This window comes from Tahibacter aquaticus, from assembly GCF_004363655.1.
GTDB classification, from domain to species: domain Bacteria; phylum Pseudomonadota; class Gammaproteobacteria; order Xanthomonadales; family Rhodanobacteraceae; genus Tahibacter; species Tahibacter aquaticus.
The window spans coordinates 1-57,671 of sequence record NZ_SNZH01000016.1 but is presented as its reverse complement, the minus strand read 5'-3'; the positions used below and the strand labels follow the sequence as shown (position 1 = coordinate 57,671).

Annotated in this window: 46 protein-coding genes, 11 tRNA genes and 1 other RNA gene (1 of these 58 running past the window's edge); 15 read left to right on the top strand and 43 right to left on the bottom strand. The window is 64.9% G+C overall.

The window, feature by feature from the left end:
- From dnaX to DFR29_RS22140, 9 genes are all read right to left on the bottom strand, one after another.
- A protein-coding gene (dnaX, locus tag DFR29_RS22180) for a DNA polymerase III subunit gamma/tau (protein WP_133820828.1) crosses the window boundary here: on the bottom strand, positions 1–158 show its beginning. It extends 1,717 nt beyond the left edge of the window; only the first 158 of its 1,875 coding nucleotides appear in the window; it begins with the start codon at positions 156–158; the stop codon falls past the left edge of the window.
- Positions 159–524: 366 nt separating this feature from the next.
- Positions 525–621, bottom strand: an RNA gene (gene ffs, locus DFR29_RS22175) — signal recognition particle sRNA small type.
- A 66-nt stretch (positions 622–687) separates the two neighbouring features.
- Positions 688–780, bottom strand: a tRNA-Ser gene (locus DFR29_RS22170).
- A 78-nt stretch (positions 781–858) separates the two neighbouring features.
- Complete coding sequence (locus tag DFR29_RS22165; protein WP_133820827.1) at positions 859–1,293, bottom strand: molybdenum cofactor biosynthesis protein MoaE; 435 nt, start codon at positions 1,291–1,293, stop codon at positions 859–861.
- Positions 1,290–1,529, bottom strand: a complete 240-nt coding sequence (locus DFR29_RS22160; RefSeq protein ID WP_133820826.1) for a MoaD/ThiS family protein — start codon at positions 1,527–1,529, stop codon at positions 1,290–1,292. Before DFR29_RS22160 ends, DFR29_RS22165 begins: the two co-directional genes overlap by 4 nt.
- Positions 1,526–2,023 (bottom strand): cyclic pyranopterin monophosphate synthase MoaC, encoded by a 498-nt coding sequence (gene moaC / locus DFR29_RS22155; RefSeq protein ID WP_133820825.1) that lies wholly within the window; start codon positions 2,021–2,023, stop codon positions 1,526–1,528. Before moaC ends, DFR29_RS22160 begins: the two co-directional genes overlap by 4 nt.
- Complete coding sequence (gene moaA / locus DFR29_RS22150; protein WP_133820824.1) at positions 2,023–3,063, bottom strand: GTP 3',8-cyclase MoaA; 1,041 nt, start codon at positions 3,061–3,063, stop codon at positions 2,023–2,025. Before moaA ends, moaC begins: the two co-directional genes overlap by 1 nt.
- Positions 3,063–3,836 (bottom strand): MBL fold metallo-hydrolase, encoded by a 774-nt coding sequence (locus DFR29_RS22145; RefSeq protein WP_133820823.1) that lies wholly within the window; start codon positions 3,834–3,836, stop codon positions 3,063–3,065. Before DFR29_RS22145 ends, moaA begins: the two co-directional genes overlap by 1 nt.
- Positions 3,833–4,603, bottom strand: coding sequence for a 3-deoxy-D-manno-octulosonic acid kinase (locus tag DFR29_RS22140; RefSeq protein WP_133820822.1), 771 nt, complete (start codon positions 4,601–4,603; stop codon positions 3,833–3,835). Before DFR29_RS22140 ends, DFR29_RS22145 begins: the two co-directional genes overlap by 4 nt.
- Positions 4,604–4,667: 64 nt before the next feature.
- Between DFR29_RS22140 and DFR29_RS22135 the strand changes: the two genes are divergently transcribed.
- A complete protein-coding gene (locus DFR29_RS22135; RefSeq protein WP_133820821.1) occupies positions 4,668–5,741 on the top strand; it encodes a glycosyltransferase family 9 protein in 1,074 nt (357 codons plus the stop codon).
- Between the two features lie 9 nt (positions 5,742–5,750).
- On the opposite strand, the gene DFR29_RS22130 is transcribed toward DFR29_RS22135, so the two are convergent.
- Positions 5,751–6,146 carry a DUF6165 family protein gene (locus DFR29_RS22130; protein WP_133820820.1) on the bottom strand — a complete coding sequence of 132 codons (396 nt, stop codon included), beginning with the start codon at positions 6,144–6,146 and terminating at the stop codon, positions 5,751–5,753.
- 97 nt (positions 6,147–6,243) lie between these two features.
- Positions 6,244–6,333: transfer RNA gene (locus DFR29_RS22125), tRNA-Ser, on the bottom strand.
- 322 nt (positions 6,334–6,655) lie between these two features.
- Between DFR29_RS22125 and DFR29_RS22120 the strand changes: the two genes are divergently transcribed.
- Complete coding sequence (locus DFR29_RS22120) at positions 6,656–7,357, top strand: PP2C family protein-serine/threonine phosphatase (RefSeq protein ID WP_133820819.1); 702 nt, start codon at positions 6,656–6,658, stop codon at positions 7,355–7,357.
- 205 nt (positions 7,358–7,562) lie between these two features.
- Here DFR29_RS22120 and DFR29_RS22115 read toward each other — a convergent pair whose 3' ends face one another.
- The 4 genes from DFR29_RS22115 to DFR29_RS22100 all read right to left on the bottom strand — a co-directional run bounded on the left by DFR29_RS22115 (position 7,563) and on the right by DFR29_RS22100 (position 10,932).
- Positions 7,563–8,882: a cytochrome c family protein gene (locus DFR29_RS22115; protein ID WP_166654271.1), complete on the bottom strand. Its 1,320-nt coding sequence runs from the start codon at positions 8,880–8,882 to the stop codon at positions 7,563–7,565.
- Positions 8,883–9,071: 189 nt separating this feature from the next.
- Positions 9,072–9,797, bottom strand: coding sequence for a DNA polymerase III subunit epsilon (gene dnaQ, locus DFR29_RS22110; RefSeq protein ID WP_133820817.1), 726 nt, complete (start codon positions 9,795–9,797; stop codon positions 9,072–9,074).
- The gene (gene rnhA, locus DFR29_RS22105) at positions 9,797–10,252 is read right to left on the bottom strand and encodes a ribonuclease HI (protein WP_243746144.1); all 456 of its coding nucleotides are present in this window, start codon (positions 10,250–10,252) and stop codon (positions 9,797–9,799) included. Before rnhA ends, dnaQ begins: the two co-directional genes overlap by 1 nt.
- Complete coding sequence (locus tag DFR29_RS22100; RefSeq protein ID WP_133820816.1) at positions 10,249–10,932, bottom strand: class I SAM-dependent methyltransferase; 684 nt, start codon at positions 10,930–10,932, stop codon at positions 10,249–10,251. Before DFR29_RS22100 ends, rnhA begins: the two co-directional genes overlap by 4 nt.
- 148 nt (positions 10,933–11,080) lie before the next feature.
- Between DFR29_RS22100 and gloB the strand changes: the two genes are divergently transcribed.
- From gloB to DFR29_RS22085, 3 genes are all read left to right on the top strand, one after another.
- Positions 11,081–11,866, top strand: coding sequence for a hydroxyacylglutathione hydrolase (gene gloB / locus DFR29_RS22095; RefSeq protein ID WP_133820942.1), 786 nt, complete (start codon positions 11,081–11,083; stop codon positions 11,864–11,866).
- Complete coding sequence (locus DFR29_RS22090) at positions 11,860–13,263, top strand: transglycosylase SLT domain-containing protein (RefSeq protein ID WP_133820815.1); 1,404 nt, start codon at positions 11,860–11,862, stop codon at positions 13,261–13,263. The genes gloB and DFR29_RS22090 overlap by 7 nt, the downstream gene beginning before the upstream one ends.
- Before the next feature lie 263 nt (positions 13,264–13,526).
- A complete protein-coding gene (locus DFR29_RS22085) occupies positions 13,527–14,309 on the top strand; it encodes an enoyl-ACP reductase FabI (RefSeq protein ID WP_133820814.1) in 783 nt (260 codons plus the stop codon).
- Between the two features lie 152 nt (positions 14,310–14,461).
- Here DFR29_RS22085 and DFR29_RS22080 read toward each other — a convergent pair whose 3' ends face one another.
- From DFR29_RS22080 to DFR29_RS21975, 22 genes are all read right to left on the bottom strand, one after another.
- The gene (locus DFR29_RS22080) at positions 14,462–16,366 is read right to left on the bottom strand and encodes a SurA N-terminal domain-containing protein (protein WP_133820813.1); all 1,905 of its coding nucleotides are present in this window, start codon (positions 16,364–16,366) and stop codon (positions 14,462–14,464) included.
- Positions 16,367–16,512: 146 nt separating this feature from the next.
- Positions 16,513–16,589: transfer RNA gene (locus tag DFR29_RS22075), tRNA-Asp, on the bottom strand.
- A gap of 10 nt (positions 16,590–16,599) precedes the next feature.
- A tRNA-Val gene (locus DFR29_RS22070) sits at positions 16,600–16,674 on the bottom strand.
- Between the two features lie 14 nt (positions 16,675–16,688).
- Positions 16,689–16,961 carry an HU family DNA-binding protein gene (locus tag DFR29_RS22065; RefSeq protein WP_133820812.1) on the bottom strand — a complete coding sequence of 91 codons (273 nt, stop codon included), beginning with the start codon at positions 16,959–16,961 and terminating at the stop codon, positions 16,689–16,691.
- Between the two features lie 331 nt (positions 16,962–17,292).
- Complete coding sequence (lon, locus tag DFR29_RS22060; RefSeq protein WP_133820811.1) at positions 17,293–19,800, bottom strand: endopeptidase La; 2,508 nt, start codon at positions 19,798–19,800, stop codon at positions 17,293–17,295.
- Positions 19,801–20,053: 253 nt separating this feature from the next.
- Complete coding sequence (gene clpX / locus DFR29_RS22055; protein ID WP_133820810.1) at positions 20,054–21,331, bottom strand: ATP-dependent Clp protease ATP-binding subunit ClpX; 1,278 nt, start codon at positions 21,329–21,331, stop codon at positions 20,054–20,056.
- A gap of 113 nt (positions 21,332–21,444) precedes the next feature.
- A complete protein-coding gene (clpP, locus tag DFR29_RS22050) occupies positions 21,445–22,056 on the bottom strand; it encodes an ATP-dependent Clp endopeptidase proteolytic subunit ClpP (RefSeq protein ID WP_208113684.1) in 612 nt (203 codons plus the stop codon).
- 147 nt (positions 22,057–22,203) lie between these two features.
- A complete protein-coding gene (gene tig / locus DFR29_RS22045; RefSeq protein WP_133820808.1) occupies positions 22,204–23,502 on the bottom strand; it encodes a trigger factor in 1,299 nt (432 codons plus the stop codon).
- Positions 23,503–23,572: 70 nt separating this feature from the next.
- Positions 23,573–23,657: transfer RNA gene (locus DFR29_RS22040), tRNA-Leu, on the bottom strand.
- A 77-nt stretch (positions 23,658–23,734) separates the two neighbouring features.
- Positions 23,735–23,810 (bottom strand) — tRNA-Lys (locus DFR29_RS22035).
- Positions 23,811–23,818: 8 nt separating this feature from the next.
- Positions 23,819–23,895 (bottom strand) — tRNA-His (locus DFR29_RS22030).
- Between the two features lie 20 nt (positions 23,896–23,915).
- Positions 23,916–23,992, bottom strand: a tRNA-Arg gene (locus tag DFR29_RS22025).
- 20 nt (positions 23,993–24,012) lie between these two features.
- Positions 24,013–24,089, bottom strand: a tRNA-Pro gene (locus tag DFR29_RS22020).
- 163 nt (positions 24,090–24,252) lie between these two features.
- Positions 24,253–24,329 (bottom strand) — tRNA-Arg (locus tag DFR29_RS22015).
- A gap of 485 nt (positions 24,330–24,814) precedes the next feature.
- Positions 24,815–24,907: transfer RNA gene (locus DFR29_RS22010), tRNA-Ser, on the bottom strand.
- A gap of 88 nt (positions 24,908–24,995) precedes the next feature.
- On the bottom strand, positions 24,996–25,190 hold the full coding sequence (gene csrA, locus DFR29_RS22005; RefSeq protein ID WP_133820807.1) for a carbon storage regulator CsrA: 195 nt from the start codon (positions 25,188–25,190) through the stop codon (positions 24,996–24,998).
- A 335-nt stretch (positions 25,191–25,525) separates the two neighbouring features.
- A complete protein-coding gene (gene alaS, locus DFR29_RS22000; protein WP_133820806.1) occupies positions 25,526–28,192 on the bottom strand; it encodes an alanine--tRNA ligase in 2,667 nt (888 codons plus the stop codon).
- Positions 28,193–28,361: 169 nt separating this feature from the next.
- Positions 28,362–28,892: a regulatory protein RecX gene (locus tag DFR29_RS21995; RefSeq protein WP_133820805.1), complete on the bottom strand. Its 531-nt coding sequence runs from the start codon at positions 28,890–28,892 to the stop codon at positions 28,362–28,364.
- A gap of 115 nt (positions 28,893–29,007) precedes the next feature.
- Positions 29,008–30,048, bottom strand: a complete 1,041-nt coding sequence (gene recA / locus DFR29_RS21990) for a recombinase RecA (protein ID WP_133820941.1) — start codon at positions 30,046–30,048, stop codon at positions 29,008–29,010.
- A gap of 150 nt (positions 30,049–30,198) precedes the next feature.
- Positions 30,199–30,708: a CinA family protein gene (locus DFR29_RS21985; RefSeq protein WP_133820804.1), complete on the bottom strand. Its 510-nt coding sequence runs from the start codon at positions 30,706–30,708 to the stop codon at positions 30,199–30,201.
- Positions 30,709–30,804: 96 nt separating this feature from the next.
- The gene (locus tag DFR29_RS21980; protein WP_133820803.1) at positions 30,805–31,950 is read right to left on the bottom strand and encodes a c-type cytochrome; all 1,146 of its coding nucleotides are present in this window, start codon (positions 31,948–31,950) and stop codon (positions 30,805–30,807) included.
- Positions 31,947–32,561, bottom strand: a complete 615-nt coding sequence (locus DFR29_RS21975) for an SCO family protein (RefSeq protein ID WP_166654270.1) — start codon at positions 32,559–32,561, stop codon at positions 31,947–31,949. The genes DFR29_RS21980 and DFR29_RS21975 overlap by 4 nt, the downstream gene beginning before the upstream one ends.
- Positions 32,562–32,896: 335 nt before the next feature.
- Here DFR29_RS21975 and DFR29_RS21970 point away from each other — a divergent pair, with 335 nt between their 5' ends.
- The 7 genes from DFR29_RS21970 to DFR29_RS21940 all read left to right on the top strand — a co-directional run bounded on the left by DFR29_RS21970 (position 32,897) and on the right by DFR29_RS21940 (position 47,452).
- On the top strand, positions 32,897–38,521 hold the full coding sequence (locus DFR29_RS21970) for a cupredoxin domain-containing protein (RefSeq protein WP_133820801.1): 5,625 nt from the start codon (positions 32,897–32,899) through the stop codon (positions 38,519–38,521).
- Positions 38,518–40,317 carry a YncE family protein gene (locus DFR29_RS21965; RefSeq protein ID WP_133820800.1) on the top strand — a complete coding sequence of 600 codons (1,800 nt, stop codon included), beginning with the start codon at positions 38,518–38,520 and terminating at the stop codon, positions 40,315–40,317. Before DFR29_RS21970 ends, DFR29_RS21965 begins: the two co-directional genes overlap by 4 nt.
- A 186-nt stretch (positions 40,318–40,503) precedes the next feature.
- A complete protein-coding gene (locus DFR29_RS21960; protein WP_133820799.1) occupies positions 40,504–42,423 on the top strand; it encodes a hypothetical protein in 1,920 nt (639 codons plus the stop codon).
- 10 nt (positions 42,424–42,433) lie between these two features.
- The gene (locus DFR29_RS21955; RefSeq protein ID WP_133820798.1) at positions 42,434–44,020 is read left to right on the top strand and encodes a hypothetical protein; all 1,587 of its coding nucleotides are present in this window, start codon (positions 42,434–42,436) and stop codon (positions 44,018–44,020) included.
- Between the two features lie 10 nt (positions 44,021–44,030).
- Positions 44,031–44,858 carry a hypothetical protein gene (locus DFR29_RS21950; RefSeq protein ID WP_133820797.1) on the top strand — a complete coding sequence of 276 codons (828 nt, stop codon included), beginning with the start codon at positions 44,031–44,033 and terminating at the stop codon, positions 44,856–44,858.
- 112 nt (positions 44,859–44,970) lie between these two features.
- A complete protein-coding gene (locus tag DFR29_RS21945) occupies positions 44,971–46,683 on the top strand; it encodes a hypothetical protein (protein ID WP_133820796.1) in 1,713 nt (570 codons plus the stop codon).
- A gap of 85 nt (positions 46,684–46,768) precedes the next feature.
- Entirely contained in the window at positions 46,769–47,452 is a 684-nt protein-coding gene (locus DFR29_RS21940; RefSeq protein ID WP_133820795.1) for an SCO family protein, read from the top strand.
- A gap of 63 nt (positions 47,453–47,515) precedes the next feature.
- Here DFR29_RS21940 and DFR29_RS21935 read toward each other — a convergent pair whose 3' ends face one another.
- Positions 47,516–49,141 (bottom strand): sulfatase-like hydrolase/transferase, encoded by a 1,626-nt coding sequence (locus DFR29_RS21935; RefSeq protein ID WP_166654269.1) that lies wholly within the window; start codon positions 49,139–49,141, stop codon positions 47,516–47,518.
- Between the two features lie 186 nt (positions 49,142–49,327).
- Here DFR29_RS21935 and DFR29_RS21930 point away from each other — a divergent pair, with 186 nt between their 5' ends.
- From DFR29_RS21930 to DFR29_RS21920, 3 genes are all read left to right on the top strand, one after another.
- On the top strand, positions 49,328–49,912 hold the full coding sequence (locus DFR29_RS21930) for a hypothetical protein (protein ID WP_133820793.1): 585 nt from the start codon (positions 49,328–49,330) through the stop codon (positions 49,910–49,912).
- A gap of 223 nt (positions 49,913–50,135) precedes the next feature.
- Complete coding sequence (locus DFR29_RS21925; RefSeq protein ID WP_133820792.1) at positions 50,136–51,584, top strand: DUF1573 domain-containing protein; 1,449 nt, start codon at positions 50,136–50,138, stop codon at positions 51,582–51,584.
- Positions 51,585–51,818: 234 nt separating this feature from the next.
- Positions 51,819–52,862 (top strand): NAD(P)-dependent alcohol dehydrogenase, encoded by a 1,044-nt coding sequence (locus DFR29_RS21920; RefSeq protein ID WP_133820791.1) that lies wholly within the window; start codon positions 51,819–51,821, stop codon positions 52,860–52,862.
- A gap of 247 nt (positions 52,863–53,109) precedes the next feature.
- Here DFR29_RS21920 and DFR29_RS21915 read toward each other — a convergent pair whose 3' ends face one another.
- The 5 genes from DFR29_RS21915 to DFR29_RS21895 all read right to left on the bottom strand — a co-directional run.
- On the bottom strand, positions 53,110–53,526 hold the full coding sequence (locus tag DFR29_RS21915; protein WP_133820790.1) for a hypothetical protein: 417 nt from the start codon (positions 53,524–53,526) through the stop codon (positions 53,110–53,112).
- Entirely contained in the window at positions 53,526–54,803 is a 1,278-nt protein-coding gene (locus DFR29_RS21910; RefSeq protein ID WP_133820789.1) for an EndoU domain-containing protein, read from the bottom strand. Before DFR29_RS21910 ends, DFR29_RS21915 begins: the two co-directional genes overlap by 1 nt.
- Entirely contained in the window at positions 54,803–55,150 is a 348-nt protein-coding gene (locus DFR29_RS21905; RefSeq protein WP_133820788.1) for a PAAR-like domain-containing protein, read from the bottom strand. The genes DFR29_RS21910 and DFR29_RS21905 overlap by 1 nt, the downstream gene beginning before the upstream one ends.
- Positions 55,147–56,301, bottom strand: coding sequence for a DUF2169 family type VI secretion system accessory protein (locus DFR29_RS21900; RefSeq protein WP_133820787.1), 1,155 nt, complete (start codon positions 56,299–56,301; stop codon positions 55,147–55,149). The genes DFR29_RS21905 and DFR29_RS21900 overlap by 4 nt, the downstream gene beginning before the upstream one ends.
- Positions 56,298–57,671 (bottom strand): type VI secretion system Vgr family protein (locus DFR29_RS21895; protein ID WP_208113681.1); only part of this gene is annotated, 1,374 nt, incomplete at its 5' end. The genes DFR29_RS21900 and DFR29_RS21895, both read right to left, overlap by 4 nt.

The window sequence follows — 57,671 nt, the reverse complement described above, 5'->3', positions numbered from 1 at the left end:
GTGGTCTTGCCCACGCCGCGCGTACCGGTAAACAGAAACGCATGATGCAGGCGACCGCCGTCCAGCCCATTGGACAGCGCGCGCACCACGTGCTCCTGCCCCACCAGTTCACTGAAACGCTTGGGCCGCCACTTGCGCGCGAGGACTTGATACGACATGCGGTTTCCTTCCAGCCAAGCCGCGATTGTGCCATGGGTGTCTTGCGGCTGGCATTCAGACCGGCGGCGATGCGGCGCAGCGGCATTGCGCAGGTGTGTCAATGGAAATTCCACCGGCCGGCATAGGCATGAGCATTTCGCAGCGCAAATGCCACGATACCGGAGGTGCGCCTGCGGCCTAGTCCAACGCAGGTCTTGCGGGATCTTCGAACGCCGCGGCTGTTCGCCATCTGCTTCTGGAGCCCCCTTGAGTCAAGGGGGTGGCCAAACGCTTGCACCGCAAGCGTTTGGCGGGGTTGTGGAGGCAAGCAGGCGACTACAAGAGCCACACGCTAGACGCATGCCCCACACTCACTTAGGTGGCAACTCCGCCAGCCACATCCCGGCACCCGAATCACTCACTACCGTTGCTCCCTTCCGGGCCTGGCGGAATTCGCAAGCTATCGTCGCGAGAGGACCGACGGAGTCGCCATAAAACGGAAGCGGCGGGCCTGTGCACCGCGCGCTGGCAACTTGCGTTGGGTAAAACTGGCGGAGAGAGAGGGATTCGAACCCTCGATACGGGGATAAGCCGTATACACACTTTCCAGGCGTGCTCCTTCAACCACTCGGACATCTCTCCAGCCCGCACAGGAGTGCCCATCCATGAGCCCTGACGCGGGGCGCGGAGAATACAGGGAAAGTCCCGTCGCAAACAAGCTCAGGCCGATACCGGGCTGCCGTCCGGATGCAGCCAGCCCGAAGCGCCGTCACGGTAAAACTCGTTTTTCCAGATCGGTACGTGCGCCTTGATCTCGTCGATCACATGTCGACAGGCGGCAAACGCCGCATCGCGATGCGCCGCGCTGACACCGACCCACACCGCCAGATCGCCGATCTCCAGCTCACCGACGCGATGCACGCACAACGCATGTTCGATGGCAAAGCGTTCGCGCGCATGGACCAGGATGCGCTCACCTTCGGCCAGCGCCAGGGCTGGATAGGCCTGGTAGGCCAGGCGCAGCACAGCCTTGCCCGCGTTGCGGTCGCGCACCCAGCCTTCGAAGCTGACGCAGGCACCGGCGCTGCGGCTGGCCAGCTCGCGGCCGAGGCGGGCGACATCGATGGGGCAGTCGGCCAGACAGAATGCGCTCATCCGCCCGACACCGGTGGCAGGAACACGACTTCGTCGTTGTCCTGCAGCGGCGTATCCCACTGCGCAAACTCGCCGTTCACCGCCACGCGCAGACGCTCCATGGCCAGACCAAGGCCGTGGCGCCGGGCGATTTCCGCATACAGCGCGCGCGGGTCGGCCGCATCCGTGGCCAGGCTTTCGCTGGCGCAGCCGGTACGGTCGCGCAGCGAGGCGAAATACAGCAGGCGATAGTTCATGGCGCCGCGCCTGCCGCGATGACGTCGCGCTTGCCGCCGGATTTTTCCAGCAGTGCAATCTCGGCGATGACGATGTCGTGGCTCAGCGCCTTGCACATGTCGTAGACGGTCAGCGCCGCGACACTGGCGCCGGTCAGTGCTTCCATTTCCACACCGGTCTTGTGCGTAATGGCTACTTCGCAGCGAATGCGCAATTCGGTCGGCGAGACGAATTCGACGGCGAATTCGCAGCGTTCCAGCGCCAGCGGATGGCAAAACGGAATCAGTTCGTGCGTGCGCTTGGCAGCCATGGTGCCGGCGACGATTGCGGTATCGACGATGGCGCCCTTCTTGCCGCGCAAGCCGGTGCGCTGCAGTTCCGCCGCAACGTCGGCAGGGAAGCGCACCAGCGCCTGGGCTACCGCACGGCGCAGGCTGGGCGTCTTCGCCGCCACGTCGACCATGCGCGGATGGCCCTGCGCATCCAGATGAGTAAGCGTGCTGTCCAAACGCATCAACCTCCGATAGCAAACATTTCTACACGTTCTTCCACAGTGCCGGCGCGCTGCAAGGCGCGCTGCTCGCTGTAGCGGTCGTCGCGCCGGCTCCAGCAGTCGGCAATGGCCGCAGAAATGCGTTCGTCGCTGCTGCCGTCGCGCAGCAGGCTGCGCAGATCGAAACCGCTGCCGGCAAACAGGCAGGTATACAATTTCCCATCGGCCGACAGCCGCGCACGGCTGCAGTCGCCGCAGAACGGCGCCGTGACCGAACTGATGAAACCGATCTCGCCACCGCCGTCGTCGAAACGATAGCGCTCGGCCACGTCGTGACTGTGGGCACGCCGCAGCGGCGACAAAGGCCAGCGCGCCGCAATGCGTTCGAGCAGCTCGGCCGACGGCACTACGCGATCGCGCTGCCAGCCGTTGAGCGTGCCCACGTCCATGTATTCGATGAAGCGCAGCACATGCGGCGTGGCGCGAAAATGCTCGACCAGATCCAGCACGCCAGCTTCATTGACGCCGCGCAGCACCACGCAGTTGAGCTTGAGCCCGCCAAAGCCGGCCCGCTCTGCCGCAGCGATCGCCGCCAGCACCTCGGCCACTTCGCCGCGATTGCCCGACAGCTGGCGAAATACGCCCGCATCGAGACTGTCCAGGCTCAGGGTGATGCGCTGCAGGCCGGCGGCACGCAAGTCCCCGGCAAAGCGCGGCAGCAGCACGCCGTTGCTGGTCATCGCGATGTCGGCAATGCCCTCGATGCGGGCCAGCTGCCGCACCAGGACAGGCAGGTCGCGCCGCAGCAGCGGTTCGCCGCCGGTCAGGCGGATCTTGTGCACGCCCAGACCGGCAAAAATGCGGGCAAGCCGGGTTATTTCCTCGAATGACAGGCGCGCCTGCTTGTCCAGAAACGCGTGGTGCTCGGGATATTGGTCTTCCGGCAGGCAGTAGGGGCAGCGGAAATTGCAGCGGTCCACCACGGAGATGCGCAAGTCGGTAAGACCGCGCCGGTAGCGGTCTTGTGGCGGTTCCAGGCGCAGCGGAATCGACGCGGCCATCAGACGGCCCGCAGGACCGACTCGGCCGTGCGTTGCGGCTGCCCGGTACCGAGTACGAAGCGCTCGCCCGGCCGCGCGATACGATAGCCGCGGGCGGCCAAGGCGGCGCCGTCGGCGGCGCTGCCGTAGTGGTACAGCACCAGGCGCGCGCGCAGCTCGGCTGCGTACTCGCGCTCAAGATCGTCCACGCCGCTGTGCGAGGGATTGCCGACCAGGCCGCAATCGTGCGCAACCAGCTCGCCCGCGCTGGCATAGCGGCTGAGCATTTCCGGCACCGGCCGGGTATCACCGGTCCAGACGCAACTGCCGCGCAGGCTCAGCGCGAAGGCTGTGTCCGGTGCATGGTGGCGTACCGGAAACACGTCGAACCAGGTGTCGTCGAGCCAGAACCCGCGCGACAGCGGCAGCAGCTGGAACGCATCCCAGAAATTCGCGCCGCCCTCGGCCAGGACGTTCGGATAGTCGGCGATGCGCGCCTGCAGCAGCGGCACCAGCGCCGCATGGGCGAAAACGCGCACGCGGCCGCGCAAGGCATTGTCGAAATAGATTTTTGTGAATAAACGCTCGAAGCCGCCGACGTGGTCCATGTGCGTATGCGTGACATAGATCGTACGCGGCAGGCTGGCATAACGGTCGAGGTAGCGGGTCAGTGTTTCCGGACCGCAGTCGATCAGCAGCCAGGGCTGGCCGTCGCGCTCGAGCACGGCGCCGGACGACCCCAGCTCTACCGCCTGAGACGAGCCGACCCCGAGGAATTGCAAAGCCAGGTTCATTGCTCGGGTTCCGCCGGTGTGCCAGGACTGGCATTGTGCGCCTGGGAAAGTGCGGACGCATGGGCTTGGCGCAAGGGCTGCCACAGGCCAACCTCGAACGCGGCCTCGCCCGCCGCCGCCGCACCGAGCTTGAGCAGCGAGCGGCGCAGGCGTGCCAGGTTCTGCTGTTGCCAGGTATCGGCAGGGGCGCGGACCTGACCACGATCGAAGTCGATCAGATAAACCGCGTCGCGCGCGCGCAGCACGTTGTGCGCATTCAGGTCTGCATGCCAGATGCCGGCCTGGTGGAAGCGCGCAATCAGAGCACCGATCCGCTGCATCAGTGCGGCGTCGAGCTGGCCGGCCAGGAGGATTTCCGCCAGGGTCTGCGCTTCGGCTATGCGCCGCATCAGCAAGTCGGCCTGGTAGAACAGTCCGCGCCGGCGGTAGCGCGCCGCTACCGCTTGCGGTGCCGGCAAACCCAGGCGCTGCAGGTGCTGCAGCAGGCGGAACTCGCGGAAAGGCCGGGTTTCTTCGGCGCCGTGCCAGAAATACCAGTCGCGGAACAGTCGGGCCATCGCGCCGCCGCGGCGGTAATGACGCAGCACGCCGGCGCCGGCAGGTGTCGTTACCATCCAGGCGGCACCGCGTCCGCCCGCCGTGATCGTTGCGCCGTGCGGCCCGCCCCAATGCTGCGGATCGAACCAGCGCTCGTCGACTTGTGCGGCCAGCGATGCGTCGCACAGAATCGCGCCGCCGGCGGTGGTTTTCAGGATCGCCTCGCTCATCGTCTGCGCACGGCCTCTGCCGTGTTCGTCTCGTTCTTCAGTTCCCTGGCATTCTAGCAACCGCATGTCCGAACCCGCAGCAACGCCCGTCCAATCCTTGTGTCTGCTGCGCACCTCAGCCCTGGGCGATGTCAGTCATGTGCTGCCACTGGTGCGTACGCTGCAGACGCAGTGGCCACAGACCGCACTGACCTGGATCGTCGGCAAGCTGGAACACAAGCTGGTCGGCGACCTGCCCGGGGTCGAGTTCATCGTGTTCGACAAGAGCAAGGGCTGGGAAGGCTACCGCCAGGTACGCCGTGCCCTGGGCGGACGCCGCTTCGACGCCCTGCTGCATATGCAGGTCGCGCTGCGCTCCAACCTGCTCAGCGCCCTGGTGCGTGCGCGCCGGCGCATAGGCTACGACGCGGCGCGCTCGCGCGACCTGCATGGCCTGTTCGTAAACCAGCGCATTGCCGCGCGCAGCGGCGAGCACGTACTCGACGCGATCGGCAGCTTCGCCGAGCCGCTGGGCCTGCGGCAGACCACTGTGCGCTGGGACCTACCCATTCCCAACGCGGCATTCGAGTTCGCCGAGGAGCATCTGCCGGGCGACCCGCCTACCCTGCTGGTCAGCCCCTGCTCCAGCCATCGCCTGCGCAACTGGCAGCCGCAGCGCTATGCCGCGGTGATGGATCATGCCGCCACCGTGCACGGCTGGCGCGTGGTGTTGTGCGGCGGGCCAAGTGCCTACGAGCGCGAGTTCGGCGCTGCGATCACGGCACATCTGCAGCACTGCAGGCCGGTCGACCTGATAGGCAGGGATACGCTGAAGCAGTTGCTGGCACTGCTGCGCAAGGCCGATCTGGTGCTCACACCCGACTCCGGCCCAATGCACCTCGCCAACGCCGTCGGCAGCGCCGTACTAGGCCTGCATGCGGCGAGCAATCCGCAGCGCTCGGGCCCGTATTCCGATCGCCGCTGGTGCGTCGACCGCTATGACGCCGCCGCACGCCAGTTCCGCGGCAAGCCTGCCGCGCAACTGCGCTGGGGCACGAAGATCGAGCACGAAGGCGTGATGGATCTGATCGAGACCGACGCCGTGATCGAGCGTTTCGACGCGTTCGCCCAGAGCCGTAGCCGGACGCAGGCGGGCTAGCCCCGCGGATCAGCTCTTGTAGTTCTGGTACGACTTTTCTTCGATCAGTTGCGAGCCGAGCTTGAGATTGATCTCGCGCTTGATCGCGGCACGATCGTCGTTCTGGAAATAAACGGCGCGTGCCAGCTCGATGAATTCCGCATCGAAGGCCTGGGCTTTTTCCTTCAGACGGATGCGATCTTCGATATCCCACAGCGACTGGTTGACCTGCTTCAGCCGCGCGCGCTCGCCGCCGATGTCGATGGCCGCCGCGGCATCGTCGCGCCATGCCGCATTCAGCAGATCCAGCTCGGTACGCACGTTGGCCAGCTTGGCCGGATCGGCGATCTGTTCGGACTTGATCTCCAGGATGGTGATCTTGTCGATCAGTTCGCCATGGGAAATCGGGGTGACGATCAGCGACATCGGAGTGCTCTGCTAGGGAAAGCGCGAGCCTAGCCCAAACCGACCGGGCCGCGGCAGAGAAACGACAACGCCCCTTGCGGGGCGTTGTCGTCGTTGCTGGCGGAGAGGGTGGGATTCGAACCCACGGTACGCTTACACGTACGCCTGATTTCGAGTCAGGTACATTCGACCACTCTGCCACCTCTCCGGAACTGTCAGTCTTGCGACTGGCCCTGCCGGTGGCGCGGCGAGGGGCGCGAATAGTACGAGCTACGCGCGACGGATACAAGGCCATCGCAGTGCCTCGCGATGCGCCTGCCGCAAGCCCGCGTTTGCGGGTGACGCAAGCAGCGGCCGAAATACGTAATCGGTAGCAAAGGATACGCAGTCCTGCAGTGCCTTCCGCTTGCCTCCAGCCAGTTCCCGGCGGCATGCTATGACCCAGTTCGTTTTTCGCACGCGCCGCCGTTCCATTTCTGCCGGCACGCAGCGTCTGGCGATGGCAACAAAACCCGAACCAGGCTTCGCGCATGATCGAATTCGGACACAGCTCCCACGTCGGCCTGCGCCGCGAGCACAACGAAGACACGTATTATGCCGACCCGGAGCTGGGCCTATGGCTCGTCGCCGATGGCATGGGCGGGCATGAGCACGGCGAAGTCGCCAGCGCCATCGCCCGCGATACGCTGATCGACGAAGTGCGCAAAGGCACTGCGATCGGCCGCGCCATCCAGCTCGCCGACGAGGAAATCATCCGCCATTCCAGCCGCCGCGCCGAAGCGCTGCCCATGGGAACGACCGTCGCTGCGGTCAGCGTCAGTGGCGATCAGTTCGAAATGGCCTGGGTCGGCGACAGCCGCGTTTATGTCTGGAACGGCGCGCTCAAGCAGCTTTCGCAAGACCACTCCTACGTTCAGGAGCTCATCGAGCAGGGCGCCATCACCGCCGAGCAGGCACGCACCCATCCGCATCGCAATGTGGTCACCCAGGCGCTAGGCGTGACCGATCCGCAAAGTCTGCGCGTGGAGACCATCACCGGCACGCTGCAGCCGGGCATGCAGATCCTGCTGTGCAGCGACGGGCTGACCGAAGAAGTGGAAGATGCGCAGATTGACAGTATTCTCGCCCGCGCCGAGCTGTCGGCGCAGGAATGCGTCGATCACCTGATTCTGGCCGCCCTCGACGGTGGCGGCTCGGACAATGTCACGGTAGTGCTGATCCGCCGGCGCTGACATCCGCGCGCGCCGGCAGGGCCGCGCGGTAGCCGGGCCCGCAATGACGGCCAACCGGCGGCATTGCGGGCAATGGCGGAAAGTCCCGCGGCAAGCCTGATTGGGCTTTCCTCGAATCGCACCATCAGCCCACCCCTGCAGAGCGAGGAATGGGCCTACTTGCCGCAGCCAGCAGCAGCCACGGCGCGCCGCCCGGCCAAGCCTCCTACAGCGCGCCGTTCTTGAGCGCTTTCAAGGCGACCTGGAAACCGCTCATCGAATAGCCGTTCTCGTTCTTCAGCACCGCATACACGCCGTCGAGCCTGGCCTTGAGCGCATCGGCGCGGGCCTTGTCGATGGTGCCGGTGTTCTCGAACGCGACAATGACCGACTGCGCCGCCATGGCCGCCTGCTCGGCCGCGTCATAGTCACGGTATTCGCCGCGGGCCGCATCGGCTTCGATGTCGGCCAGGATTGCATTCAGGCTGCTGCCGTCGAAGCGGTGCTGGGCAACCCGCGGCAGCAGTTCGTCCAGCGTGGCGCGCAGTCGCCGCGCCGCTGCCAGGGTCGCGTCGCGGCTTTCGGTAGTCGCCTTGTGCAGCGCCCGGGTCTGTTCCAGCACGCGCGCCTCGGCGGATTTGTCCACCGCCGCCAGCACATGACGGAACATCACCAGGTTGGCGTCGTACAGGCGCACCACGCCTGGGCCCAGGCCGGTGCCCTGGCGCGGGCCCCAGCTCTTGTCCGACATGCGCTTATGACAGGCAAAGCAGTTGAACAGCACCAGCTCGGGGAAGATGCCTTGCATACCGGCCTTGGGATCGGTCAGCTGGTCGAGCAGGTTCGCCGCCGCGACGCCCTGGCCTACCGCCCAGTCGCGCGCACCGCTGAATTCGCCCTTGCGCTCTATCCAGTCGGCGTCGATGGCGTAATGCGGCCGACCCAGCCAGGTAAAGGTATCCAGCTCGAAGGTCAGGCGCGGATGGCCGGCCCCCATGATGCGGTGGGTGATCATGCGGTCCTTCGTGCCCATGTGGCAGGACAGGCACAGCTGCGCGCGCTTTACCGGATCGTCGGTCGCATACATGCCCTTGGCCAGGTTGTCGGCATGCTTGACGCTTTTGTCCGCATGCGCGTTGAGCCATTGCTCGGCGCCGCCGTGGCAGGCCTCGCAACCGACGCCATCGCTGAGCTGGAAGCGCTCGCCACGCTGTGCCGCAGGCACATTGTCGGCATGGCAGTCGAGGCAGATCTTCGCTTCGGTCGCATTGCCCAGGCCGAGCTTGCGCGCGATCTCGCGCGAGGCAGGCTGCTCCAGGATGGCGTAGGCCTTGGCGTGCGGATCGGTCTCCTGCCAGACCGCGAATTCGTTCTGCATCACGTGCGATTCGCGAAACACCTGCGAAGCGCCATGGCAGACACTGTTGGAACAGCTGGCCACGCCCTGGTGCTTGTGCGCGGCGATGGCGTCCACCGCCGACGCGGCGGCAAGGCCGCACGGCAGCAGGAATACGCACACGGCTCCGATCCACGTACGCAAATTCATCGCCGAACTCCCCATTCGAGCGAGCACCCTGGCGGCTGCTGGGGCGCGCCGGCCGATTATGCCATGCGCGGCAGCACTGCCTAGGCCAAGGCAGCGTCTGAATGGTTTAACGCAAAAGCGGGAGCAAAACTGACATTCCTGCGGGGTGGGCAGGAAAACAGCCGGTCCAGGCCGCGCAAAGACGGCTGCTCAGAGCGGAATGCCGGCCAGGCGGCGCCAGACCGTAGCGCCTTTGCTGGCCTTGTCGATCGCAGCCAGGCGTGCCTCGTGCGCAGCCAGTTCAGCCTCGTTGGCCAGGTGCACGCGCAACGGCGGTCGCTCGCTCAGCGGCCGGTGCTGCGCGGCGACGCGGATCTGGGCGTTGTCGGGCGTTTCCAGCGCGAAATCCAGCGCACCCTGGCCGGCGGTCAGGGCAAGGTAGACGTCGGCGAGGATTTCCGCGTCGAGCAGCGCGCCATGCAGTTCGCGATGGCTGTTGTCGATATCCAGGCGCTTGCACAAGGCATCGAGGCTGTTGCGCTGGCCGGGGAACATTTCCCGCGCCATGGCCAGCGTGTCGAGCACTGTCGCATGGTCGCGCAGGCGGCCGTAGCTCGGTCCCAGCCGTGCCAGCTCGGCGTCGATGAAGCCTACGTCAAAGGCGGCGTTGTGGATGATCAGTTCCGCGCCACTGATATAAGCGACGAACTCGTCGGCCACGTCGGCAAAGCGCGGCTTGTCGACGAGGAACTCGATACTGATGCCGTGCACCGCCTGGGCGCCCGCGTCGATGTCGCGGTCGGGGTTGAGATAGCGGTGGAAATGGCTGCCGCTGACACGGCGCTCCAGCAGTTCCACGCAACCCAGCTCGATCAGGCGATGGCCGCGATTGGCGTCCAGGCCGGTCGTTTCGGTATCCAGCACGATCTGACGCATCACTTTCCTCGGGGCTGTTTTTCGGCGGCCAGGCGCGCAGCCCTGTCCACGCGTTCGTTGTCCGGATGCCCGGAATGACCGCGCGTCCAGAACCATTCCACGTCGTGGCGCGCCACGGCGGCAGCCAGACGCTCCCACAGGTCCTGGTTCTTCACAGGCTTCTTGTCGGACGTGCGCCAGCCGTTGGCCTGCCAGCGCGGCAGCCATTGCTGCATGCCTTGCTTGACGTACTGCGAGTCGGTGGTGATGCGCACCTGGCAGGAACGCGTCAATGCCTCCAGCGCCGCGATGGCGCCCATCAGCTCCATGCGATTGTTGGTGCTGTCCGGCTCGCCGCCAGAAATGACTTTCTCAACTTTTCCATAACGCAACAAGGCCGCCCAGCCACCGGGCCCGGGATTGCCCAGGCAGGCGCCGTCGGTAAACACATCCACCGCCATCGTCGCCGCGGTCATGCGGACGCCCGCTGCGCGCCGGAGGCCAGGCGTGCGCGCACACCCCGCGGCTTCAACGACACGGGCCGCACCCAGGTCAGTGCCGTCTGGCTGCGCTTGCGCGCCAGCAGCAACCAGCTCGGACGCAGTGCTGACGGCAGGCCGAGAGCGAGCGAATCGGCACGCAGCTGGCCGACGCGGCGTTGCGCATAGGTATCTACACCGTCCTGCGCCAGTGCGCGGCGCCAGCTGCCGGCCGAAGCACAGCGCAGGCCGCCGAAATTCTGTAGGCGCCAGGCCAGCCAGGGCCGCCAGGGACCGAAGCGGGCGAAGCCGCTGACCATGAGAATGCCGCCCGGCTCCAGCACGCGCACCAATTCGCTACGCAATGCGGCGGCATCGTCCATCCATTCGAACGCATGCTGCAGCACGATCAGGCGGAAGCTTTCGTCAGCGAACGGCAGCTCGGTCGCAGCGCAATGTACGTCGCCGGCCAGTTGGCCCGGCGCAGCCATGTGCAGGCCGAAGCGCCGGCCAAGCATGGGCGAGCTGAGCGTCAAGCCGAAGCCCTGCTCGCAGCCGATGAACAAGCCCTGGCGGCCAAACACGCCGGCGCATTCCGGCGCCAGGGCTAGCGTTTCCTGCTGCAGCCATTGGCGCAGCGCGGCCGTCTGGAACGGGGTCTGGGCAGTAAGAGGCATAGTGAGCTTGCTGGCGGGGAGGGCGATTCTGCGCCAACTGGCACTGGCTTGTCCCGCACCAATCGCCAGGATCGTTAAGCGGGCTTAACGATGAATGCGAAAGCCGCGGCTATATTCGCGCGTCGCCCCTAGCCCCCGTGAAGCCGTGCTGCGTACCCTGCCTGTGCCTGCGTTCGACGACAACTATTTGTGGCTGGTGCACGACACCGGCGGCAATGCCCTGGTCGTCGACCCCGGAGACGCCGCACCGGTGCTGGCTGCACTGCGCGAACAGGGCCTGCAATTGCATACCATCCTGCTCACCCATCACCACGGCGACCATATCGGCGGCGTCGCCGCTTTGCAACGACAATTTCCCGAAGTGGAAATTTTTGCACCGCATGACGAACGTATCGCCATTGCGACGCGGCGCGTCGCCGGCGGCGACCATGTCGATCTGGCCCGGCCCAGCCTGCGCCTGGAAGTACTGGATCTGCCGGGACACACGCGCACGCATATCGGTTATGTCGGCGCCGGCCTGCTGTTCTGTGGCGATACCTTGTTCAGTGTGGGCTGCGGCCGTCTGTTCGAAGGCACGCCGGCACAGATGTTGACGTCGCTGGACCGCCTGGCCGCGCTGCCGGCCGATACAGCCGTGCTGTGCGCGCACGAGTACACCTTGTCCAACTGCGCCTACGCGATCAGCGTGGAGCCCGGCAACGCCGCACTGCGCCAGCGCGTGCAGGAAGTGCGCGAGCGCCGCGCCCGCGGCGAACCGAGCCTGCCCAGCAGCATTCGGCAGGAACGTGCCACCAATCCGTTCCTGCGCATCGACGAGGCCGAGGTGGTGGCCTGGGCGCGGCGCGAGCACTCGATCGCACCCGGCGCGCGGGTGGAACGCTTTGCCGCCTTGCGCCGCGGCAAGGATCAGTTCCGGATGCCGGCCTCATGGTGATGCGCCGTTTCACGCCGACGCTCGCCGTTCTGCCGGCCCTGTTGCTGGCCGCCTGCGCCACGGCCCCCAAACACGACCCGGCCAACAGCGCCATCCTCAGTGCCACCTCGCTGCCGCCGCTGGATCTGCGCGTGGAGGCACCGGAACGCATCGATGTGCCGCTGGCACCAGTCCCGGACCTGAGCCTGCACGACCAGTCCATCGACCTGTCGCCGGCCGATTCGCTCTGGGCCCGCCTGCGCACGCGCTTTGCCATGCCCGGTTGCGAGTACAGCCCGGCGGTACAGCGCTGGGCACGTACCTATACCCATGGTCCGGACCGCTTCGCCGCTTCGCTCAAGCGCGCCCTGCCCTTTCTGATGCTGGTGCTGGACGAACTGGAGCGCCACGACCTGCCGGGCGAGTTTGCCCTGTTGCCATATCTGGAAAGCCATTACGAGCCCATCGCCACGCGCGGCAGCACGCCGGCGGGAATGTGGCAGTTCATGCCGGATACGGCGCGCAGTGTCGGCCTGCAGATTTCGCCGCATTACGACGGACGCCTGGACGCCTGGGCATCGAGTTCAGCCGCGGTCGGCATGCTCAAGCGCTACCAGGACGAATTCGGTGACTGGCGCCTGGTCGACATGGCATTCAACGCCGGCGAATACCGGGTGAAGAAACTGCTGCAGGAGAATCGCCAGAACCTCAGCCGCGAAGACCTGGCCAGGCTGAAGCTGTCGCCGGTCACGCACGAGCATCTGGCCAAGCTGCTGGCACTGGGCTGCGTCATCAACGACCCGGAACGGTTCGGCGTAACGCTGCCCGAACCGTCCGCCGAGGACCAGCTAGTGCGCGTCACCCTGACCGCACCGATCGACATACGCGTCGCCGCACGACTGGCCGACGTGCCCGAAGACACGTTGCGCCGCTACAACGCCGGCCATCGCCAATCGCGCATCTCGGCCAATTCGCCGATGCATCTGCTGCTGCCCAAGCCGTCGCTGCTGCGCTTCCAGCAGCGCTATACCCAGCTGGCCCCCAGCGCCTGGAGCACCTGGGATGCAGTCAAGCTGCGCGAGCGCCGCGGGGTGGACGAGCTGGCCGGCGCCGCCGCCGTGCCCATCGATCTGGTCGGCGCTGCCAATGGTGTCGGCGCCGGCCGCGAGTTCGCCGCCGGCGCCACGGTATTCCTGCCAGCGGCCCTGGGCGGCCGCATGGGCGTACCGCCACCGCCGCCGATTCCACTGGCGCCGGAGTCAGAGCGACGTGATACCTCCATCACCGTAAAGAGCGGCGACAACCTCTGGAGCCTGGCCAAGACGCACAAGGTCAGCGTGGCCAATCTGCGGCGCTGGAACCAGCTCAGCGAGAAAGCGCAGCTCAAGCCAGGCCAGAAACTGCGCCTGGAGGAATAGCCACCGATCTTCGCGCTGCACGACGGCATGATCTGGCGCCGTCCAAACGCCCGTTCGCGCAGCTACGCGGCCAAACCGCTACACTCCGCCGCTGCCCTGGGACGATACGCTCCAGTGCTTCGGCCAGAGCGGCTTGCCGCCGGCCATGAACAGATTCCGCGGCGGCTACATGCCGCATACGGAAGTCACGGATCGATCCCGCGCCAGTATGGCGCGCCAGTGGCCACGGCCCATCGATTCAACACACAGTACCGGGAGGTTTCATGGGTTTCCTGCATGGCAAGCGTGCACTGATCGTCGGCATCGCCAGCCAGCGCTCCATCGCCTGGGGCATTGCCAATGCAATGCACCGTGAGGGCGCGCAGCTGGCCTTCACTTACCAGAACGAGCGCTTGCGCGATCGTGTCGATGAAGCCGCCAACGCCTTCGGCAGCAATATCGTGCTGCCTTGCGACGTATCCATCGACGGCGAAATCGACGCGATGTACGCCGAGCTGGGCAAGCACTGGGACGGCTTCGACATTCTGGTGCATTCGGTCGGCTTTGCGCCCCGCGAAGCGCTGCAGGGCGGCTTTCTCGACAACCTCACGCGCGAGAATTTCGGCATCGCCCACGACGTGTCCAGCTACAGCCTGGCCGCACTGGCCAAGGGCGGGCGGCCGCTGATGCAGGGCCGCAGCGGTTCGATTCTCACCTTGAGCTACCTCGGTGCCGAGCGCGCTTTGTCCAACTACAACGTCATGGGTCTGGCCAAGGCCAGTCTCGAGGCCTGTGTGCGCTACCTCGCCTTCAACCTCGGCCCGGACGGCACGCGTGTCAACGCCATCTCGGCAGGCCCGATCAAGACCCTGGCCGCGGCCGGCATCTCCAACTTCCGCAAGATGCTCGACCACGTCGAAGAGCACGCACCGCTGCGCCGCAGCGTGACGATCGACGAAGTGGGCAATGTCGCTGCGTTCCTGAGTTCGGATCTGGCCTCGGGCATCACCGGCGAAATCACCTATGTGGACTCGGGCTACAACATTCTCGGCATGACCGGCATCTGAACCGGCAGCGGCTTGCGCCGCTGCTTGTGCCGCACAACAAAAAAGCTGCCCTGGGGCAGCTTTTTTGTTGTGCGTTTCTTTGTGGCCTGGCCAGATTGTGATCCAGCCACATTGAAAGCGCCGGCACGTTTTCAACACGCCGGCGCGATCGCTTACTGCAGGCGGTCTTCGGCAATCTGGATCTTGGCGCTCTTGCGCAGCGATTCGACGAAGGCGCCGGTGGCCACCATGCCCTCGATGTTCTGCAGCTGGCTGCGCACCGCTTCGCGGCCAGCCTCGTCGACCTTGGCGACATCGCCATCGGTCACGGCATCGAGCTGGAACAGCGCATAGGCATTGTCGAGCAACTCCACGTTTCCGAATTCCGGTTTGCCCGCAGCCGGACGCGCCAGCTTGAAGGCGGCCGCAGCGATGCGCGAATCCACTGTCGATGCATTGCGGCCAGTACCCTTGGCGTCGGCTACGCTGAGCTTGAGCTCAGTCGCAATCGCGTCCAGCGTCTCGCCCTTGCGCAGACGTGCCAGCAGCGCATCGGCGCGCTCGCGAGCCTGCTTGGCCACGGCTTCCGCCACCAGTCGCGTACGCACGTCGTCTTTCACCTCGGCCAGCGGACGCGCCTCGCTGAGCTTGTGCTCGGCGACACGCAGCAGCACCTTGCGCTCGGGGGACAGATCGATCATGTCGGAATTGACGTGCTCGACCAGCACGGCATCGGAAAACGCCGCCTTGACCACGTTGGGATTCGCCGCAACGCCGGTACCACCGACCCGCGGGAACAGCGGCGTCTTCTGCACCGTCACACCAGCCACCTTGGCCGCCGGCTCCAGCGAACCCGTATCGACGAGGGCTTCGTCGGCAACCTTGCCGGCCAGATCGGCGAACTGGCGTTCGCGTTCGGTTTCCAGATAGACCTTGGTCAGTTCGGGCTTGGCTTCCTCGAAGGACTTTTCCTTGCGCTCGCGGATATCCCGCAGCTGGATCACGTGGTAGCCCTCGGACGACAGCACCGGTTCGGATACATCGCCCTTCTTCAGCGCGAACAGGGCCGCCTCGAAGGCCGGATCGGTCTCGCTCTGCGACAGCCAGCCCAGATCGCCACCCTGGTTCTTGGAACCCAGGTCTTCCGACGACTGCTTGGCCAGCGCGGCGAAATCCTTGCCTTCGCGTGCGCTCTTGGCGATTTCCTGGGCCTTGGCCAGTGCCTTCTTCTGCGCTTCGGCATCGCCGCCTTTGGCCAGGATCAGCACATGCGAAGCCTGGCGCTGTTCCGGTGTGAGGTAACGTGCTTTTTCTTTTTCGTAGCGCTCACGCAGCAGCGACTCATCCGGCGTTTCGGCGATCTTGAGCGCGCTCGCATCGAGTTCGATGTATTCCAGCGAAACCTGCTCCTGCGTCATGAACTCGGACGAGTGCGACTTGTAGTAAGCCTCGATTTCCGCATCGGTCGGTGCAGCACCTGCTTCGGGCTTGGCCAGGGTCAGCGTACGCAGGTCGCGGGTCTGGTCACGCAGGCGGATATGCGCGTCGATGTCGCGCGGCGTCACCACGTTGACCGAACCGATCAGAGTGGGCAGCTCGCGCGTGGCCAGCGACTTGCGCTGATCTTCCTGGAACTGCAGCGGCGACAGGTTGTTGGTCATCAGCAACGTGCGGTAGGTCGCCTCATCGAACTTGCCGTCGACCTGGAACTGGGGCACGTCACGGATTGCCGCACGCACGCGATCATCCGGAATCACGACACCAAGCTTCTCGTTCGCCGACAGCAGCAGCTGTTCGTCGATCAGGACATTGAGTACCTGTCGCTTGATCTCGGGGCGTTCCAGCATGGCCGGATCGAGCTGGCCGCCGTACTGGGCCATCATGTTCTGACGATAGATCTGGAACTTCTGACGGAAGGTTTCCGGCGAGATCTCGGCCTTGTCCACCTTGGCCACCCAGGTATCGTTGCGGCCGGTGAAGTACGACTCGATGCCGAAGAACGAGAATACGAAGATCAAGGCACCAAGCACGATCTTCGCTATCAGTCCGGAAGTCTTGTCTCGCAGTGATTGCAGCATGAGAGGCTTGCCTGAACTTTACGGGTGGTCATCCGGCTGCAGCACGGTTGCGCCGCAACTTGCGCCGTTCTGGCGCGTTTGCGGACGCACGATACGGCGTGTGCGCCCCATAGAAAAAAGGGCGCCGTGCGGCGCCCTTGAAAAACTGGCGGAGTGGACGGGACTCGAACCCGCGACCCTCGGCGTGACAGGCCGATATTCTAACCAGCTGAACTACCACTCCACGGCACAATTGGTGGGTGCTGAGGGTTTCGAACCCCCGACCCTCTCCGTGTAAGGGAGACGCTCTACCGCTGAGCTAAGCACCCCTCGCGGGAGCCGATTAGTTTAGGGCATCCTTCAGGGCTTTGCCAGCCTTGAACGCCGGGTTCTTCGACGCCTTGATCTTGATCGTTTCGTTGGTGCGCGGATTGCGGCCGGTACGCGCCGCGCGCTTGCGCACCGCAAAGGTACCGAAGCCGACGAGGGAGATGGTGTCACCCTTCTTGAGCGTCTTGGTGATCACTTCAACCATGGCATCGACAGCCTTGGCAGCATCAACCTTGGTCAACTCGGCGGCATCGGCAACCGCGCCCACGAATTCTGATTTATTCATTTAACAATCCCTCTCGGAAACTGCGACCCGCTACGCTTGATTCTGTGGCGAAACGACTCTGTCCCTGTAAAAACCGGGTGACCTTTAGAAAGTGCGCTTCGCGGACCCCGTGATCGCCCGGACCATTGCAGTCACTCGGACCACGTCCCGGCCTTTATACCAGTGGCCTAGTAGGCACGCAACATAAGGCGTGGCGCCGTTTTACGGGGTTTTCCTGCAGGTTTTGCCGGCTCGCGCAGGCCTGTATCAAGCCTGGGCGCAGGCGGTGAACTTGTATGAAAAAAGCGGCCATGAGGCCGCTTTTGTTCAGTCGATACAACTAGAGCGACTATCAGTGCGGACGCACCGGCTGCGGCTCCGCCGCCTCGTCGCGCTTGGCTTCTTTTGCGGCTGTCTCCGGTTCGCGCTTCTGTACTGGTGTCAAAGGCCGCTCCAACGCGATATCCAGCACTTCGTCGATCCAACGTACCGGATGGATTTCCAGCGTCTCGGTGACATTCTTCGGAATATCGACCAGATCCTTCTTGTTCTCTTCCGGAATGATCACGGTGGTAATGCCACCACGATGGGCTGCCAGCAGTTTTTCCTTGAGCCCGCCAATCGGCAGCACGCGGCCCCGCAGCGTGATTTCGCCGGTCATCGCGACTTCGGAGCGCACCGGCACCTTGGTCAGGGCCGATACCAGCGCCGTGCACATTGCGATGCCCGCGCTAGGACCGTCCTTGGGCGTAGCGCCTTCGGGCACGTGAATGTGGATGTCGTATTTCTGGTGGAACTCCGGGTCGACACCCAGGCTCTCGGAACGGCCACGCACCACGCTCAGCGCCGCATGGATGGACTCCTGCATCACGTCGCCGAGCTGGCCGGTGTGAATGAGCTTGCCTTTGCCCGGCACTACCGTGCCTTCGATGCTGAGCAGATCGCCGCCGACCTGGGTCCAGGCCAGGCCAGTGACCAGGCCAACTTCGTTCTGCAGCTCAGCGCGACCAAAAGTAAACTTCTGCACACCGAGGTATTGATCGAGATTGGCCGAATCGACGGCCAGCGCGACAATCTTCTGCTCGACCTTGGCTTTCCTGGTCTTGCCCTTTTCCTTGGGGACTTCCTTCGCTGCGTCCTTTTCCGCGCTTTCGCGCATGCTCAGTTCCTTCACTACCTTGCGGCAGATCTTGGACACTTCGCGCTCCAGGTTGCGCACGCCCGATTCCCGCGTGTAGTAGCGGATGATGTCGCGAATCGCCTCCACATCGACGCTGATTTCCTCGGGTTTCAACCCGTTCGCCTTGATCTGCTTGGGCAGCAGATACTTGCGCGCGATGTTGATCTTCTCTTCCTCGGTATAGCCGGGAATACGGATCACTTCCATGCGATCCAGCAGCGGCGCCGGAATATTGAGCGAATTGGCCGTCGCGATCCACATCACTTCGGACAGGTCGAAATCGACCTCGAGGTAATGGTCGTTGAACGCGTTGTTCTGTTCCGGATCCAGCACTTCGAGCAGCGCCGACGACGGATCGCCGCGGAAGTCCATCGACATCTTGTCGATCTCGTCGAGCACGAACAGCGGATTGCGCGTGCCGGCCTTGGACATGTTCTGCACGATGCGGCCCGGCATCGAACCGATATAAGTGCGGCGATGACCGCGGATCTCGGCCTCGTCACGCACGCCGCCCAGCGACATGCGCACGAAATGGCGGTTGGTCGCCTTGGCGATGGACTGGCCCAGGCTGGTCTTGCCCACGCCCGGCGGCCCGACCAGGCAGAGGATCGGCCCCTTCATCTTGTTTACGCGCTGCTGCACGGCAAGATACTCAAGGATACGTTCCTTGACCTTCTCCAGGCCGAAATGATCTTCGTCGAGCACGTCCTGCGCGCCCTTGAGATCCTTGCGCACCTTGCTCGTCTTCTTCCACGGCACACCGACCAGCCAGTCGATGTAGTTGCGCACGACGGTGGCTTCGGCCGACATCGGCGACATCTGCTTGAGCTTGTTGAGCTCAGTACGCGCCTTGGTCTCGACCGGCTTTGGCATGCCGGCTTCGTTGATCTTGCGTGCCAGCTCGTCCAGTTCGTTCGGCGCCTCTTCAAGATCGCCGAGCTCTTTCTGGATCGCCTTCATCTGCTCGTTGAGGTAATACTCGCGCTGGCTCTTCTCCATCTGCGACTTGACCCGGCCGCGGATACGCTTCTCGATCTGCTGCACGTCGATCTCGCCGTCGACGAAGCCCATCAGCGCTTCGAAGCGGTCGCCGACGTCGGTCATTTCCAGCAGGCGCTGCTTGTCGGCAAGACGAATCGACAGGTGTGCCGCAATGGTATCTGCCAGGCGGCTGGGATCGTCGATGCCAGCCAGGGTGGCGAGCAGCTCCTGCGGCACCTTGCGGTTGAGCTTTACAAATTGCTCGAAAGTGGAAACCAGCGAGCGCGACACCACCTCGATCTCGCGCTCGGAACGCGAATAGCGCGCGTCCAGCGGCTTGGCACTGCCGACCATGACACCGTCGCGCTCGCGGTAGCCGAGAATCTCCGCACGCGCAGCGCCTTCGACCAGCACCTTGATGGTGCCATCAGGCAGCTTGAGCAGTTGCAGCAGGGAAGCCAGCGTGCCTACCGAATGCAGGTCGCCTTCGCGCGGATCGTCCACGTCGGGGCTGCGCTGGGCGACCAGCAGGATCTGCTTGTCGCCCTCCATCGCCACATCGAGCGCGCGAATCGATTTCTCGCGGCCGACGAACAACGGAATGACCATATGCGGGTAGACAACGACGTCGCGCAGCGGCAATACCGGCAGTTCGAGCAGACGCGAGTCGGAAGAGACGGTTTTTTCGGATTTGTCCATGTAGCGACTTCCTGGCGGCGGCCGTCAAGGCCGAGCGAATCGGATAGGTTGAGCCTGAGCGCAGGCCACTGGAGCGTCAAGTGCGGTCGCAGTGAACGAATGCAAGAAGGAACATGCGAGTTGCGTGCCGAAACGCCTGGACAGCGCGGCAAAACAGCGTATAGCGAGGTAGCGTAAGCGGGCTGGACGCAGCGACTGCAGCGCAGCTGGCAGGGGCGCGCGGCATTCTGCCGGCGCCCCGGATGTCGGCGTTTTACTCGGCAACCGCGCGCGATTGCAGGTTGCCGCGGTAGATCAGGTAGGGCTCGGCCTGGCCGTTGATGACGGCCTCGTCCACGACGACCTTGCTCACATGTTCCAGCGAAGGCAGCTCGTACATGGTGTCGAGCAGCACCTGCTCGAGGATGGTGCGAAGCCCGCGCGCGCCGGTCTTGCGCTTCAGCGCCTTGCGCGCAACCGCCGTCAATGCTTCCGGGCGGAACTCAAGCTCTGCACCTTCCATCTCGAACAGTTTCTTGAACTGCTTGACGATCGCGTTCTTGGGCTCGGTGAGGATCTTCACCAGGGCCGGCTCGTCCAGCTCTTCCAGCGTAGCAAACACCGGCAACCGACCGACGAACTCGGGAATAAGACCGAACTTGACGAGGTCCTCCGGCTCGACATCGGCGAGTACCTTGCCGACGGAATTGGTCTGCTTCTTACTTTTCACGTCGGCGGAAAAGCCGATGCCGGTCGATTCGCCGCGCTGCTGGATGATCTTCTCCAGCCCGGCGAAAGCACCACCGCAAATGAACAGGATGTTCTTGGTGTCGACCTGCAGGAATTCCTGCTGCGGATGCTTGCGCCCACCCTGCGGCGGTACCGAGGCGATCGTGCCTTCGATCAATTTCAGCAGAGCCTGCTGCACGCCTTCGCCGGATACGTCGCGGGTGATCGACGGGTTTTCGCTCTTGCGCGAAATCTTGTCGATCTCGTCGATGTAGACGATGCCTGTCTGCGCCTTCTCCACGTCGTAGTCGCATTTCTGCAACAGCTTCTGGATGATGTTCTCGACGTCCTCGCCGACATAGCCGGCTTCGGTCAGCGTCGTCGCATCGGCGATCGTGAACGGCACGTTGAGCAGGCGCGCCAGCGTTTCCGCCAGCAGGGTCTTGCCCGAACCGGTAGGTCCGACCAGCAGGATGTTCGACTTGGCCAGTTCGACCTCGTCGCTCTTCTGCCGGGTTTCCAGGCGCTTGTAGTGGTTGTAGACCGCGACGGCGAGCGTCTTCTTCGCACGGGTCTGGCCGATAACGTACTGATCCAGCACGTCCATGATCTCGCGCGGCTTGGGCAGATGGCTACGCGCGCTGGCGGCCTTTTCCTCAAGCTCTTCGCGGATGATGTCGTTGCAAAGCTCAACGCACTCGTCGCAAATGAACACGGATGGACCGGCAATCAGCTTGCGGACCTCGTGCTGACTCTTGCCGCAGAACGAACAGTAGAGAATCTTCCCGCTGTCGCTCGAACGGCCCTGCCGATCGTCAGTCATGCTCTGCCTCAAAAAACCGGGATAACGTATTCGTCACGGAGAATAGAACCCGCTACGCCCATGGCGCAAGCGCAGACGTACTGGCGGGTTCAGTATGGCCGGACGGCTCAGACTCAGGACTTGATGCTGTCCGCCGGTCGCTTTTCCAGTACGGCGTCGATAAGACCGTACTTTTGCGCTTCCGGGGCGGACATGAAATTGTCGCGATCCGTGTCCTTGGCGATGATTTCGATCGGCTGGCCGGTGTGCTTGGCCATGATCTCGTTCAGGCGCTGGCGAATGGTGAGGATTTCGCGGGCATGGATGTCGATGTCCGAGGCCTGGCCGGAGAAACCGCCCAGGGGCTGGTGGATCATCACGCGGGAGTTCGGCAGCGCATAGCGCTTGCCCTTGGTGCCTGCGGTCAGCAGCAGCGCGCCCATGCTGGCAGCCTGGCCGATGACCATGGTGCTGACATCGGGCTTGAGGAACTGCATGGTGTCGTAGATCGCCATGCCGGCGGTAACCGAGCCGCCCGGGCTGTTGATGTACAGGTTGATGTCCTTGTCGGGGTTTTCCGACTCCAGGAACAGCAACTGCGCCACCACGACGTTGGCCATGTAGTCGTCGATGGGACCGACCAGGAAAATCACGCGTTCCTTGAGCAAACGCGAGTAAATGTCATAAGCGCGCTCGCCGCGGGAGGTCTGTTCGACCACCATCGGGACGAGATTCAGGCTGCGCATCGGTTCGAAACCCTTGGACATGGAGCACTCCGGAGCAAGTCGGCCCGGGCCAGGGGCGGTAATGCGGCCTGCGGGCCGGCAGCGTACTGCGCGGCCTGCCTGCAAAGCCAGGAAGGGACCGGCATAACCGGTCCCTTCGCAAGGGGCTTACGCCGTGGGGCGCATCACGTCATTGAAACCGAGCTTCTGCTCGATCGCCTTGGCGTGATCGGCGATCCATTCGGTCACCTGATCCTCGATGACCCGGCTTTGCAGCGCGGACATCAGTTGGGGATCGTTGTTATACAGTTCAACCACCTGTTGCGGTTCTTCATAGGTGGAAGCGATCGTCTGCAGCGTTTCGCCGACGCGCCGGGTATCCAGGCGGATGTCGTTCTGCGTGGCGATCTCGGTCAACAGCAGGCCGGCGGCGACACGGCGGCGTGCCACGTCGGCGAACTGGTCGGCAGTGAAGCTGGCGTTCTGGCCCTGCTGGCGGGCCTGGGCCTCGGCCTGGCGCACCAGCGAAGCGGCCTCGGCCTGGAGCATGCCCTGCGGCAGGTCCAGCTCGGCATAGGCGGAAACCAGCTTGTCCACGACCTCGTTCTTGAGGCGGCCGAGCAAGGTCCCCTTGAGCTCGCGCTCCAGGTTGGCCTTGACGTCTTCGCGGAACTTCTCCAGGCCACCGTCGACGATGCCGAAGCTGGCGAAGAAGGACTCGTCCAGCGCTGGCAGTTCCGGCATCTGGACGCGCACGATCTTGACGGCGACTTCAGCCTGCTTGCCGGCCAGACTTTCGTTGCGGAAATCGGCGGGGAAATTCAGGGACAGATTCTTTTCGTCGCCGGCCTTGAGGCCGACCAGGCTGTCTTCCAGTTCCTTGAACAGCGCGGCCGAGCCGATCACGGTGCCGACGCGATCCTGGCCTTCGGCCGGGAAGCGGTAGTCACCCGCCTGAGCCGAGTATTCAAACAGAACCATGTCGCCAGCGGCGGCGGGACGCTCTACCGGCTGCCAGCTGCGGCGCTGCTGGCGCAGCGTGTCGATCATGGTATCGACATCAGCATCGGTCACTTCCGCGGCCACTCGCACGATTTCCAGTGTGGTCACGTCGACCTTGCCGATCTCGGGGACGACTTCGAAGGTGGCGGTGTATTCGATCTCGCCGTTGCTGGTCGCACCCGTGGTGTCGACCGACGGCGGCATGGCCGGACGCAGCTTCTGGTCCTGCAGGGCCTCGGGCAAGGTCTGGCGGATCAGTTCCGACAGCGCTTCGCCGCGAACCTGTGCACCGAAGCGCTGCTCGATCACCTTGGCAGGCACCTTGCCGGGGCGGAAGCCATTCAGGCGGACATTGCGGCCCAGGTCGGAGAGGCGGCGACGCACCTGAGTGTCGAGCTGGTCGGCCGGAACCCGCACGGTGAGCTTGCGCTCGAGTTTGCCCACGTTTTCAACGGAAACTTGCATTGTTGCTCCTCGAACGGCAATCGGCCGCGGGCTCGCTTGCGAAGCGATCACGCGGCCACGAATACTGATCTGGTGCGAACGGAGAGAATCGAACTCTCACGGGTTGCCCCACTGGAACCTAAATCCAGCGCGTCTACCAATTCCGCCACATTCGCACACCTTCGCACACCCTTGTGGGCTAGCGATTGCGCTTTACTTTGCGGAAAGCCACGTGAGGACCGACGAAAGAAGGTGGTGGGCCGCCCCAGACTCGAACTGGGAACCTACGGATTAAGAGTCCGCTGCTCTACCAATTGAGCTAGCGGCCCACGAAAATTGGGGTGGATAATGGGATTCGAACCCACGACCCTCGGAATCACAATCCGATGCTCTAACCGACTGAGCTATATCCACCGCAAAACTTACGATCGCATTGGCGCGCCCGACAGGACTCGAACCTGCAACCGTCGGCTTAGAAGGCCGATGCTCTATCCGGTTGAGCTACAGGCGCAGTCTCTGGCTATGCGCGGTTGGTCGGGGTAGAGGGATTCGAACTCTCGACATCTAGCTCCCAAAGCTAGCGCTCTACCAGGCTGAGCTATACCCCGTCAGTCCAGACTTCGGTCACCCGTGACAATCCCAAAGAACGGGAGATGTTACGGGTGCCCAGCTATACCGTCAATCGTCCAGGGGTATGGCCTGCGCCATCGACCAACTGCATTGCGACACTGTTGCCGTCAAACAAAAGGGTGCCGAAGCACCCTGAATAAATGGCGCGCCCGGAAGGATTCGAACCTCCGACCACCAAGTTCGTAGCCTGGTACTCTATCCAGCTGAGCTACGGGCGCGCACTAAACTTTGCCGTCCCTGCGATTGGCGACGCGTCCTTTGCGCCGCCCCGTCGCTGCGTTGCCGCCCCGACGAGAAGCGGAATTATTCGGATCTACAGGGGGCTCGTCAATAGGTTGGCGAAATTTTTTTGCGATCAGTGCCGAATCGCCCACCCCAGGCAACAAATACAAATATTAATTTCTGAATTAATAGCCACGCGGGCGAGTTGCGCCTACGCGACCGCCTCCACGACAGTCGGCCTCGCCGCCAATACAATCAGCGACGCCCCGCCAACGGCACAAGCCCGCGCTGAAAGGCCCCCAGGAGCTGCGCAAGCGCGGATGACAGGAACAGGACGCCCCCACCCCGCAGCATCCGTGCAGCGGCCCTACGGCCGCACGACGGCGCGTACCGGCGAACGCCGCCAACCAGCTGCAGGCACTGCTTCAACAGACGGCGAAAAACCCACAAAAAAAGGACCTTGCGGTCCTTTTTCAGTATCTGGCGGAGAGAGAGGGATTCGAACCCTCGATAGAGCTTTTGACCCTATACTCCCTTAGCAGGGGAGCCCCTTCGGCCTCTCGGGCATCTCTCCGGGTTTTGTTTCGCAGCGACCGTGATTGCTGGCCGTTGGCGAGGCGCGGAAGAATAACGACTTGCCAGCGCCGGGTAAAGCCCGGAGTTCAGCTTTCGCCGCTACCGGTAGCTGGATCCTGCTCGCGCTTGATGCGCTGGTAGATCTCTTCGCGATGAACTGCAACATCTTTGGGCGCATTGATACCAATACGGACCTGGTTGCCCTTCACTCCCAGCACAGTGACCGTGACCTCGTCTCCGATCATCAGGGTCTCTCCGACCCGGCGAGTCAGAATCAGCATCGTTCGTCTCCTTTCGCCTTACGTCCCGGCCTACGTCCTGGCATCGCACTAGTTGAAATAGCTAATGCACACGGGACCGTCTCGGCAGCTACTAGAGCTGATTCCGCGGTCCTCCCCGTTGCTCACGACTCGCGAAAATCCGCGAGTCGTGTCAGCCGCCACTGAATTTTTTACTTGCGAATTGGGGGCGACCACGCCGCGCCGATACTAGCGGACACCCACCAGCCACGCAATTGAAGTCAGGCATTACTTTCGTCAGATTGCGCCGGCCACAATACCCACCAAAGCGCAGTCGGGGCCTGCTCACTATCACGCAAAAAGGATCAGCAAAACGTCTACGTCAGTTGCTGTTCGACCCAGTTGCGCACAGCGGACAAGACGTGCGGCAACTGCGCAGTGTCCTCGCCGCCGCCCTGCGCCAGGTCCGGACGCCCACCGCCCTTGCCGTTGATCTGGCGCGCAACGAAGCCGACCAGATCGCCCGCCTTCACCTTACCCAGCGCTGCACCCTGTACACCGGCAGCAAGGGCAATTTTGCCCTCGCTGCCCGCGGCCAGCAGCACCACACTGTCGGGCAGGCGTGCCTTGATCTGGTCTATGCCTTCGCGCAGGCCCTTGGCGTCCAGGCCGTCCAGGCGCGCCACGACGAGTTTGATGCCGCCCAGATCCTGTGCTGCTTCGGCCAGCTGTGCCGTGGCAGCTCCTGCGGCCTTGGCCTTGAATGACTCCAGCTCGCGCTCCATCCGCTTTTGCCGCTCGAACAGCTGGCGCAGTTTTTCCGCCGCCTCGCCACTGCCCGAACCGAGCAACTGGGATACCTCGTCCAACCGGCGCTCCTCCTCGCGCACGAAAGCCAGCGCGCCGGCACCGGTCACGGCCTCGATGCGGCGCACGCCAGCGGCAACGCCGCTTTCGCCAAGGATCTTGAACAGGCCGATATCGCCAGTACGTCCGACGTGCGTGCCGCCGCACAGCTCGGTGGAAAAATCGGCAAACTTCATCACTCGCACATGCTCGCCGTATTTCTCGCCAAACAAGGCCATGGCGCCGAAATCGATCGCGTCCTTGTAGGCCATGTTGCGCACGTCGGCGGCGGCGTTGCGGCGGATCTCCGCATTGACCGTGTCTTCGATCGTGCGCAGCTCTTCCGCCGTTAGCGGCTGGAAATGTGAAAAATCGAATCGAAGCCGGTCGGGCGCGACCAGCGAGCCCTTCTGCGTCACATGCGTGCCAAGCAACTGGCGCAGGGCAGCGTGCATCAGGTGCGTCGCCGAGTGGTTGAGCACCGTCGCCTGACGCCGGCCCACATCGATCTCGCCATGCAGCGCTTCGCCCAGGCGCAGTGTCTTGCCTTCCCAGCGGCCGACATGGCCGTGGAAAGCGCCCGCGAGCTTGACCGTATCGCGCACGGTGAAACGGCCATAGCCGCTACTCAGGCTGCCGCTGTCGCCGACCTGGCCGCCGGATTCCGCATAGAACGGCGTGCGGTCGAGCACCAGGGTGGCTTCCTCGCCGTCGCCGAGCTCGTCCACCAGGCGCGAACCGCGCACGATGCCGACGAGCTTCAGTCCGTCGGCGACATAGACCGGTTCGGCATGCCCCAGGAACTGCGTCGTCGGCAGTTGCTGGATCGCTTCGGCCGAGAGCGAAACCTTGTTTTCGAACTGACTGCCCGCGCGACCGCGAATGCGCTGCTGCTCCATTTCCGCGTCAAAGCCGGGCATGTCGACCGACCAGCCATGCTCACGGGCTACGTCGGCTGTCAGATCAACCGGAAAACCGTAAGTGTCGTAGAGCGTGAACGCGATATGGCCCGGCACGGTTTTCGGTGCATTCTCGATGCCAACGTGCTGGGTGTCGTCCATCAGCGCGGACTCGAGCAGCTTCATGCCGTTCTCAAGCGTCTCGGCGAAGCGCTCCTCTTCCTTTCGCAACGCGCCCTCGACGAACTCTCGTTTTGCCGTCAGGTCGGGGTAAGCCTCGCCCATCATGTCGATCAGCGGACCGACCATCTGGTGGAAAAAGGGCTGTTTCTTGCCCAGCATGTAGCCGTGCCGCAACGCTCGCCGGATGATACGGCGCAGCACATAACCGCGCCCTTCGTTGGACGGCAGCACACCGTCGACGATAAGGAAGGAACAGGCGCGGATATGGTCGGCAATCACGCGCAGCGACTTGTTTTCCAGATCGGCCGTCGCCGTCAGTGCCGCGGCAGCCTTGATCAGATGCTGGAACAGGTCGATCTCGTAATTGGAATGCACGTGCTGCAGCACCGCGGCGACGCGTTCCAGGCCCATGCCGGTATCAACGCACGGTGCCGGCAACGGTGTCAGCGTGCCGTCCGCAGCGCGGTCGAACTGCATGAACACGTTGTTCCAGATCTCGATATAGCGATCGCCGTCTTCGTCGGGCGAGCCCGGCGGACCGCCGGCAATGTGCTCGCCGTGGTCGTAGAAGATTTCGGTGCAGGGGCCGCAGGGGCCGGTATCGGCCATCTGCCAGAAATTGTCCGACGCATACGGCGCGCCCTTGTTGTCGCCGATGCGGATGATGCGGTCGGCCGGCAGGCCGACCGTCGTGTGCCAGATGTCGAAGGCTTCGTCGTCGGTGTGATAGATCGTGACGAGCAGGCGCTCCTTCGGCAGCTTCCATACCTCGGTCAGCAGCTCCCAGGCATAGACGATGGCGTCGTGCTTGAAGTAGTCGCCGAAGCTGAAATTGCCCAGCATTTCGAAGAAGGTGTGATGGCGTGCGGTATAGCCAACCTGGTCCAGATCGTTGTGCTTGCCGCCGGCACGCACGCAGCGCTGAGATGAGGTGGCGCGCGTATAGCTGCGCTTTTCCGACCCCAGGAACACATCCTTGAACTGCACCATGCCGGCATTGGTGAACAGCAGGCTCGGGTCGTTGCCCGGCACCAGCGGGCTGGAGGGCACGATTTCATGCCCCTTGCTCTTGAAGAAATCGAGGAAACTCTGGCGGATCTCGGCACTGCTGCGCATGGCGGTCGTCGTCGTTGAAGGCGAAAAGCGGACACGCCGCAGTGGCGACCGGCCAGGATGCGAGGGAAGTGCGGATCAAGCTGCCGTCCCGTGCAGATCGGGATCGAATTCGCCGCGACGGAGTACCGCACCGGTTACTGGAGAGCCGGCGCGCCCGTTCAGGCCATCCCTAATCGAACTCCTCGGCGGAGTCGTCCACGTCGTCGGCGTGGGTAATGGCCCTTACTGTGGCGGCATCAAAGCCACGGCGCAAGAGGAATGCCGTGCGCCTGTGCGTTTCCTGACGGTCGGTAGAGGCGTCTGATCCGAAGCGGCGACGGTAGATCTGCCGTGCCAGCACCAGCCAGTCGGTGCCTTCTTCTTCCAGTGCCTGGCGCGCCTCGGCATCGGCAATGCCGTGGGTACGCAGCTCGGCCAGGATGCGCCGCGGCCCCTGGCCCTGGCCGACGCGGCTGCGCACCAGGACGTGGGCGAAGCGCTCGTCGCTCTGGAACGACTGCTGCTGCAGCTTTTCCAGCGCCTGATCGGCCTCGTCGGCTTCATAGCCGGTGTGATCGAGCTTGCGCTTGAGTTCGCGCTGCGAATGCTCGCGCCGGGACAGCAGCCCCAGCGCCTTGCCGTAGGCGCTAGGCAGCGGCTTTTTCCTGTCGTTGCGGCCGCTGCTGCCGGCAGCACCGCTGTCGTCGCGCTTGCGTCTCATGTGCCGCCTGCCGACGGACGCGGACGCCGCGCGGCGCGGCCGGCAACCCGCCGACGATCAGGCGCCAACCGGGTCACGCCGGCGACAGGCCGCATGCCGTACCTCACGCCGCCGATCAGGCTTCTTCCGGCTCGAAATCCGGGGTGGCGGCAACAGCGCGCTTCTCCGGCATCATCTTGATGCGCAGAGCCGCTTCCAGCTGGGCCGCCGCATCCTTATGTTCCTTGAGGAAGTTGCGTGCATTGTCCTTGCCCTGGCCAATGCGCTCGCCGTTGTAGCTGTACCAGGAACCGGATTTCTCCACCAGCTTGTGGTCGACGCCCAGGTCGATCAGTTCGCCTTCCTTACTGATGCCTTCGCCATAGAGGATTTCGGTAAAGACCTGCTTGAACGGCGGCGCCAGCTTGTTCTTGACGACCTTGATCTTGGTCTCGTTGCCGATGATCTCGTCGCCCTTCTTGACCGAACCGATGCGGCGGATGTCCAGGCGCACCGAGGCATAAAACTTCAGCGCATTGCCACCGGTCGTGGTTTCCGGGTTCTGCCCTGGCATCATCATGCCGATCTTCATGCGCAGCTGATTGATGAAGACCACCAGGCAGCCCGATTTCTTGATGTTGCCGGTCAGCTTGCGCAGGGCCTGGCTCATCAGGCGCGCCTGCAGGCCGACCTGCATCTCGCCCATCTCGCCCTCGATCTCGGCCTTGGGCGTGAGCGCCGCCACCGAGTCGATCACGACCATGTCGACGGCATTCGAACGCACCAGCATGTCGGTGATTTCCAGCGCCTGCTCGCCGGTGTCGGGCTGCGACACCAGCAGGTCGTCGACATTCACCCCGAGCTTTTCCGCATAGCTGGGATCGAGCGCATGTTCGGCATCGACGAAGGCTGCAGTACCGCCGGCGCGCTGGCAGCTGGCGATGGCCTGCAGGGTCAGGGTGGTCTTGCCCGAGGATTCCGGACCGTAGATCTCGACCACGCGGCCGCGCGGCAAGCCGCCTATGCCCAGGGCCATGTCCAGTGCGAACGAGCCGGTGGAAATGGCGTCGATGGGCTCGGCAGCCTTGTCGCCCATGCGCATCACCGTGCCTTTGCCGAACTGCTTCTCGATCTGGTTCAGGGCCGAAGTGAGCGCCTTGCGCTTGTTGTCGTCCATTGCCATTGTTAATTCCTCGTCTGGATGGGGTTTGCGCGGCGCATGCTGCCGCCCGGCGTTCTCACGGGCCGAGACAGCACAGCAGGGGCGGGTAACGCGGGGATTATTCCACACCCCGCCCACCCCGGCCCGCACCGGTACTTGAACGCGTCAGTTGCTCAGAATTTTCTGAACGCCGACCAGGGCTGCGGCAACCGTCTGGCGCCGTACCGACTCGCGGTCGCCGTCGAAATGGAACACTTCGGCCTTGGCGTAGCCGCCGCGGCGCTTCCAGCCGATCCAGATCGTGCCGACCGGCTTGCCCGGCGTGGCGCCGCCCGGGCCGGCAATGCCGGTCACGGCGACGGCGACCGAGGCGCCGTAGCGCGCCAGCGCACCGGACACCATTTCCACCACCGTTTCCTGGCTGACCGCGCCATGCTGGGCCAGGGTTTCCGGGCGCACGCCGAGCAGGGCCTGCTTGGCTTCGTAGCTGTAGGCGACCAGGCCGGCCTCGAACCAGGCCGAACTGCCGGCAATGTCGGTCAGGGTCTTGGCAATCCAGCCACCGGTGCAGGATTCGGCCGTGACCAGCATCTGGCCGCGCTGCTGCAAGGTTTCGGCAACGGTCTGGCCGAGACCGACCAGCTCTGCATCATCGGGTGCACCGGACTGCGGCATCTAGGCGTTCCTGCGGGGTGGCTGAGGCGTCGGATCGGCATGGCCACGGCGTTGCCGCGGCGCAAAGACCCGGAGTGGTGCTGCGACAGCCAAACTTCAAGGGACGGCGAGCCAGCCCGGCTCCGGCTGCAGTCGGCCGTCCTTGCGCGCCAGGCCAAGCATCCAGACCTGGTCCAGGCCGTGGCGCCGCTGCGCCGTCCAGCTGATCGGCGGCAACGGCCCCAGCCGGCGCTGCTGTACCCGTTGCAGCTGCGCCAGCAGGCGCTCCCGCGTGAGCTCGTGCCCGGCCTGCTGCAACAGCTCGACCACCAGACCCAGGCCAGCCTCGGCCACCTGTGCCCGCACGACCGCATCCGGCGGCGCCGCCAGCGCAATGCGGATGCGCTGGCCGGCTGGCCAGGGCAGCTGCTCCAGTGCGCAGCGCGCGGCAACGCTGTCGCGCATCAGCAAGGTGCGGGCTGCAGTCGCCGTCAGCGCTGCGCTGCAGTCCTGCCGTAACAACAGGGCCGTGTCGTCGGCGGCGGCAACCGATGCCAGCACCCGCTCCTGGTCAGCCGCTGACGCGGTGATCACAAAGCCGCTCTCGCCCGGCGCCGCATCCGCCGCCGCAAACACGATGGTCGGCAAACCGTCGCTCCGCGCCGCGGCGAGACTCGCACTGCCGTCGGCACTCGCATCGATCAGCAGCAGCAGATCGTCGTCGCGCCGGGAAACGATCTCGATGCGCCGGCCGTAGACCGGAGCCAGCGGCGGTGTCAGCGCTGCACCGATCACGCCGATGCGCAAGTGGTCGCTGCTCACGCCGGGCTCCTGCCGCTGCTCCAGCACGGCCAGATAGGCAAGCAGATCGTCTGCATCGGCCTGGCTCAGGCCATAGCGCGGCATGGCGGTATCCAGCGGCCGGCCCGCTACATCGAACCCCATGGTGATGGCGCGGCGCAGACGCGCCGCGTCGTAGGCCGGCCGTTCGCGCCGCTCGTCGCGCAGCGGCCGCGCCAGCACGCTAGGACGTATATCGGCCGGACGCACGCCACCTTCGCTGCGCCCGCGCCCATCCGCGCCGTGGCAATTGATACAAGGCAACAACGTTGCCGGCACCGTGTCGCCCGGCCCAACCGTCGCGTCGATCGGCGCGCCGCGGGCAGACTGGCCGCTGCGGAAAATGCTTTCGCCGCTGGCGACGGAGCCCGCCAATGGAGCCGACCCCCACAAAAGCGCGGCGAACAGCAGCGCCGCTGTCATTCGCCCGCGCTACTCGCCAGCGCTTCGCGTATCGCCCCGACCAGGGTCGCCGCATCGGCCAGGCCGTCCAGACGGCGCCAGGGCCGTGGCGATGCGCGCTCGTCCAGCAGCAGCACGATGGGCGCATGCGCCGCCGGGTCGGCGGCCGAGGCGCCGAGCGAACGCGCCAGCGTGTCTATGTCGGCGCGGGCACCGGTAACCAGGGTCCAGCCCGGCCTGGCGCCGAGCGCTGCGCTCCAGCGCGCCAGCTGTTGCGGCGTGTCATTGAGCGGATCGATGCTGACCGACAGCAGGCTGACACGTGCCGCATCGTCGCCGAGCATTTTCTGCACCTGCGCAAAACGCGTACCCAGCAGCGGGCAGATCGTCGTGCAGCGGGTAAAGATGAAATTGATCGCGACGAACCGCCCTTGCACCAGGTCGCGATGGAAACGCAGCGCCTGGCCGGACTGGTCCTGCACCGGCACATCGGCAATGCGCCCGGCGGCGACTTCGCCCTGGACTACCGGCGCCGGCGGCGCATGCGCCGCGTGATCGTGGCCGGCCGCGCGGGCAGCGACCGTCGCCGCGGCCAGGAACAGGAATGCCGCCGACAGTCGGGCGCTGGGCATCGTCATCGCTCTCCGCAGTGGCTCTGTGCAGTACATCCGCAGCCGGCAACCCGGCGCCGCTCCGGCGCGACAGTAGCTGGTTGCCGCGACACTGTGCAATCGTCGCACAAGTTTTTTTCGGCATTTTTCTCCTGCATCGCCGGCAGCAGGCGGCGTCGCGCCAGGGGCAAGGGAATTACGCCATCCGCGTGATAGTTCCCGCCATCGTTTTGCGCCTGCACCAAGAGCAACACCGGCGCTTCACTTGGGGTGCGCGCCCAGTATTGTGCAGCATGCAAATTTTCTATAAATCTATTACTACCCGCCATCAGCATTCGCCAATCGCGAGGTGAATCATGCGCTTATCTTTGCGGCCGTGGTCGTACGCCGGCACAGCCCTGTTTGTGTGCGCACTGTTTTCCCCGGCGCAGGCGGCGGATACCCCGGCAAAAGGCCATTGCGACAGCACCGTGCGAGCCGACGTCGTCGCGCTGGACCACGCTTTCCAGGTCAACCGCCTGGGCACGACACGTACCGACGGCGAGATCTATGCCCTGCGCACCGATGTCGTCTCCAGCGACGAGACCAGCAAGGACCTCAAGCCCGGCCAGGTGATGCTGCGGCCCGACAAGCGCCCGCGCCCGCTGGTGCTGCGGGTGAATGCCGGCAGCTGTCTGGAAATCCGGTTCACCAACCTGCTTGCACCGGCGCCGGCGGACGTGATGCAGCCGGTGACGCGCACCGCCTCGATACACGTGGCCGGGCTGCAGCCGATCGACAGCATCGCCAGCGACGGCACCTGGGCCGGACAGAATCCGCAGATCGGCAACGGCCAGCTTTCCGGCCTGGTCGAACCCGGCGCCAGCATCGTCTATCGCCTCTATGCCCAGGAAGAAGGCACCAACCTGCTCTACAGCACCGCCGGGCAGTACAACAATTTCAACGAAATGCAGTTGTCCACCGGCCTGTTCGGCGCAGTCCACGTACAGCCGCCCGGCAGCGAGTGGTATCGCAGCCAGGTATCCGAAGCCGACCTGCGCCTGGCCAGCAAGGGCAGCCTGCCGACGGGTCATCCGCAGATCGACTACGACGCGGTGTTCCCGCCCGGCCACGCCCAGGCCGGCCTGCCGATACTGCGCATGCTCGACAGCAACAACCAGATCGTCCACACCGACCTGACTGCGCTGATCACCGGTCCCGGCCGCGGCCCGCTGAGCATCGCCGCCAGCGACAATCCCATGCTGCCCGAACGCAACCTGCCGTTCCGCGAGGTGACCGTGATCTATCACGAGTCGCAGGACGTGGTGCAGGCCTTCCCGTATTTCATGTCGGCGAAGAACAGCCAGGTACCGCGGGAAGACGCCGGTGCGGACACCTTCGCCATCAACTACGGCATCGGCGGCATCGCGCCGCAGGTGCTGGCCAACCGCATCGGCGTCGGCCCGGCGCAGGATTGTCCCGAATGCAAATTCGAGGAATTTTTCCTCAGTTCCTGGGCCATCGGCGATCCCGCCCTGGTCGTCGACGTACCAGCCAACGCGCCCTGCACCACGGCCGAACTGCAAGACCTCACCGTCAAGTTCAACGCCGACCCGCTCACCTTCGAGCCGGCCAAGCCCTGCCAGCCGCAGACCGGGCGCAAGGCGACCAAGGCGTTCTATCCGGATGACCCGTCCAACGTCTACCACGCCTATCTCGGCGACCATGTGCGCTTCCGCGTACTGCATGCCGGCGCCGCGGTACACCATGTACACCACCACCACGCCCACCAGTGGCTGCGCTCGCCCGAGAGCAGCCAGAGCAACTACCTCGATTCCCAGGCCATAGGCCCGGGTTCCTCGTTCAGCGCGGAACTGGTATTCGGCGGCAGCGGCAATCGCAACCTGACCACCGGCGACTCGATTTTCCACTGCCATTTCTACCCGCATTTTGCCGCCGGCATGTGGGCGCTGTACCGCGTCCACGACGTGTTCGAAGCCGGCACGGCACTGGATGCCGGCGGCCGGCCGCTGGCCGACGCGCGCGCCCTGCCCGACGGCGAAATCCAGCGCGGCACACCGATTCCCGCCATCGTGCCACTGCCGCAGTACGCCATGGCGCCGCTGCCGGCCAGGGTGCATATCGTCGACGGCCAGGCCAAGGTGGAAGGCAGCGGCCATCCGGGCTTTCCGTTCTTCGTGCCCGGCGTGGCCGGACACCGGCCGCCGCACCCGCCACTGGATTTCGCCACCGATGCCAAGACCGGCGAAAAACTCGACGGCGGCCTGCCGCGCCACCTGATTACCGACGCCACCATCGCCAACGAACAGCACACCGCGCTGGACTGGTCCAAGGATCTGCACACGATCAAGGCCTACGAGCTGCCCGAAGACGGCACGGCGCTGGAAAAGCGCGCCATCGCCTATTTCTCCCAGCCGCAGCATGCCAGCGTCACGCCCGAGGCCAGGCCCGCGCCGTTCAAGGTCAACGGCCTGCCACGCGGACCGCAACCCGGCGCACCGTTCTCCGACCCGGCCGTGGTCGACGGCAAGCCGGTCGGCAACGAACTGCGCCGGTATAAAGGTGCAAACCTGCAATTAGATGCCGTATTCAACAAAGCCGGCTGGCACTACCCGCAGCAGCGCATCATGTCGCTCTGGGGCGACGTGAAAGACTACGTCGAAGGCCGCCGCCCGCCCGAGCCGCTGTTCTTCCGCGCCCACAACAACGACGTGATCGAGTACTGGCATACCAACCTAGTGCCGGCGTATTTCGAGCTCGACGACTTCGAAGTGCGCACGCCGACCGACATCCTCGGCCAGCATATCCACCTGGTGAAGTTCGACGTGATGGCCTCCGACGGCGCGGCCAACGGCTTCAACTACGAAGACGGCACCTTCAGCCCGGAAGAAGTGCGCGAACGCATCGAAGGCATCAACCGCAGCGGCGGGCTGTGGGATCCGGCCCAGCGCAAGCAGCGCAAGCTGCATCCCAAGGCCATCGCCGAACTGGGCAACGGCCCCGGCGCCGAAAGCCAGGCCTGGGTCGGCGCCCAGGCCACGGTACAGCGCTGGTGGCTGGACCCGCTGATGCAGCAGCCCAATCCGGTCAATGAAAAAGACCGCACCTACATGACCGTGTTCACCCATGATCATTTCGGTCCGTCCACGCACCAGATGATCGGCCTGTACGGCGGCCTGCTGATCGAACCGGCCGGCTCGACCTGGACCTCCCTCGACGGCAAGACCGAATTCGGCCGGCGCGACGACGGCGGCCCGACCAGCTACGCCGCGAACATCCTGTTCAAATCTGCGGCCAGCCAGGCCGACAACTATCGCGAGTTCGCCCTGGAATGGGGCGACACCCAGCACGCCTATACCCAGGGCAGCAGGCACCGGCCCGACTGCTACCGCTACACCGATCCCGACGGCAGGGTCGTTGAACAAAGCCCACCGGATTTCAACTGCATTCCGCTCGCGCCGAACCAGAGCTACTACGGCTGGGCCGATCCGGCCCATGTACTCAACTGCCTGAACTGCCCGCCGCAGCCGGTGGCGCAGAATCCGCAGTCGCTGATTCCCAACCTGCCCGGCGCCGCGCCCTGGCCGCCGCAGCCGCTGATGGTGACCGACTTCGGCGCCGGCATGATCTCGATGAACTACCGCGGCGAGCCACTGCCGCTGCGCGTGTTCAAGCCATTGGTGACCGATCCGGCTGCCGCGCCCGATGCAGCCGACCTGTCCGCCGCCTACCGTTCCATCCCGCGGCAGGATCCGGCCTTCTCGCGCCAGCCCACGCCGGGCGCACAGATCAACCCGATGTGCAGCGGCGCCGGCTGCTTCACCTTTCCGCGCGACCCGATTTCCGCCGGCATGAACCCGGCCGATCCGTATACGCCGCTGCTGCACGCCTACGAAGGCGACAAGGTGCAGATCCGCCTGCTCGCCGGCGCGCACACTTCCATGCACGATTTCACCATGCATGGCGTGCGCTGGCTGGCCGAACCGTTCGAGCCCGACTCGGGCTACCGCAGCACCCAGTTCATCATCCTGTCCGAGCACTACGAGCTGCTGTTTGACCTGCCGCGGCTGAATGCAAAAGCGCCGGTCGACTATCTGTACAACCCGGATGCCTCCTACGAAGGCCTGACCAACGGCGCCTGGGGCCTGCTGCGCGCCTGGAACACGGCCGATCGCCAGCCCTTCCTCAAGCCGCTGTACGCCGATGCGGCAACTAAAACGGCCGACGCCTACGGCCCGCCGCCCGGCATGACGACCGACTGCTCCAACGGCAAGCCCTGCATCCGCGAATACGAAGTGCATGCGATGACGGTGCAGCGCGCCCTCGGCCGCAACGACGCCGCCCTGGTCTACAACCGCCGCGGCGCCAATCTCGGCAACGGCGAAAGCGACACCGGCAACCCGCTGCAGGATCCGCTCGGCCTGGTCTACGTCAGCGTGCCCAAGGGCCAGCCCTACCAGCCGCAGGAAACGGTGGAACCGCTGGTCCTGCGCGCCAATGCCGGCGACTGGATCCATGTCACCCTGGTCAATACCTTCCGCGGCGACGAGCCGGTGTTCTCCGCCTACGAAGCCGCCTCGCGCTTCGGCCTTACCTATGCGGCGCCGTACAACTTTGTACAAATAGCACCATCGCCCCAGGTCGGCCTGCATGCGCAGCTGCTCAGCTACGACCTTCGCAGCAGCGACGGCGCCAGCGTCGGCGCCAATGCCGTACAGACCGCCGCGCCCGGCGGCAAGACCGACTACTGGTGGTATGCCGGCCACATCGACAACGGCCAGCAGACGCCGGTGGAATTCGGCGCCGTCAACCTGCTGCCGTCCGATCCGCTGATGCAGGTCTACCACGGCCTGTTCGGTGCACTGGTGGTGGAGCCGGCCGGTTCGCGCTGGCAGGCCGACCCGACCTCGCAGGCGCAGGCCACGGTCTGGTCCGGCGACACGGTATTCCGCGAATTCGTGCTGCTGTACCAGAACGACGCCAACATGCAGACCAACGGCCATTCCTGGTGGGAAACCGGCAATCCGCTGGCTGGCTTCAACTACCGCTCGGAACCGGCCTGGCTGCGCTTCGGCAGCCTGCTCGACAGCGCCATGGGCAGCGACGCACCGCAGGACTGGCGCAATCTCAGCCAGGCCGACGTGACGAATGTTTCCCTGCTGCCCATGTCGCTGGTCGACCAGACCGCGACCACCGCCAACGTACTGGTCGGCGCCGAACCGCAGACGCCGATACTGCGCGCCCCGGCCGGCATGCCGGCGCGCTTCCGCCTGCTGATGCCCGGCGGCGACGGCGACAACCAGATCGCCTGGGAACTTACCGGCCATGTCTGGCAGGAAGAGCCCTACAACAGCAACTCCACCCGCATCGGCTACAACCCCAAGTCGCAAAGCGCCAGCACCTTGACCGGCTACGGTGCCGCCAGCGCCTACGACGTGGTGCTCGACGACACACCGGGCACCACGCCCGCAGGCGGGCGCTATCGCGTCGGTGGCGACTATCTCTACCGCGGCTGGACGGCGAACATGTTCCAGGCCGGCGCCTGGGGCCTGTTCCGCGTCGCGCCGTGGACACCGCAGCCCGGCGGCGCAGCCCTGCCCGATACGGTCGGCATCGACAGCGTCAGCACTCTGCCTAATGGCAATAAAACCATTCGTGGATTTGTCACACCCTGCCCGGTCGAGGTACACGATGCCGCCGGCCGCCGCGTCTGCGAAGCCGGCAGCACGGTGCGCGAGGTTTCCCTGGGCACCTTCGGCAAGGCCGCCGTGGTGAATGGCCGCTGGACACTCAGCGGCGCGCGCCGCGTACCGGCCGAATTCGACGTGCGTTCGCCCGCCGGTGGCATTGCGCGCTGGGGTCAGGCGCAAGGCGCGCAGTACGGCGCAAAGGCCCTTCCGCTGGAATCGGCTGGGCCCAGGGCCACGGCACCACTGCTGCGCACGATTCCGAACAAGCCCAAGCGCGGTCCGCGCCAGTGAAGACGCTGCTGCTCGCCCTCGCCCTTCTGCTGGCGCCCACGGCGCACGCCGCGTCGCAGCGGCAGCAGGCGCTGGACCAGGGCATCGCGGTCGACTTCGACGCCGTGCCCGGTGCCCAGCCCGGCGATCCGGTCGCGTTCCGCTTCCAGCTCAAGGATTCGACCAGCGGCCGGCCGATCAGCGGCATACGGCCGGCCGCCTGGCTGGGTCTGCGCCGCAATGCCGGCGATACACCCGCGCCATGCAAGCAGCAGATCGCCGGCTATCTGGCCGGCGATCTGTTCAAGCGGGCCGAGGTCGATCTCAACAGCTATTTCGTGCTGGCCCTGAACGACGAGGCCAGCATCAGCGTGGTCGATCCCCTGTTCGGCTTCGGCGGCAGCAAGCTGCTGGCCCTGCTCGACCTGGAAAAACCCGGCGCCGACTGGCTGCTCACGCCTGAGCGCGAACGCCTGTTCGTGTCCATGCCGCAGGCGAACAAGGTCGCCATCGCCGATACCGGCAGCTGGCGCATTGTGCGCACTGTGGAAACCGGCCCCAACCCACGCCAGCTGGTACAGAGCGCGGCCGACATCTGGGTCGCCGACGACGCAGGCATCAGCCGCATCGACCGGCGCAGCCTGGCAGTAGAGCGAATGGCCCTGGGCGCGGTCACGGCGATCGAGGTCGACGATGCTGGCGATTTCATCCTCGCCGCAGCAGGCGACCGGCTGCATGTCGTCGATGCCCACGACGGCAAGCTGCTCGGCACGGTCGAGCTGCCGGGCCAGCCACAGCGGCTGGCCTGGTCCAGTGCGGCCAAGGCGGTGTATGCACTGGATGCCGCTGCCGGCCAGGTATTCGTACTCGACCCACGCCAGCGCGCCCTGCGCGCGACGGTCAGCGTGGAAAGCGGTGCCAGCCAGATCCGCTTCGCGCCGAACGGCCGCTTCGCCCTGCTGCCGAACCCGCAGCGCAACCGCCTGCAGGTGCTCGACGCGTCCAGCGACAGCATTGTGCAGAACGCCGACGTTCCCGACGGCCCCGACCAGGTCAGCTTCACTCCGTTGCTGGCCTATGTGCACCGGCGCGACAGCGAAATCGTGCAGATGATTTCTCTGGAACAGATCGGCCGTGCCGGCCAGCGCCTGGGCGTGGCGGAATTTCCCGCCGGCCAGAACGCCCTGGGCGCCGCACCGGAATTCGGCGCCGACACTATCGTCGCCGCACCGGAAGGCCCGGCCGTGCTGGTGGCCAATCCGGCCGACAAGATGATCTACCTCTACCGCGAAGGCATGGCCGCGCCGGCCGGCGGCTTCCGCACCTACGGCCGCCAGCCGCGCGCCGTGCTGGTGGTCGACCACGGCCTGCGCGAAGGCCAGCGCGGCGACTACGCCACGCGCATGCCGGTGAGCAAGGCCGGCACCTACGACGTGGCGCTGTTCGCCGACTCGCCCCGCCTTGCCACATGCTTCACCTTTACCCATGTGGACAACAAGCCGGCCGCGCCGCCGCTGCCGCGGATCTATGCCATCGATCCGCCGCGGACGCTGAGCGTAGGCCAGCCTGCCCGGCTGCGCTTCGCCCTGCTCGACGGCGCCGACGGCCACCGCCGCCAAAGCAGCGACGTACACGGCCTCACCCTGCTCGCGCCGGGCACCTGGCAGCGCCGCAGCACGCTCGCAGCGCGCGCCGACGGCAGCTACGAACTGCAATTCACCCCGCCGCAGCCGGGCATGTACTACGTCTGGATCGAGTCCGAGTCGCTCGGCCTGGCGCGCCGGCACCGCCAGTTCCTGATCTACGAAGCCAGGTAACTCGACCATCGTGGCCTGCAACAGACACTTCGACAGCAGCTCGCCCGACCTGGCCGCACAGGACCTGCTGCTCGCTCGGCCAATAGCGGAGGCGATTGGCCTTCCTCCGCAGCGGCGGCGTGCGCGGCCAGTCCAACCCTAAGCCGTTTCCGAATCACCCGTCACAGGCCACCAGGAGCACCCGCCATGTCGAATACCCCAGGCAATAGCACGGCCAATCCGCTGACGAACACGACCGCGACACCGGTCACGCCGAATTACGTGTTCGATGCAGGCAGCAGCACTTACCAGCTGCAGGCCTTCACCACACCGGCCTGCAACAACGACTTTCCCGACGATGCAGATTCCTATGCCCGCCTCGCTGCGCTGTGGAGCCAGAACGTCGACGGCTTCACGCGCCAGGCTATTGCCGGCAATCCCTGGAACTCGCTGTACTCGTCCGCACAGACCGCCTACTACAACCCGCTGGCCACGCCGATTCCCAAGGGCAATGGCGCGGTCGACGTGGCCTGGATCGCGTTTCCGAACCGGCTGATCCAGTACCTGGGCCAGAACCAGCTGCCGCCGAACCCGTACAACCTGCCGCAGAACCAGCTCTACGTGCTGGCGGATTCGGGAGAATTGTCCAAATATCCCATTCCCAGCGTGCGCTGCCCGCAGCCCGACTGGAGCGGCGAACTGCAGCCGTTCGGCCCCTATGGCCCGCGCGGCTGGCTGGACGAATACTGCGAATTTGCCGTGGTGCGCGATGCGGCCAACAAGATCGTGCGCATCGATTTCACCTGCGAAAACCCCGAGTACTACCAGACCCTCTGGCGCATCAGCCCCGAACGCGTCTGCGCCGTCTACGAGCAGGCGCTGAATACCGGTGCGCCCCAGAGCCAGTGGGTCAGCGTCACGGTCGCCGATCTGCAATTGCTCGACCCGGTCAGCGGCAAGCCGGTGATCGATCCGGAAACCGGCCGTCCTGCCTACAACCCGCTGAACCGCTTCAATAGCGGCACGCTGGCCGTGCGCGGCGCTACGCCGGCCGAGTGCAGCGGCGGCGCCATGCACCTCACCGCCACGCCGAATACCTTGCAGACCGAACTGGGCCTGGGCGCCGGCGCCACCGTGCAGCGCAGCCAGGGCAATACCGATCCGCAGGCGCTGATCTGCTGCGGCCAGTACGGCCAGAACTACCGCAACAGCGATCCGCATATCGGCCAGACCATCAACCTCGCCGTCGGCGCCGGTACCAACATCTCGCTGGCCGATCCGCCGGGCCTGTATATCCAGATGCCCAGCTTCGCCCAGTACCAGCTGCCGGCCGATCCGAAACTGCCGGCCGGCGCCAGCGTCGCCGACTGCTGGCACATCATCCGCGGCTTCGAACACATCACCGATACCATCACCGGCCAGCGTTTCCCGGGCTCCTTCATCCTGCATGCGGCGTTCCAGATTCCGCAGTCCTGGATCGATGCCGGTGTCAGCTTCGGCATCAGCGACATCACCATCGCCGGCGCGCCGATCGAATACGGCTCGCAGGTGCAGGCCACGCTGGAAATCGCCCTGTTCGGCCGGCCCATCGTGCCGCCGCCGCAGCCTGCACCTGCGCTGGCCTGCGTGGTCTCGCCTGCCGTCGTCAGCGAAGCGCAGCCGCTGCAGATACTTTTCCAGAATGTCTGGGATGCGTACTACGGCACAACGGTGAACACGCCGTCCGGCGTCAGCATGGTGCTGGCCAGCAACTCCAGCATCATCCCACCGACCATCTATGCCGGCGAAAAGAACGTCGCCCTCGCCCTGACCTACGCCGCCCCCCTGGGCAGCGTGCCGCTGCCGGAAACGCAATGGCCGACGGTGTATTTCACCAATGCCGACGGCAGCATCGACAGCAGCGTGTCGGTCAGGGTCAGCGGCTACAGCGAAACCGTCACCTACGCCGTGCCGGGCAATACCTATCCCAGCCCCAGCCAGCTGCTCAACCTGTCGGTGTCGGTCGCCGGCAACTCGCCGGCCGGCGTGCGCGGCATCGTCATCGTGCCGGCAGGCCAGGTGTTTTCCAGTTCGCTCACCCCGGCACCGGCCTTCCTGGTCGTTGCCTCGTCCAGTACCCAAGCCTGAGGAGGAATCCATGAAATATTCCACACCGGTACTCGGCCTTGGCCTGCTGGCCGCCGCGATTGCCCTGGTTGCCTGCAACCGCGACGCCCGGCGCAGCGATCCGGCTTCCGGCAATGAAGCCGTCAAACCCGCCAGCCCCGCCACACCGGCTACACCTGCCACGCCCGCGACACCGGCCGGCGTCGCGCAGGGTTCGACCAGCAACTGCCTCGCGCCGCCGTTCCTCGTTTCGCAGACTGCCGGCAAGTACGGCTATACCGTGCCCAAGGACTTCGCCCTCACCCGCCAGGCCGACGCCAACTGCTTCGCCTGGCAGCAGTTCCTCGCCCTGAACTGGGCCGCAGCTGCCGGCCAGCGCGGCCAGCCCGACACCGGTGTGCCCGCCAGCGCCTTCGGCACGGCCGGCGACGAACGCGCCACAGTCTGGGAAACCTACAAGGAGTCCGACGAAGTCTTCCTTGCCAACGCGCAGGACCCCGGCCCCTGGAACAGCTGGCCCGGCGGCGCCGCCAGCGTCAAGGTGCTCGGCGGCATGAAATCGGAAATCGCACCCGAGCCCACGCTGGACCTGAGCAATATCGGCCAGGCCTCGCAGGGCAGCCCCTGGCTGACTGCACAAAGTGGAATTCTCACCTTGTACGAGCGCCGCATGAACGAGGACGAATACAACTACATCGTGCAGAACAAGCTCTACAACGCCGATGTGCAGCAGAAATTCGTTGTCTCGCCGGGCATCAGCCTGCCCGACGGCACCAGCGGCAGCGCAGCCTACGGCACTACCGGCGCCATCGAGACCAAGGCCGCCTGGCTGGAACTGCCCAATGCCGCCGACTGGCCGCGCTACAAGATCTCCAAGGCCGTGGTCAGCTATCCGGGACAGAAACCGAAGACCGTCGTGGTCGGCCTGGTCGGGTTGCACATTATCCACAAGACCGCACTGGGCCAGCAGTTCATCTGGGCCACCTTCGAGCATCGCCAGAACGTGCCGAACAAGAGCCAGCTCGCCAGCGGTGCACTGAAGCCGCCGTATACCTACTACAACCCCAACTGCAATCCGGCCACCGATCACTACAAGTGCACGATCAACGCAAACCCGGCCACTTACAACGGCGGCAAGAATCCGCTGAATGCGCCGATCCAGGCGGTACGCGACATCGACATCCCGACCCGGCCCAACAACGATGTGGTCGGCCTCAACGAATACGTCTGGAACCAGGTGATCGCGCCGCAGAACCCCAACTCGGTGTTCCTCAACTACGAGCTGGTCAACACCTTGTGGTCGAACCAGAACACCACCATCGCGGCAGGCTCGCGCACGCCGCTGCCGACGCCGCAGCTGTCGCCCGGCGCCAGCCAGGAACCCGTGGCCAACACCACCATGGAAACCTATGTGCAGAGCCTCACCTGCCTGGACTGCCATGCCTCGGCGCCGATCGCCACGATCAAGCCTTCACCCAGCACCAGGATCTTCGACCCGGCCACCGCCGGCAGCGCAGCCACGGCGAAGAATCCGTATGCGTCGGACTACTCGTTCCTGATCAACAACGCGCAGCAGCCCAAGGGCGGCCAGAGCCGCGCGCACCAGGGCAACCGCTGAGGAGAAGTGCATGTCCACGCCCGTACCGTCCTGGCTGACCGCTTCCTGGGAGCGCCTCTGGGTCATCAACAACAACCAGGGTCCGCCAGAAAACACCGTCAACGTGCGCAATATCCAGACGCCGACGCTGTTCGGCGACTGTCGCATTCCCAAGGACCGGCCGCGCTATCCCGAGGCTCGCTCGCTGGCCGACCTGTCGAATGCGGAACTGGCCACGCTGTACGCGCAGGAAGGCTTTTCCGGCTACACCACGACCGAAGGCTACATCATCACCTGGCACCACGAGATCGACTACCAGCCGCCAGACGGTTCCATCGACATCGGCCGCTTCGAAATCCTCGGCGGGCGCAATGTGCTGGAGCACGGCGTGCAGTCGTCCTACCTGGAGCACTGGTGGCGGCTGGAAGATGCAGGCGGCTATTTCCTCGGCATTAAGGTGATGCGCAACCTGGGCAACAACCAGCAGCGCGTGCATGAAATCCTCTCCGTATCCGGCGATCACTTCATCTACGCGCGCAACCGCGCCTTCGACCTGCCCATGGCGAACAACCTGGCCGATCTGATCAAGAAGGAAAAATACAGCCGCAAGCAGATCCTCGCCGTGCTCGACCTGGAGGTGTCGCACGGCTTCGTGCTCGGCGGCCGCCAGCCCTGGGAAGTACAGTTTTCCACCTTGCCGTTCAAGGAAGGCAGGCCGCTGGATTTCGCCCAGGGTATCCAGGTCGATCCGTGCACCGGCCAGCTCGGCGAACGCAAGCTCGCGCCCGACCTGATCTGGTCGGTGCCGATCAACACGCTGGGCATCGAAGACCTGCTGGTGCTGTTTCCACCCGCCTGAAGCGACAAAGAAGAGGCAGCCGACGGCCCGTTGCGACCGCCGCCCACTGCCATCACGCGGCCTGGCGTTCGCAAGCCAGGCCGCGGCAACCCGCACACTTGGGGAATCCATCATGAAACTGCTGCTAGCCACCTTGCTGCTGGCCGCCACCGCGGCCCAGGCACAGCCAGCGCCGGACAAGGAACCGGTCACGCGCTGCCAGATCCAGAACAACAACACCGGCAACGTACTGCCGCCCGACGCCCACGGCGACGCGCTGTTCAAGCTGCTCAGCGCGCAGCCAGAATGCCCGGGCAACGCGCTGCAATTCCGCGACCTGGTACTGGCCACCAAGCTGGCCTCGCGCCCGTCCATGGTCGCCAACCGCGGCTTCCACAATCCGCTGCCGCAAGGCAGCTTCAGCTTTTTCGAATCCATCGACGGCAGCTATGCGGGACAGAAGCTGGTGCCCGGCGACTGGTTCTACGGCCATTTCACCGCCGCCTCGATCGACAACACCGCGCTGACCAGCATCCTGTCGCCGCAACAGGCCGCCACGCCGGACAACCTGTTGCTGGAAACCCTGGTCTGGGACCCGCGCAAGCAGATGTATAACTTTTACGAAATCCGCGGCACCGGCCAGGGCGGGCAATGGTTCTACCGCGGCGATTCGGCGGATATACAAGCCGATATCCAGAACCTCTGGCGCGGCTACGATCCGGCCCAACCGATCTTCATGGGCCCACTGAACGCCGGCCAGGCCACCTTGCCGCGCCTGCGCTGCTCCGGCTGCCATATGAACGGCGGCCCGATCATGAAAGAACTGGCCTTCCCGCACGATTCCTGGTGGCGGCCGGAGCGCCCGCTACCACTGGGTGCCATGCGCATCGCACCGGAATACAAGACCATCCTGGAAAACCTGGTCAGCTCGCAGGAATTCTCCGGCTGGATCAAGGCCGGCAACGACAAGCTCGCCTCGGCCGACGCCTACATGAAAAAGCGCGCGACACTGCCCCTGCAGGAACAGCTGCGGCCGGTGTTCTGCGAACAGGAAGTCAATCTCGATTCCGACCTGCTGCCGCTGCAAGGTCCGGCACCGCAGATCAAGGCACCGGTCGGCGCCTTCATCGACCAGCGCCTGGCCGGCGACGTACGCTTCATCGAGATCGACAAGGCCTTGTATACGAATGCACTGAACCTGTTCCAGGCGCAGTTCTTCGACTACCAGAGCGGCAGCATCGCCAACTCGGTGCAGCCGATCAACCAGATCGATGCCGACCACGCCTTCGAGACACCGGTGAAATCGCATACCGACATGCTGCTGGCGCAGAAGATGGTCAAGTCGGGCCTGATCGACGAGAAATTCCTCTACGACGTGATCAGCATCGACCCCACCCGGCCGATGTTCTCGCCGCAGCGCTGCGGACTGCTGCAGCTGCTGCCCGGCAGCGCGCCCACCGCCAACTGGCGCCAGCAGTTCGCCCAGGCCCTGGCCGGTTCGGACAAGCCCGCCGCCAGGCAGCTGCTGGCGAACATGAACGATGCCGCGCGCACGCCGGAATGGCACCGCAGCCAGGCCAAGCAGATCCTCACCCGCATCCAGGGCCTGGCAGCGCAGCAGCAGCCGGTCAACGGCTACGTGCGCCTGCTTGCCGGCCGGCGCATTGCGGTATACCAGGCGCAGATTTCGCAACATCCACAAGGCCAGATCTTCGAGCCCGGCTTCCGCCTGATATTCCCGACCCTGCAGCTGTTCCAGAAGAACCAGCAGCAGATCGCCTATGGCGGCGTGCCGGACCAGTACTGGCTCAATCCGGCCACGGGTGCGGTGGAGCTGATGCCCTAGTGCATTGCCGCGCCATGCGGGCAACACCCGCGCCGTGCCGGCACCGCCGGCACGGCGTTCCGCCACCGATCCGCCGGAACCTCGCTTGAGCCAGACGCCCATGCCTTCGCTACGCCACGCCCGCCGCAGTCTCGTCGCTGCCGCTGCAGTCATCGCGCTGGCGGCAGCGCTCGCCGTGGCCTTTGCCGGCCTCGCCCGCGCCGCAACACCGCAGGCTGCAACACCGCAGGCCACAATACCCCGGGCCGCAACGGCCGATGACACGCCAGCGCAAACCCGCAACGGCGCCGCCATTTACCTGGCCGGCCTTGCCCTGGTCGACCAGAACGGCAAAACAGTAGATCTGTACAAAGACTACATCGCCGGCCACGGCATCGTGCTGCACAGCTTCTTCACCCGCTGCGAAGGCAGCTGCCCGGTCATGATGACCACGCTGCAGGCACTGCAGAAACGCCTGGGGCCGCGCCTGGGCCGCGACGTGCAGATCGTCTCGATCACGGTCGACCCCGGCCACGACACGCCCGAGGTGCTGGCCGCCTATGCCAGGCGCGTACAGGCAAAGCCGGGGTGGCATTTCCTCGGCGGCAGCAGCGAACAGGTCAACACCGCGCTGCGCCGCATCGGCCAGTACGCCGACGCGCCGGAAAACCATATGAACCTGATCATCGTCGGCAACGAGAGCAGCGGCGACTGGCGCAAGCTGCACGGCCTCGCGCCGCTGCGCGAGGTGGTCGAACAGCTGCTGGATGCCGTCGGCGGGCCACACTGATGCTGTGCGGCGCGCCATGGCGCGGCCGGCAGCGCTGCCACCGGTACACGACCAGGCGCTGCCTCAGCCCGGCGCGGGCTTCAGGCGCCGATAGTGCGCCATCGCTTCGGCAGCGCGCTCCGCATGGCCGCCCCGCTCCAGCGCTGTCGCCAGGTTGAACCAGGCTTCCGGCCGGCGCGGCTGCAGTTCGGCCAATGCCGCCCAGTGCTCGGCCGCTTCGTCATAGCGCTCCAGGCGCATCAATGCGTCGGCATAGGCATAGCGCGCCTCGGCCCGGCGCGGTTCCAGCTGCACCGAACGGCCCAGGTGGGCGACTGCCTTGTCGGTGTCGCCGGCCTGCAGCGCCGCGGTACCAGCACGCAGCAGGGCGAAGCGGTTGTCCGCATCCTGCGCCAGCACTGCCTCGAAAGCCGCCACGGCCTGCACCTGGCGGCCGGCGCGTGCCAGGCCGTCGGCGGCACGCAATTGCTCGCGTTGCGCAATGCGGTCCTTGGGGTCGGCCAGCTGTCCGCTGGGCACGGCGGGTGGCGCGCCTACGCCGACATAGCCAAGGCTGCGCAGACGCTGCACTGCTTCGGCATTGTCGCTGACCGCCGCCACGCCCGCCGGGGCTGCAGTCGCCGCGGCCAGGGCCAGCGCCAGCCGGTCGGTCTGCACCGGATCCCTGCCGGCGAGGTTGTGCGACTCGCCCGGATCACCGGCCAGATCGTACAGTTCCGCATTCGGCGCAGAAATATACTTTGACCCATTGTCACGCCAGGCCAGCAGCGGCGACCAGCCGTAGTAGATCCACGGCAGCCAGGTTTCCACCACTGCAGGCCCGGCCTTGATGGCGCCGCCACGCAGGCCGGCGGCCAGGCTGCTGCCCTGCGCACCCGGCAGCGGCTCCAGGCCGAGCAGGTCGAGCACGGTCGGGGTCACATCGATCAGGCGCACCGGTGCGTCGCTGCGCTGCGGCGCGACCTGGCCGGCCCAGTGAAACAGCAGCGGCACCTTGACGGTGGAGTCGTATACAAAAAAACCGTGCGTGTGCTCGGCATGTTCGCCAAGGGCCTCGCCGTGATCGGCCGTGACGACGATCAGCAGCGGCCGCTCGCCGCCTGCGGCCCGCGCCCGGACGATCAGCTTGCCCAGCCAGTAGTCGACATAGGCCACCTCGCCGTCATACGCGCCGCGCGGGCCTGGCTGCCAGAACTCCCGCGGCGGGTCGTAGGGATCGTGCGGATCGTAGAAATGCACCCAGCCGAACCATGGCGCGGCGCGGTCGTTCTGCTCCAGCCAGGTTGCGGCCGCAGCGACAGTGTCTTCGGCGCGGCGCTCCACCCAGCCCTGCTCGCCCGCCGGCATGCGGTCGTCGTAATGAGCGAAACCGCGATCCAGGCCGAACAGCGACTGCAGCGGAAAGCCGCTGACGAAGGCGCCGGTGGCATAACCGTGGCGGCGCAGGGTTTCTGCCAGTAGCGGCACTTCGGCAGGCACAGTCTGGCCGTTGTCGTGTACGCCGTGCACATGCGGGATGCGTGCGGAAAACAGCGACAGGTGGGCCGGCAGCGTCAAAGGCACCGGCGTGACCGCGCCGGTGAACGCGGTGCCTTCCCGCGCCAGGGCATCCAGCACCGGCGTCGCGCTGGCGGGATTGGCGCTGACCAATCCCAGCGCATCCGGCCGCAGCGTGTCGATGGTGATCACCAATACATTCGGCGGCGGTGGCTTGCTGCAGCCGGCCAGACACAGGGCCAGACCTGCCGCAATACACCAGCCCCGGCGAAAGCTGAAGAAAAATTTACCTGGACACATCAACTGAACGCCTCATGAGCGGTTGACCCTTTGTAACAATAGTCGCTAGTCTCGCAACACAATGATGCCCGGAGACCGATGATGCTACGCACGTTTGCCGCTGCGCTGGCGCTTAGCCTGCTGTCCATGACCGCCAGCGCTGCCACCCGCAGCGCACCGGAATTCGTCCCCAATCCCAACCGCGTCGCGCCCGCGCCACAAGGCGGCGGCGCCTGCCCGAACCCGCCGGCGGTCACCAGCCTGCCCTTCAACGACAGCGGCACCACCTGCGGCTCGACCAACACGATCACCAACTACAGCGCCACAGCCTGCGCCAATCTGGCCTCGCCGTATCCGGGCGAAGACGAAGCCTATGCCATCACGGTCGGCGCATCCCAGAGCCTCGACATCACGGCCGACCTGACTGGCAGCGCCGGCGACCTGGCGCTGTTCCTGATCGGCACCTGCGGCAACGGTGCAAGCTGCCTGGACACCAGCCAGGACGCGATCGGCCCCGGCGCCGGCCCGGAAGTCGTTCCAACCGTTACCGGCCTCGCCGCCGGCACGTACTACGTGTATGTCGACTCCTACTACGACGCCGGCACCACCGGCAGCTGCGGCACGTATACGCTGAACATCGCCGGTAGCCTGCCCGTGTCGCTGCAGTCCTACAGCATCGACTGAGCCCCTCTGTTGCAGCTCATGCAAATCACGAAGCCCGGCTGACTGCCGGGCTTCGATTTTCGGGGATTCGTTCGCTGCGCCCGCCGCTTGCCAGGCTTGGCCCGTGTCCTGCGCCATCGGGCGGAACCCGACATCGTTGCGAAAACAGCCCTGCCCGGGCCAAAGCCAGCCGCAGCCGTGTCGTGGCGCTGCAGACAGCCCCGCCGCCGAGTGGAGCCAAACCATGCAATACCTGCTGCAACTGCCAGCGCGACGTCGCCGCCCGGTCATCAGACCGACGACCCTGCTGGTCTTCCTCGCGCTGTGCGCCGCGGGCAATAGCCGGGCCGAGCCGGCACTGCGCATCACGCCACAGCACGCACGCTTCGCCGACGCTTATCAGTTCGGCACCGTGCGCCAAGCCTATGAAGTAACCAATACCGGCGCGACACCCGTCGCCATCCGGCACATCGAGCCCCGCAGCCGCGCCGGCAAGGCCGTGGAAAGCCCGGCGCAGCTCGCGCCCGGTGCCAGCGGCAAGATCGTGATCGAGTTGCCGCTCGACGCCACGCTGGGCGAGGCAGCCTTCCGCTTCGCCCTGTTCAGCGACGAAAAGGACGTGGAGCGGTATCGCTTTACCCTTAGCGGCTTTGTACAGAATGCGTTCGAACCGGAAACGCCGGCACTCGAGCTGGGCACGGTGGCGCGCGGCAACAGCGTCGATCGCGAACTGAGCCTGGAAACCCGCGAAGCAGCGGACTGGTCGTTCGGCGAGGTGGCGGAAAAACCCGAGCACACCCGCGTCACGGTCGAAGGCCACCGCATCCGTGTAAGCCTGCTGCCGACCGCACCGCCGGGCTGGGTGCGCGGTCGCGTCGTCGTGCATACCTCTCTGCCGCAGCAACCGCGGCTCGCCGTCACGGTCACCGGCTTCGTCATGGGCGAACTGCTGCTGGATGCCAAGGCCGTCAACCTGGGCAGCCCGGAAGTCGGCCAGGAAGTGCGTCAGAGCTTCCGCGTGCAAGGCCGCGATGCGCTGGTGCTCAAGGGCAAGACCCGTGCGAAGGCCGAGGCGCCGTGGACGGCACGTGTCGGCGAATGCACGCCGGCCAGCGACGACTGCGTCATGGTCGGTATCAGCGGCAAGCCGGCGGCGGCCGGCCCGATCGGCGGTACCGTGCTGGTCGAACTGGCCGGCGGCAAGGATCCTGCCCTGCCCGTGCACTTCTACGGCGTGGCCCTGCACCCGGGCCAGCCGCTGAAGCAGGTCAATGCCGCTGCACCACCGGGCGACGAAGCCGAGCCGCCGTCGCTACAGGCCGCACTCGCCGCAGCCAGCCGCGGCAACACAGCCTCGCCTGCGCCAGCCGCCGCAGCGGCCCCGGTCGCGACACCCGCGCAGGTCCGGCGCAGTGCCAGCGGCAGTGGTCCGGCGCGCCTGCAATGGAGTGCGGCCAACGACCTGCGCCTGTACGGCTATATCGTCTATCGCGCCGAAGACCGTGCCGGTCCCTACCGGCGCATCTCGCCGCAGCCGATTCCGGTCCTGCGCGATGCGGAAAAGGTGCACAAATACGCCTTCGACGACAGCGATGTGAAATCCGGCACTACGTATTACTACTACGTCGACAGCATCAACCTGCGCGGCAAGCGCGAACGCTTCATGCCGGTGGTGGAAAAGACCGTGCGCTGAGGGGCAGTGCGATAGCGCACAAGGACGGACGCGCCGCTCACGGGCGAGCGAATGCCACGTGTGTGCCTCTTCCCACCCAGCCACAACACCTTGCTGCGCCGCCAGGCACTGTCGATGCGCCTGGCGGAAACTGCCTTTTGCAGGATCAGGCAAGAATCCCACAGCAACGCGCTATCGCTTCGCGCCTGCGCGAGGCGATGATGGAACACTCTTCCCCCGCGCAAAGGATGCTCCATGGCTATTGCCAAAGCTTACGCCGCCTCCGCCGCCAAGGCCCCGCTGGCTCCGTTCTCGTTCCAGCGGCGCGAGCCCAACGACGACGACGTGGTCATCGCGATCCGCTACTGCGGTATCTGCCATTCCGACATCCACATGGTCGACAACGGCTGGGGCAACAGCGTCTACCCGCTGGTGCCCGGTCACGAAATCGCCGGCGAAGTGACCGCAGTCGGCGCCAAGGTGACCAAGTTCAAGGTCGGCGACCGCGTCGGCGTCGGCTGCTTCGTCGATTCCTGTACCACCTGCGCCGAGCGCGATGTCGACCGCGAGCAATACCTGCCCGGCCTGGTGCTGACCTTCGGCGGCATCGATCCGGCCACGGGCGAACCGACCCACGGCGGCTATTCCGACTCCATCGTGGTGAAGGAAGGCTATGTGCTGTCGATCCCGTCCAGCCTGGCGCTGGACGCCGCCGCGCCGCTGCTCTGCGCCGGCATCACCCTGTATTCGCCGCTGCGCCATTGGCAGGCAGGTCCAGGCAAGAAAGTGGCCATCGTCGGCATGGGCGGGCTGGGTCACATGGGCGTCAAGCTGGCCCACGCCATGGGCGCCGAAGTCACCGTGCTGAGCCAGTCGCTGGCGAAGAAGGACGACGGCCTGCGCCTGGGCGCCGACCACTACTACGCCACCAGCGACGCCGACACGTTTGCCACCCTGGCCGGCAGCTTCGACCTGATCGTCTGCACCGTGTCCGCCTCGATCGACTGGAACGCGTACCTGAGCCTGCTCAAGGTCGACGGCACCTTCGTCGTCGTCGGCGCACCGGAACAGCCCGTGCCGGTACACGCCTTCGCCGTCATTCCGCATCGCCGCAGCCTGGCCGGCTCCATGATCGGCTCGATCAAGGAAACCCAGGAGATGATCGACTTCTGCGCCGAACACAATATCGTCGCCGACATCGAAACCATCGGCGTGGAGCAGATCAACGCCGCCTACCAGCGCGTGCTCAGCAGCGACGTGCGCTATCGCTTCGTCATCGACATGGCGACGCTGGGCTAAGCAAGCTCTGAACAGCTCAGAATCCGCTTACGCCACAAGGCAGTTTCGTCATCGAAGGCGAACGTCTGGATGTGTGTTTGAGCAAAACACCAGAAAAGGCCGCGATCGCGGCCTTTTCTTCCTAAAAGTGCGTCTTGCCGCCGCCAGCACTTCGCCAACGGCCAGTGCCTCTGGGGCAACGGCGTACTGTACTGTACTGGCGTCAGCGCTGGCGCTGTTCTCGCAATTGGAATTCTTGAGCGATTCGTCAAATGGACAATCGATTTTTGAGGCTATCGATCAAAAACTTAACAACCGATCCTGTCGGCACATAATGACGCAAGACGGCGGCAATATCTTCACGATAAACCGAAAGATCCATGCCGAGTTGCGCCAATGAATTCAACGAATCGAGTGCGGAATATCTGACATCGAAATCTTCGTCATTCATCAATACCAATAAGATGTCTCTGGCACCGATACTAATCTCGTCGCCAAGTGCGTCTGCACATCTCGCTTTCCATGACACAGGCCTGTGGTTGGTAAGTTGGGTCAACATCGCCCAATCATCCGATTCAAATTTCTGTGCAATTTCTGCCGCAGCGCTAATTCCTTCGTCAGACCAATAGTCTGCACTGAATTGAGCGTCCAAGAGCCTGTCAAAATCTTCTATCAGCTCGCGCATCAAAATGATCCCGGATTAGTGCAGCCTCGACCACAAGGATAGGCTGCAGTTACTGTTCCACCGACAGAAATAACTTCGACCCGAACACCATTCACCATCGATTGATGAAGGGATGCGCCGTCGGACAGTCGAGTCGCCAAAGGTGCGGTAGCGGCAGTTTGGCGGACGGCAGACATTGCTTGCGCATCATTCCATCCCTCGGGGAATAACGTACTTGTTTTGACTTTAGAAATATTCCCATCGCTGAATTGAGTAACCAATTTTGCGTTGCGCGTTCCATCCAGATTTACTGAAACCACCTCTACAGCATAGCTCGGATGCTTGTCCGTAATTTGGCCACCGTGCGCCCCCACCAATCGATTGGTAGGATTGCCATTGGCCGATAGAACTCGTTGCCCATACAGTATCTTCAACTCCATTTCGGCAGAAATAAAGGGAGGTGGTTTTGCCACCACCGTGCCGACAAAGGTCGTAACAACGGGCCGGGCTCCGAACTTCAATTCCCAGTTGCCGACACTTCCTTGCTTCACGCCTGATGAGCCAGAAGGCCACCCCCCTAACGATTCTGTTGGTGCTCCTCTTACAACAGTTCGCCCCTGTGCCGGATATGCCCCCAGATGCGAGGGCCGCACACCGCCGATAGCAGCATGACCAGTTGTCATGTCCATCACGACGGCCCCCATCTGATTTGCCGCCGCCACCTGCTGCTCCGACCCGCCCAGCATCCGCGTCGCTGCCCCCGGCCCGCCGAAGATCGGTCCCAGCAGCGCCATCGACAGACTGTTGCCGAAACTCAGATTACGTTCGTCAAGCCAGTTCTGTTCGGCCGCGGACAGCGGCGCCTCGAATCGCGGGCCTGGACAGTAGATGTCTTCCATCAGCGACAGGTCACGCCGCAGCCTTACCGATTCTGCGGGCAGTAGCGGACTCTTTCCGCTCAGATGATCGTTGAGGCGCTGGCGCTGTTCGTCGAGAAAGGATTCGGCAATCCGCTCCGGCCATTGCTCGCATTGTTGCTTGAACAGTGCCGCCGCCTGTTGATCCTTCGGATTACCCCAGGCGTCTTTCACCGTGAGCATCTTGTCGAACAGGCTTTTGGCCGCGTACTCCTGTTTGGCCTTCACCAGCGCTTCGCTGCACCGTCCCGGCTGGCGCTGCAGCAGCTTGGGCGGTGGCGTGGGTAGCTCACCGGTGACCAGCCGGCCGAACACTTTGTTGCCGCGGAACGTGTCGGGTACTGATGGCAGACCGGGACGGGACCGCGAATCCTCCGCCATCACACGGCCCCGTTCATTTCGCAGGTGTCGCCATGGCGCGCGGCCTTGCGGCCTTCGACAAAAACCGTATCCGACCCCGACGTGATTTTCACATTGCCGGCGGCCAGCGACACCTCCGACTGCACGCCCGCGCCGGCATTGCCGACAACGCCAGCGATGATGCTGTCGATCATCAGCACTTTCTCGCTGTGCGCCGATACGGTTCTGGCGTAGTTCGCCTGCTCGGGCGGCAACAGCGCGACGATGTCGAAGGGCACGATCTTCGATCCGACCCGGCAGAAGTCCGGTGTCACGCTGATCACCATGAACGGCGTCTCGGCATCGGCGATATGCGGTTCCATGCTCATGAACGAATTCCCCGGAAGGCGGTACGGGTACAGCGGCCGTTGGCAATCAGGCGATCGAACAACTCCACGCGGACGATTTCCTGGTCGTAGCCGAGGACCAGCCGCCAGGTCAGGTGGACGAGCATTGCGTCGAGGTCGACATGCACGGTATCCAGGCGCATGGCCTGGCTGAGGGGTTCGTCGCCACTGCGATGGCAGACGGCTTCCATCCACAGGTGAGGAAGGCGCGCGCTGACACCAGGCACCTCGGCGAAGACGCCGGCGAGCATCAGGTCTTCGTCGCCGATCAGGCCTGCGCCGATGACTTGATCTTCCGGTGCATAGTGGAAATAGCGGTAATCGAAATCGGCCGGGTAGTCGGGAATTTCCTCGTGCTGGAACTGCGCCAGCCAGGCCGCGTCGTAGCTGCCCGCATGCCGGTGGCGCGGCATCCAATGACGGGCGACCGGGCCAAAGCCTGCAACGCGATGCCTGCGATTGTCCGAATGGATCGGCGAATCGGCGTACTCGATCTGCGGGCCGGCCACGGCCTGTCCATGCGCATAGCGGGCGCGTGGATGGTGTCGCCGGTCGGCAGTGCCGAACCAGCCGGTGCCGCTGGGGTTTTCCTCGCAGACGCGGGCTGCTGCGTCCATCGCGTCGCCTTTGTCGTACCACCAGCCGCCGTAGGCCAGTTCATAGCGCAAGGGCACCGCCATCGTGGCTTCGGGCACAGTCAGCGACCACCCCAGCAAACTGCGTTGCCAGCGACGCGGGCCGGTGAAGCGCAGGATTTTGTGGATCAGCGGCAAACCGTCGCGTTCGACCCGCAGCAAACCATGCCATTCGCGGCAAGGTCGCGCGTCGAGGGGGCGTACCGTGCCAGTGACGTAGACGTCGCTGCCCGGCTTGATCAGCAGCACGTCTGTCGCGCACTGCAGGCTCGATACTGCCGCCGCGTCCGGATGCCAGAGCCGATCAGCGATCACCGGCCCCCGATGCACGGCTGCCGGCTTCAGGCGCCCGCTGTCCAGCACAAAACTCGCACAGACGACAACGACATCATGGAAGCGCCGCCCCTTGCCCATCTTGTCGAAGCGCAAGTGGGGAAATGGCGTGGTGTTGCGTACCTGCTGCAGACGCGACGCAGGGATCGGCGTCTCGTACTTCATCGGCCATCGGCCTTGACCGGGCCAGCAATACCGTTGACCGTCGCAACGCTGTCGTCACGGCCAGCGCCGCCCACCGCTCCGGCCGCTGTCGACACGGCACCCACTATCCGCCCGGCCTTGCCGCCGCTGCTGCCGGTCAGCGAGGCAAGCTGCCCCGCCAGCCCAGCGAGTTCTTTGACTTTGCCGAGAAAGCCGCCGGCTTTGCTCATCAGCTCAGCGAGTTTGCTTTGCGGACTGTCGGCCGGTTCGGCGGGCGCTGGCACTGGCACGGCGGAGGGTTGGATCGCTGCCCTGCCGCCGACCGGATTGAGCCAGATGTGTTCGCCGTTGATGATGACGTCGTCGCCCTGAGCGGTGATGTTGATCGTCTTGCCGGTGACCGCAATCGAGCCATCGGCCTTGAGCTGGACGATGGCGCCGCCGACCCGCAGCGAAATGCTCTTTTCGTCCAGTTCGATATGACTGCCGTCCTTGCCGCCGACCGCGAGCGAGTATTTCTTGCCTACGTTCGTGGCCTGGGTTTTGCCGACCGTCGTGGTATCGGCCATGCCGACGACGCTGTTGCGCAGCAAGCCGACATTGAAGGAATAGATCATGCCGACATTGGTCATCTTGGCCAGGCCGATGTTCTGCATCGAGGCCATGCCGATGGTCTCGGTCTTGAACTTGCCGACCTTGATCGACCAGCTCTTCCCGATCTTGTCGCTTTCGTTCTTGCCGACTTTTTTGCTGCGATTGCTGCCGATGCTCAGTGTTTCGTTCTTGCCCACCGAGCGCGTGCGGTTATCGCCGACGCTGTGGGTCTGGTTGTTGCCGATGGCTACCGCTTCGTTCTTGCCGACGTCTTCGCTGCGGCTGTCGCCGATGCTGATTTTCTCGTTGTGATCGACGCGCTCGGTGCGGTCATTGTGCACCGTGATCGTCTCGTTGTGATCGACCGTCTCGGTACGGTCGTGCTTGACGTGTACGGTTTCGTCGTGGTCGATGGTCTTGGTGCGGTCGTGGCCGACCCAGTGCGTCTCGTCGTTCTCGACTTCGATGTCCTGGTTCTTCTCCGCGTGCAGCCAGACCTGTTCCTCGCCCTTCTTGTCCTCGAAGCGCAACGCGTTGGCGTTCTGCCAGGTTGCGCCCATGCTTGAGCGCGTCAGGAAGCCCGACTGCGTGGCATTGGCCGGCAGGTTCCAGGGATGCGGGTTGTTGGTGTTGTAGACGCGACCAACGACGATGGGCTGGTCCGGATCGCCGTTCAGGTGATCGACCAGCACCTCTTGCCCAATGCGCGGAATATGCACGCCACCGAAGCCGGTACCGGCCCAGGGATGCGAGACGCGGATCCAGCACGAGGAGTTTTCATCCTTCCTGCCGTAGCG

Excerpts from the sequence above, each read along its gene's own strand:
- DFR29_RS22120 (WP_133820819.1), top strand. The coding sequence starts at position 6,656 with ATGATCGAATTCGGACACAGCTCCCACGTCGGCCTGCGCCGCGAGCAC.
- DFR29_RS21925 (WP_133820792.1), top strand. The coding sequence starts at position 50,136 with ATGCAATACCTGCTGCAACTGCCAGCGCGACGTCGCCGCCCGGTCATC.
- DFR29_RS22090 (WP_133820815.1), top strand. The coding sequence starts at position 11,860 with ATGGTGATGCGCCGTTTCACGCCGACGCTCGCCGTTCTGCCGGCCCTG.
- DFR29_RS22085 (WP_133820814.1), top strand. The coding sequence starts at position 13,527 with ATGGGTTTCCTGCATGGCAAGCGTGCACTGATCGTCGGCATCGCCAGC.
- dnaQ (WP_133820817.1), bottom strand. The coding sequence starts at position 9,797 with ATGCGTCAGATCGTGCTGGATACCGAAACGACCGGCCTGGACGCCAAT.
- clpX (WP_133820810.1), bottom strand. The coding sequence starts at position 21,331 with ATGACTGACGATCGGCAGGGCCGTTCGAGCGACAGCGGGAAGATTCTC.
- DFR29_RS21985 (WP_133820804.1), bottom strand. The coding sequence starts at position 30,708 with ATGCCGCAGTCCGGTGCACCCGATGATGCAGAGCTGGTCGGTCTCGGC.
- DFR29_RS21930 (WP_133820793.1), top strand. The coding sequence starts at position 49,328 with ATGATGCTACGCACGTTTGCCGCTGCGCTGGCGCTTAGCCTGCTGTCC.
- DFR29_RS22140 (WP_133820822.1), bottom strand. The coding sequence starts at position 4,603 with ATGAGCGAGGCGATCCTGAAAACCACCGCCGGCGGCGCGATTCTGTGC.
- DFR29_RS21995 (WP_133820805.1), bottom strand. The coding sequence starts at position 28,892 with ATGAGACGCAAGCGCGACGACAGCGGTGCTGCCGGCAGCAGCGGCCGC.
- DFR29_RS21945 (WP_133820796.1), top strand. The coding sequence starts at position 44,971 with ATGAAACTGCTGCTAGCCACCTTGCTGCTGGCCGCCACCGCGGCCCAG.
- DFR29_RS22160 (WP_133820826.1), bottom strand. The coding sequence starts at position 1,529 with ATGAACTATCGCCTGCTGTATTTCGCCTCGCTGCGCGACCGTACCGGC.
- DFR29_RS22115 (WP_166654271.1), bottom strand. The coding sequence starts at position 8,882 with ATGAATTTGCGTACGTGGATCGGAGCCGTGTGCGTATTCCTGCTGCCG.
- DFR29_RS21950 (WP_133820797.1), top strand. The coding sequence starts at position 44,031 with ATGTCCACGCCCGTACCGTCCTGGCTGACCGCTTCCTGGGAGCGCCTC.
- moaA (WP_133820824.1), bottom strand. The coding sequence starts at position 3,063 with ATGGCCGCGTCGATTCCGCTGCGCCTGGAACCGCCACAAGACCGCTAC.
- tig (WP_133820808.1), bottom strand. The coding sequence starts at position 23,502 with ATGCAAGTTTCCGTTGAAAACGTGGGCAAACTCGAGCGCAAGCTCACC.
- alaS (WP_133820806.1), bottom strand. The coding sequence starts at position 28,192 with ATGCGCAGCAGTGCCGAGATCCGCCAGAGTTTCCTCGATTTCTTCAAG.
- DFR29_RS22100 (WP_133820816.1), bottom strand. The coding sequence starts at position 10,932 with ATGCCTCTTACTGCCCAGACCCCGTTCCAGACGGCCGCGCTGCGCCAA.
- csrA (WP_133820807.1), bottom strand. The coding sequence starts at position 25,190 with ATGCTGATTCTGACTCGCCGGGTCGGAGAGACCCTGATGATCGGAGAC.
- DFR29_RS21900 (WP_133820787.1), bottom strand. The coding sequence starts at position 56,301 with ATGAAGTACGAGACGCCGATCCCTGCGTCGCGTCTGCAGCAGGTACGC.
- DFR29_RS21970 (WP_133820801.1), top strand. The coding sequence starts at position 32,897 with ATGCGCTTATCTTTGCGGCCGTGGTCGTACGCCGGCACAGCCCTGTTT.
- recA (WP_133820941.1), bottom strand. The coding sequence starts at position 30,048 with ATGGACGACAACAAGCGCAAGGCGCTCACTTCGGCCCTGAACCAGATC.
- DFR29_RS21905 (WP_133820788.1), bottom strand. The coding sequence starts at position 55,150 with ATGAGCATGGAACCGCATATCGCCGATGCCGAGACGCCGTTCATGGTG.
- DFR29_RS21920 (WP_133820791.1), top strand. The coding sequence starts at position 51,819 with ATGGCTATTGCCAAAGCTTACGCCGCCTCCGCCGCCAAGGCCCCGCTG.
- clpP (WP_208113684.1), bottom strand. The coding sequence starts at position 22,056 with ATGCGCAGCCTGAATCTCGTCCCGATGGTGGTCGAACAGACCTCCCGC.
- moaC (WP_133820825.1), bottom strand. The coding sequence starts at position 2,023 with ATGCGTTTGGACAGCACGCTTACTCATCTGGATGCGCAGGGCCATCCG.
- DFR29_RS22145 (WP_133820823.1), bottom strand. The coding sequence starts at position 3,836 with ATGAACCTGGCTTTGCAATTCCTCGGGGTCGGCTCGTCTCAGGCGGTA.
- DFR29_RS22130 (WP_133820820.1), bottom strand. The coding sequence starts at position 6,146 with ATGTCGCTGATCGTCACCCCGATTTCCCATGGCGAACTGATCGACAAG.
- DFR29_RS22065 (WP_133820812.1), bottom strand. The coding sequence starts at position 16,961 with ATGAATAAATCAGAATTCGTGGGCGCGGTTGCCGATGCCGCCGAGTTG.
- DFR29_RS21980 (WP_133820803.1), bottom strand. The coding sequence starts at position 31,950 with ATGACAGCGGCGCTGCTGTTCGCCGCGCTTTTGTGGGGGTCGGCTCCA.
- DFR29_RS22135 (WP_133820821.1), top strand. The coding sequence starts at position 4,668 with ATGTCCGAACCCGCAGCAACGCCCGTCCAATCCTTGTGTCTGCTGCGC.
- DFR29_RS21910 (WP_133820789.1), bottom strand. The coding sequence starts at position 54,803 with ATGGCGGAGGATTCGCGGTCCCGTCCCGGTCTGCCATCAGTACCCGAC.
- DFR29_RS22080 (WP_133820813.1), bottom strand. The coding sequence starts at position 16,366 with ATGCTGCAATCACTGCGAGACAAGACTTCCGGACTGATAGCGAAGATC.
- rnhA (WP_243746144.1), bottom strand. The coding sequence starts at position 10,252 with ATGACCGCGGCGACGATGGCGGTGGATGTGTTTACCGACGGCGCCTGC.
- DFR29_RS21915 (WP_133820790.1), bottom strand. The coding sequence starts at position 53,526 with ATGCGCGAGCTGATAGAAGATTTTGACAGGCTCTTGGACGCTCAATTC.
- lon (WP_133820811.1), bottom strand. The coding sequence starts at position 19,800 with ATGGACAAATCCGAAAAAACCGTCTCTTCCGACTCGCGTCTGCTCGAA.
- DFR29_RS21960 (WP_133820799.1), top strand. The coding sequence starts at position 40,504 with ATGTCGAATACCCCAGGCAATAGCACGGCCAATCCGCTGACGAACACG.
- DFR29_RS21975 (WP_166654270.1), bottom strand. The coding sequence starts at position 32,561 with ATGCCCAGCGCCCGACTGTCGGCGGCATTCCTGTTCCTGGCCGCGGCG.
- DFR29_RS22165 (WP_133820827.1), bottom strand. The coding sequence starts at position 1,293 with ATGAGCGCATTCTGTCTGGCCGACTGCCCCATCGATGTCGCCCGCCTC.
- DFR29_RS21955 (WP_133820798.1), top strand. The coding sequence starts at position 42,434 with ATGAAATATTCCACACCGGTACTCGGCCTTGGCCTGCTGGCCGCCGCG.